This is a genomic window from Enterobacter sp. 01-M-02-SI-ECC (genome assembly GCF_047530595.1).
Taxonomy (GTDB): domain Bacteria; phylum Pseudomonadota; class Gammaproteobacteria; order Enterobacterales; family Enterobacteriaceae; genus Enterobacter; species Enterobacter cloacae_M.
On record NZ_JBLKCZ010000001.1, the window covers coordinates 364,861 to 419,667 of the forward strand.

At 54.8% G+C, this 54,807-nt stretch carries 60 protein-coding genes and 2 tRNA genes (1 of these 62 only partly in view); 35 read left to right on the plus strand and 27 right to left on the minus strand.

Features of this window, described 5'->3' with window-relative positions:
* Window positions 1-4: 4 nt before the first annotated feature.
* From ACMWLG_RS01755 to ACMWLG_RS01765, 3 genes are all read right to left on the minus strand, one after another.
* Window positions 5-92 (minus strand) — tRNA-Ser (locus tag ACMWLG_RS01755).
* A gap of 147 nt (window positions 93-239) precedes the next feature.
* A complete protein-coding gene (locus tag ACMWLG_RS01760) occupies window positions 240-917 on the minus strand; it encodes an isochorismatase family protein (protein WP_045401818.1) in 678 nt (225 codons plus the stop codon).
* 20 nt (window positions 918-937) lie between these two features.
* Entirely contained in the window at window positions 938-1,798 is an 861-nt protein-coding gene (locus ACMWLG_RS01765; protein ID WP_045401823.1) for a pirin family protein, read from the minus strand.
* A gap of 109 nt (window positions 1,799-1,907) precedes the next feature.
* Here ACMWLG_RS01765 and ACMWLG_RS01770 point away from each other — a divergent pair, with 109 nt between their 5' ends.
* Window positions 1,908-2,813 (plus strand): LysR family transcriptional regulator, encoded by a 906-nt coding sequence (locus ACMWLG_RS01770; RefSeq protein WP_045401826.1) that lies wholly within the window; start codon window positions 1,908-1,910, stop codon window positions 2,811-2,813.
* Between the two features lie 208 nt (window positions 2,814-3,021).
* On the opposite strand, the gene ACMWLG_RS01775 is transcribed toward ACMWLG_RS01770, so the two are convergent.
* Window positions 3,022-3,109: transfer RNA gene (locus ACMWLG_RS01775), tRNA-Ser, on the minus strand.
* 232 nt (window positions 3,110-3,341) lie between these two features.
* Here ACMWLG_RS01775 and ghrA point away from each other — a divergent pair.
* From ghrA to ACMWLG_RS01795, 4 genes are all read left to right on the plus strand, one after another.
* A complete protein-coding gene (ghrA, locus tag ACMWLG_RS01780) occupies window positions 3,342-4,280 on the plus strand; it encodes a glyoxylate/hydroxypyruvate reductase GhrA (RefSeq protein ID WP_414762940.1) in 939 nt (312 codons plus the stop codon).
* A gap of 84 nt (window positions 4,281-4,364) precedes the next feature.
* The gene (locus ACMWLG_RS01785) at window positions 4,365-5,102 is read left to right on the plus strand and encodes a phosphatase (RefSeq protein WP_045401833.1); all 738 of its coding nucleotides are present in this window, start codon (window positions 4,365-4,367) and stop codon (window positions 5,100-5,102) included.
* Window positions 5,103-5,123: 21 nt separating this feature from the next.
* Window positions 5,124-5,678, plus strand: a complete 555-nt coding sequence (locus ACMWLG_RS01790) for a molecular chaperone (protein ID WP_045401838.1) — start codon at window positions 5,124-5,126, stop codon at window positions 5,676-5,678.
* A gap of 96 nt (window positions 5,679-5,774) precedes the next feature.
* The gene (locus ACMWLG_RS01795; protein WP_072162394.1) at window positions 5,775-6,257 is read left to right on the plus strand and encodes a DUF1097 domain-containing protein; all 483 of its coding nucleotides are present in this window, start codon (window positions 5,775-5,777) and stop codon (window positions 6,255-6,257) included.
* A 44-nt stretch (window positions 6,258-6,301) separates the two neighbouring features.
* Here ACMWLG_RS01795 and csgG read toward each other — a convergent pair whose 3' ends face one another.
* The 4 genes from csgG to csgD are packed head-to-tail and all read right to left on the minus strand — an operon-like array spanning window position 6,302 to window position 8,643.
* Window positions 6,302-7,135 carry a curli production assembly/transport protein CsgG gene (csgG, locus tag ACMWLG_RS01800; protein WP_024908984.1) on the minus strand — a complete coding sequence of 278 codons (834 nt, stop codon included), beginning with the start codon at window positions 7,133-7,135 and terminating at the stop codon, window positions 6,302-6,304.
* Window positions 7,136-7,161: 26 nt separating this feature from the next.
* Complete coding sequence (gene csgF, locus ACMWLG_RS01805; RefSeq protein ID WP_023311106.1) at window positions 7,162-7,575, minus strand: curli production assembly/transport protein CsgF; 414 nt, start codon at window positions 7,573-7,575, stop codon at window positions 7,162-7,164.
* A gap of 23 nt (window positions 7,576-7,598) precedes the next feature.
* Window positions 7,599-7,988 (minus strand): curli production assembly/transport protein CsgE, encoded by a 390-nt coding sequence (gene csgE, locus ACMWLG_RS01810; protein ID WP_045401843.1) that lies wholly within the window; start codon window positions 7,986-7,988, stop codon window positions 7,599-7,601.
* A gap of 4 nt (window positions 7,989-7,992) precedes the next feature.
* Window positions 7,993-8,643: a biofilm master transcriptional regulator CsgD gene (gene csgD / locus ACMWLG_RS01815; RefSeq protein WP_021240790.1), complete on the minus strand. Its 651-nt coding sequence runs from the start codon at window positions 8,641-8,643 to the stop codon at window positions 7,993-7,995.
* A 764-nt stretch (window positions 8,644-9,407) separates the two neighbouring features.
* Here csgD and csgB point away from each other — a divergent pair.
* The 5 genes from csgB to ymdB all read left to right on the plus strand — a co-directional run bounded on the left by csgB (window position 9,408) and on the right by ymdB (window position 11,885).
* Complete coding sequence (csgB, locus tag ACMWLG_RS01820) at window positions 9,408-9,863, plus strand: curli minor subunit CsgB (protein ID WP_029739999.1); 456 nt, start codon at window positions 9,408-9,410, stop codon at window positions 9,861-9,863.
* A gap of 41 nt (window positions 9,864-9,904) precedes the next feature.
* Window positions 9,905-10,357: a curli major subunit CsgA gene (gene csgA, locus ACMWLG_RS01825; protein ID WP_023311110.1), complete on the plus strand. Its 453-nt coding sequence runs from the start codon at window positions 9,905-9,907 to the stop codon at window positions 10,355-10,357.
* 61 nt (window positions 10,358-10,418) lie between these two features.
* Window positions 10,419-10,751 (plus strand): curli assembly chaperone CsgC, encoded by a 333-nt coding sequence (csgC, locus tag ACMWLG_RS01830; protein ID WP_023311111.1) that lies wholly within the window; start codon window positions 10,419-10,421, stop codon window positions 10,749-10,751.
* Between the two features lie 164 nt (window positions 10,752-10,915).
* A complete protein-coding gene (locus ACMWLG_RS01835) occupies window positions 10,916-11,236 on the plus strand; it encodes a hypothetical protein (protein WP_023311112.1) in 321 nt (106 codons plus the stop codon).
* Window positions 11,237-11,342: 106 nt separating this feature from the next.
* A complete protein-coding gene (gene ymdB, locus ACMWLG_RS01840; RefSeq protein ID WP_023311113.1) occupies window positions 11,343-11,885 on the plus strand; it encodes an O-acetyl-ADP-ribose deacetylase in 543 nt (180 codons plus the stop codon).
* Between the two features lie 33 nt (window positions 11,886-11,918).
* Here the strand turns inward: ymdB and mdoC are convergent, their stop codons facing one another.
* Complete coding sequence (gene mdoC / locus ACMWLG_RS01845; RefSeq protein WP_039261736.1) at window positions 11,919-13,058, minus strand: glucans biosynthesis protein MdoC; 1,140 nt, start codon at window positions 13,056-13,058, stop codon at window positions 11,919-11,921.
* Window positions 13,059-13,312: 254 nt separating this feature from the next.
* Between mdoC and mdoG the strand changes: the two genes are divergently transcribed.
* From mdoG to ACMWLG_RS01860, 3 genes are all read left to right on the plus strand, one after another.
* On the plus strand, window positions 13,313-14,866 hold the full coding sequence (gene mdoG, locus ACMWLG_RS01850) for a glucans biosynthesis protein MdoG (RefSeq protein ID WP_021240787.1): 1,554 nt from the start codon (window positions 13,313-13,315) through the stop codon (window positions 14,864-14,866).
* Window positions 14,859-17,387, plus strand: coding sequence for a glucans biosynthesis glucosyltransferase MdoH (gene mdoH, locus ACMWLG_RS01855; protein WP_023311116.1), 2,529 nt, complete (start codon window positions 14,859-14,861; stop codon window positions 17,385-17,387). The genes mdoG and mdoH overlap by 8 nt, the downstream gene beginning before the upstream one ends.
* An 85-nt stretch (window positions 17,388-17,472) precedes the next feature.
* Window positions 17,473-17,700 carry a YceK/YidQ family lipoprotein gene (locus tag ACMWLG_RS01860; protein WP_033145189.1) on the plus strand — a complete coding sequence of 76 codons (228 nt, stop codon included), beginning with the start codon at window positions 17,473-17,475 and terminating at the stop codon, window positions 17,698-17,700.
* A 6-nt stretch (window positions 17,701-17,706) separates the two neighbouring features.
* Here the strand turns inward: ACMWLG_RS01860 and ACMWLG_RS01865 are convergent, their stop codons facing one another.
* The 3 genes from ACMWLG_RS01865 to ACMWLG_RS01875 all read right to left on the minus strand — a co-directional run bounded on the left by ACMWLG_RS01865 (window position 17,707) and on the right by ACMWLG_RS01875 (window position 20,463).
* Window positions 17,707-18,081, minus strand: a complete 375-nt coding sequence (locus ACMWLG_RS01865; protein WP_023311118.1) for a MysB family protein — start codon at window positions 18,079-18,081, stop codon at window positions 17,707-17,709.
* Between the two features lie 97 nt (window positions 18,082-18,178).
* On the minus strand, window positions 18,179-19,396 hold the full coding sequence (mdtG, locus tag ACMWLG_RS01870; RefSeq protein WP_045401848.1) for a multidrug efflux MFS transporter MdtG: 1,218 nt from the start codon (window positions 19,394-19,396) through the stop codon (window positions 18,179-18,181).
* A gap of 140 nt (window positions 19,397-19,536) precedes the next feature.
* On the minus strand, window positions 19,537-20,463 hold the full coding sequence (locus tag ACMWLG_RS01875) for a Kdo(2)-lipid IV(A) acyltransferase (RefSeq protein ID WP_023311120.1): 927 nt from the start codon (window positions 20,461-20,463) through the stop codon (window positions 19,537-19,539).
* Between the two features lie 221 nt (window positions 20,464-20,684).
* On the opposite strand from ACMWLG_RS01875, the gene ACMWLG_RS01880 reads away from it, so the two are divergent.
* Window positions 20,685-21,734 carry a rhodanese-related sulfurtransferase gene (locus ACMWLG_RS01880; RefSeq protein ID WP_039261862.1) on the plus strand — a complete coding sequence of 350 codons (1,050 nt, stop codon included), beginning with the start codon at window positions 20,685-20,687 and terminating at the stop codon, window positions 21,732-21,734.
* 41 nt (window positions 21,735-21,775) lie between these two features.
* Here the strand turns inward: ACMWLG_RS01880 and ACMWLG_RS01885 are convergent, their stop codons facing one another.
* The 9 genes from ACMWLG_RS01885 to mdtH form a co-directional block, all read right to left on the minus strand.
* Entirely contained in the window at window positions 21,776-22,354 is a 579-nt protein-coding gene (locus tag ACMWLG_RS01885) for a YceI family protein (RefSeq protein WP_045401851.1), read from the minus strand.
* Window position 22,355: 1 nt separating this feature from the next.
* Window positions 22,356-22,922: a cytochrome b gene (locus ACMWLG_RS01890; protein ID WP_045401937.1), complete on the minus strand. Its 567-nt coding sequence runs from the start codon at window positions 22,920-22,922 to the stop codon at window positions 22,356-22,358.
* Between the two features lie 207 nt (window positions 22,923-23,129).
* A complete protein-coding gene (locus ACMWLG_RS01895; protein WP_032639612.1) occupies window positions 23,130-23,243 on the minus strand; it encodes a YceO family protein in 114 nt (37 codons plus the stop codon).
* A gap of 60 nt (window positions 23,244-23,303) precedes the next feature.
* Window positions 23,304-24,422, minus strand: a complete 1,119-nt coding sequence (solA, locus tag ACMWLG_RS01900) for an N-methyl-L-tryptophan oxidase (RefSeq protein ID WP_045401940.1) — start codon at window positions 24,420-24,422, stop codon at window positions 23,304-23,306.
* 116 nt (window positions 24,423-24,538) lie between these two features.
* Window positions 24,539-24,793, minus strand: coding sequence for a biofilm formation regulator BssS (gene bssS / locus ACMWLG_RS01905; RefSeq protein WP_008500827.1), 255 nt, complete (start codon window positions 24,791-24,793; stop codon window positions 24,539-24,541).
* A 275-nt stretch (window positions 24,794-25,068) separates the two neighbouring features.
* Window positions 25,069-25,314 carry a DNA damage-inducible protein I gene (gene dinI / locus ACMWLG_RS01910; RefSeq protein ID WP_008500826.1) on the minus strand — a complete coding sequence of 82 codons (246 nt, stop codon included), beginning with the start codon at window positions 25,312-25,314 and terminating at the stop codon, window positions 25,069-25,071.
* Between the two features lie 74 nt (window positions 25,315-25,388).
* A complete protein-coding gene (gene pyrC, locus ACMWLG_RS01915) occupies window positions 25,389-26,435 on the minus strand; it encodes a dihydroorotase (RefSeq protein ID WP_023311125.1) in 1,047 nt (348 codons plus the stop codon).
* A gap of 126 nt (window positions 26,436-26,561) precedes the next feature.
* A complete protein-coding gene (locus tag ACMWLG_RS01920; protein ID WP_023311126.1) occupies window positions 26,562-27,122 on the minus strand; it encodes a lipoprotein in 561 nt (186 codons plus the stop codon).
* A gap of 637 nt (window positions 27,123-27,759) precedes the next feature.
* The gene (mdtH, locus tag ACMWLG_RS01925) at window positions 27,760-28,968 is read right to left on the minus strand and encodes a multidrug efflux MFS transporter MdtH (protein ID WP_045401856.1); all 1,209 of its coding nucleotides are present in this window, start codon (window positions 28,966-28,968) and stop codon (window positions 27,760-27,762) included.
* A 236-nt stretch (window positions 28,969-29,204) separates the two neighbouring features.
* Between mdtH and rimJ the strand changes: the two genes are divergently transcribed.
* The 4 genes from rimJ to murJ all read left to right on the plus strand — a co-directional run bounded on the left by rimJ (window position 29,205) and on the right by murJ (window position 33,046).
* Window positions 29,205-29,789, plus strand: coding sequence for a ribosomal protein S5-alanine N-acetyltransferase (rimJ, locus tag ACMWLG_RS01930; RefSeq protein WP_008500822.1), 585 nt, complete (start codon window positions 29,205-29,207; stop codon window positions 29,787-29,789).
* Between the two features lie 9 nt (window positions 29,790-29,798).
* Window positions 29,799-30,455 carry a YceH family protein gene (locus ACMWLG_RS01935; RefSeq protein ID WP_045401859.1) on the plus strand — a complete coding sequence of 219 codons (657 nt, stop codon included), beginning with the start codon at window positions 29,799-29,801 and terminating at the stop codon, window positions 30,453-30,455.
* Between the two features lie 2 nt (window positions 30,456-30,457).
* Window positions 30,458-31,381 (plus strand): Gfo/Idh/MocA family protein, encoded by a 924-nt coding sequence (locus tag ACMWLG_RS01940; protein WP_045401862.1) that lies wholly within the window; start codon window positions 30,458-30,460, stop codon window positions 31,379-31,381.
* A 129-nt stretch (window positions 31,382-31,510) separates the two neighbouring features.
* Window positions 31,511-33,046 carry a murein biosynthesis integral membrane protein MurJ gene (gene murJ / locus ACMWLG_RS01945; RefSeq protein WP_045357088.1) on the plus strand — a complete coding sequence of 512 codons (1,536 nt, stop codon included), beginning with the start codon at window positions 31,511-31,513 and terminating at the stop codon, window positions 33,044-33,046.
* A 59-nt stretch (window positions 33,047-33,105) separates the two neighbouring features.
* On the opposite strand, the gene flgN is transcribed toward murJ, so the two are convergent.
* From flgN to flgA, 3 genes are all read right to left on the minus strand, one after another.
* A complete protein-coding gene (flgN, locus tag ACMWLG_RS01950; protein WP_008500818.1) occupies window positions 33,106-33,531 on the minus strand; it encodes a flagella biosynthesis chaperone FlgN in 426 nt (141 codons plus the stop codon).
* Window positions 33,532-33,535: 4 nt separating this feature from the next.
* Complete coding sequence (gene flgM / locus ACMWLG_RS01955; protein ID WP_023311133.1) at window positions 33,536-33,829, minus strand: flagellar biosynthesis anti-sigma factor FlgM; 294 nt, start codon at window positions 33,827-33,829, stop codon at window positions 33,536-33,538.
* Window positions 33,830-33,922: 93 nt separating this feature from the next.
* On the minus strand, window positions 33,923-34,582 hold the full coding sequence (gene flgA, locus ACMWLG_RS01960) for a flagellar basal body P-ring formation chaperone FlgA (protein WP_023311134.1): 660 nt from the start codon (window positions 34,580-34,582) through the stop codon (window positions 33,923-33,925).
* A 157-nt stretch (window positions 34,583-34,739) separates the two neighbouring features.
* On the opposite strand from flgA, the gene flgB reads away from it, so the two are divergent.
* The 11 genes from flgB to flgL all read left to right on the plus strand — a co-directional run bounded on the left by flgB (window position 34,740) and on the right by flgL (window position 44,636).
* Entirely contained in the window at window positions 34,740-35,156 is a 417-nt protein-coding gene (gene flgB / locus ACMWLG_RS01965) for a flagellar basal body rod protein FlgB (RefSeq protein ID WP_023311135.1), read from the plus strand.
* A 3-nt stretch (window positions 35,157-35,159) separates the two neighbouring features.
* Window positions 35,160-35,564, plus strand: a complete 405-nt coding sequence (gene flgC / locus ACMWLG_RS01970; RefSeq protein WP_008500814.1) for a flagellar basal body rod protein FlgC — start codon at window positions 35,160-35,162, stop codon at window positions 35,562-35,564.
* A gap of 11 nt (window positions 35,565-35,575) precedes the next feature.
* On the plus strand, window positions 35,576-36,286 hold the full coding sequence (gene flgD, locus ACMWLG_RS01975) for a flagellar hook assembly protein FlgD (RefSeq protein WP_045401867.1): 711 nt from the start codon (window positions 35,576-35,578) through the stop codon (window positions 36,284-36,286).
* A 26-nt stretch (window positions 36,287-36,312) separates the two neighbouring features.
* On the plus strand, window positions 36,313-37,563 hold the full coding sequence (gene flgE, locus ACMWLG_RS01980) for a flagellar hook protein FlgE (protein WP_045620255.1): 1,251 nt from the start codon (window positions 36,313-36,315) through the stop codon (window positions 37,561-37,563).
* Between the two features lie 20 nt (window positions 37,564-37,583).
* Window positions 37,584-38,339, plus strand: coding sequence for a flagellar basal body rod protein FlgF (locus tag ACMWLG_RS01985; RefSeq protein WP_023311138.1), 756 nt, complete (start codon window positions 37,584-37,586; stop codon window positions 38,337-38,339).
* A gap of 11 nt (window positions 38,340-38,350) precedes the next feature.
* Window positions 38,351-39,133 carry a flagellar basal-body rod protein FlgG gene (gene flgG, locus ACMWLG_RS01990; RefSeq protein WP_008500810.1) on the plus strand — a complete coding sequence of 261 codons (783 nt, stop codon included), beginning with the start codon at window positions 38,351-38,353 and terminating at the stop codon, window positions 39,131-39,133.
* A gap of 57 nt (window positions 39,134-39,190) precedes the next feature.
* Window positions 39,191-39,889 (plus strand): flagellar basal body L-ring protein FlgH, encoded by a 699-nt coding sequence (flgH, locus tag ACMWLG_RS01995; RefSeq protein WP_023311139.1) that lies wholly within the window; start codon window positions 39,191-39,193, stop codon window positions 39,887-39,889.
* A gap of 12 nt (window positions 39,890-39,901) precedes the next feature.
* Complete coding sequence (locus ACMWLG_RS02000; protein WP_023311140.1) at window positions 39,902-40,999, plus strand: flagellar basal body P-ring protein FlgI; 1,098 nt, start codon at window positions 39,902-39,904, stop codon at window positions 40,997-40,999.
* Entirely contained in the window at window positions 40,999-41,952 is a 954-nt protein-coding gene (flgJ, locus tag ACMWLG_RS02005; RefSeq protein WP_023311141.1) for a flagellar assembly peptidoglycan hydrolase FlgJ, read from the plus strand. Before ACMWLG_RS02000 ends, flgJ begins: the two co-directional genes overlap by 1 nt.
* 75 nt (window positions 41,953-42,027) lie before the next feature.
* Window positions 42,028-43,668, plus strand: coding sequence for a flagellar hook-associated protein FlgK (flgK, locus tag ACMWLG_RS02010; protein ID WP_414762941.1), 1,641 nt, complete (start codon window positions 42,028-42,030; stop codon window positions 43,666-43,668).
* Window positions 43,669-43,682: 14 nt separating this feature from the next.
* Window positions 43,683-44,636 carry a flagellar hook-associated protein FlgL gene (gene flgL / locus ACMWLG_RS02015; protein ID WP_045401873.1) on the plus strand — a complete coding sequence of 318 codons (954 nt, stop codon included), beginning with the start codon at window positions 43,683-43,685 and terminating at the stop codon, window positions 44,634-44,636.
* A gap of 75 nt (window positions 44,637-44,711) precedes the next feature.
* Here the strand turns inward: flgL and ACMWLG_RS02020 are convergent, their stop codons facing one another.
* Window positions 44,712-45,926 (minus strand): MFS transporter, encoded by a 1,215-nt coding sequence (locus tag ACMWLG_RS02020; protein WP_045620258.1) that lies wholly within the window; start codon window positions 45,924-45,926, stop codon window positions 44,712-44,714.
* A 145-nt stretch (window positions 45,927-46,071) separates the two neighbouring features.
* On the opposite strand from ACMWLG_RS02020, the gene ACMWLG_RS02025 reads away from it, so the two are divergent.
* Entirely contained in the window at window positions 46,072-46,974 is a 903-nt protein-coding gene (locus tag ACMWLG_RS02025) for a LysR family transcriptional regulator (RefSeq protein WP_023311145.1), read from the plus strand.
* Between the two features lie 41 nt (window positions 46,975-47,015).
* Here ACMWLG_RS02025 and rne read toward each other — a convergent pair whose 3' ends face one another.
* Window positions 47,016-50,150: a ribonuclease E gene (gene rne, locus ACMWLG_RS02030; RefSeq protein WP_045401878.1), complete on the minus strand. Its 3,135-nt coding sequence runs from the start codon at window positions 50,148-50,150 to the stop codon at window positions 47,016-47,018.
* A gap of 572 nt (window positions 50,151-50,722) precedes the next feature.
* Here rne and rluC point away from each other — a divergent pair.
* Window positions 50,723-51,670: a 23S rRNA pseudouridine(955/2504/2580) synthase RluC gene (rluC, locus tag ACMWLG_RS02035; protein ID WP_024909023.1), complete on the plus strand. Its 948-nt coding sequence runs from the start codon at window positions 50,723-50,725 to the stop codon at window positions 51,668-51,670.
* Between the two features lie 65 nt (window positions 51,671-51,735).
* On the opposite strand, the gene ACMWLG_RS02040 is transcribed toward rluC, so the two are convergent.
* Window positions 51,736-52,320, minus strand: coding sequence for a Maf family protein (locus ACMWLG_RS02040; protein WP_045620260.1), 585 nt, complete (start codon window positions 52,318-52,320; stop codon window positions 51,736-51,738).
* Window positions 52,321-52,460: 140 nt separating this feature from the next.
* On the opposite strand from ACMWLG_RS02040, the gene yceD reads away from it, so the two are divergent.
* The 4 genes from yceD to ACMWLG_RS02060 form a co-directional block, all read left to right on the plus strand.
* Window positions 52,461-52,982 carry a 23S rRNA accumulation protein YceD gene (yceD, locus tag ACMWLG_RS02045; protein WP_014883375.1) on the plus strand — a complete coding sequence of 174 codons (522 nt, stop codon included), beginning with the start codon at window positions 52,461-52,463 and terminating at the stop codon, window positions 52,980-52,982.
* Between the two features lie 16 nt (window positions 52,983-52,998).
* Window positions 52,999-53,172: a 50S ribosomal protein L32 gene (gene rpmF / locus ACMWLG_RS02050; protein WP_003857964.1), complete on the plus strand. Its 174-nt coding sequence runs from the start codon at window positions 52,999-53,001 to the stop codon at window positions 53,170-53,172.
* Window positions 53,173-53,252: 80 nt separating this feature from the next.
* Window positions 53,253-54,287, plus strand: coding sequence for a phosphate acyltransferase PlsX (gene plsX / locus ACMWLG_RS02055; protein ID WP_059290957.1), 1,035 nt, complete (start codon window positions 53,253-53,255; stop codon window positions 54,285-54,287).
* 6 nt (window positions 54,288-54,293) lie between these two features.
* Window positions 54,294-54,807, plus strand: partial view of a beta-ketoacyl-ACP synthase III gene (locus ACMWLG_RS02060; protein ID WP_414762942.1) — the 5' portion only. Its footprint extends 440 nt past the window's final position; the window shows 514 of its 954 coding nt (coding positions 1-514); its start codon is at window positions 54,294-54,296; the stop codon falls past the right edge of the window.

A 54,807-nucleotide genomic window follows, 5' to 3' on the forward strand; every position in this document is an offset into this window, starting at 1 on the left:
AATATGGCGGTGAGGGGGGGATTCGAACCCCCGATACGTTGCCGTATACACACTTTCCAGGCGTGCTCCTTCAGCCACTCGGACACCTCACCATATTGTTTTGCTGCCTGACCGCTTGGGGGGCAACGGGGCGCTACTATAGGGAGTTGCGCTAACACGGTCAAGCAGATTTTCAGCTTTAGTGCCTGTTCGGTTAAGCATTAATCAGCTCCACGGTTTTTACGTCGTGGAGCAGAGGATTAACGCTGTGAATCGAGCACTTCGCTGTTTTTAACCACCTCCTGTGCTTTGCCGTAGCTTTCGATCAACAGCCGGTAAGCCGGGAAGATGTGGGTATACACCTCAGCCCACTCAGCCGCGTCCTCACGGTTCCAGGTTCGCTGGATCTCGGAGGCCACCGCCGCCGTATCCATCGGAACCACGCCGGCCTGCACCAGGCGCGCCAGGGTGATCTCCTGCGCCATTTTGCTGTAGGCACCTGAGGCATCAATCACCGCAAACACTTTATAGCCGTCCGCCACCGCGCTGATTGACGGGAAAGCCATGCAGACGCTGGTGATTGTGCCCGCGATAATCAACGTCTTACGCCCTGTCGCTTTCACCGCCGCCACAAACTCCGGGTTATCCCAGGCGTTGATCTCGCCTTTACGGGCAACATACTGCGCATGCGGCGCGTTGGCGTGGATCTCCGGGATAAGCGGTCCATTCGGTCCCTGTGGGACGGACGCGGTGGTGATCACCGGGATCTTCGCCAGGGGAGCGATTTTTGCCAGCGCAGCCGCACGGGCGCGCAGTTCCGGCATTGGCATATCCCCAACGGTCTGGAACAGACCGCTCTGGTGATCGATAAGCAACATCACCGCATCGTTCACATCAATAACCGGACGTGTGCCATTAAAATTCGCAGGTGTAGACATTATCTTTTCCTTTATTACGTTCAGATCCGGCCGAAGCGGCCGGAGTTAAAATCACGAATGGCTTCGTTGATTTCGCTTTTACTGTTCATCACAAACGGGCCATAGCCCACGATGGGTTCATTCAGCGGCTCGCCGGCCATCAGCAGCACTTTGGCATCGCTGTTCGCCTCCAGGTGCAGTTTGTCGCCTTCCTGGCTCAATACGACCAGCTGAGCTTCACCCGCCTGCGTTGTGCCGTTCACCGTGATGTTGCCTTCAAGCACGACCAGCGCGGTGCTCCAGCCTTCGGGCTGATTGAGCGTCAGGTGGCTTCCCTGGTTCAGCGCAATGTCCCAGACGTTGAGCGGTGAGAAGGTGTGCGCCGGGCCGGTTACAGCCTCGTAGCGACCGGCAATGACCCGCAGCGAACCGCTGTTGTCCGGTAGCGTCACGGTCGGGATCGCATCCTTCGTAATGCTCTGGTAGCCCGGAGCCGCCATCTTGTCTTTGGCCGGCAGGTTGACCCAAAGCTGCATCATTTTCAGTTCTCCGCCTTTCTGCGAGAACGCGCTGGAGTGGAACTCCTCGTGCAAAATGCCTGCACCTGCCGTCATCCACTGCACGTCGCCGGGGCCAATGACGCCGCCTTTGCCCGTAGAATCGCGATGCTCCACTTCACCGGAATAGACGATGGTGACCGTTTCAAAACCCCGGTGAGGGTGTTGGCCTACGCCGCGTTTCGCCCCATCTGCCGGAAAGGTGTACGGGCCCGCGTAGTCCAGCAGCAGGAACGGGCTTAGTGGCTCGCCGTGCGTCTGATAAGAGAACATTGAACGGACCGGGAAACCATCGCCAACCCAGTGCTGGCGGGGAGCGGTATAAACGCCTGTTACGTTTTTCATGATTAACTCCTGATGTTCTGTCGATGTAATTAGCTTATATTCAGAGTTAATATCCCGGTAGATAGTGAAAATGGCATTCACTGTTCTTAAAATAGAACAATGAGGATTTATGCAGGATCTCAATGACTTCGTCTGGTTTGTGAAGGTGGTGGACTACGGTGGCTTTGCCGCAGCGGGAAGGGCGCTTGATCTGCCAAAGTCCAGGCTAAGCCGCCGGATAGCGCAGCTGGAAGAACGCCTTGGCGTGCGGCTTATGCACCGAACAACCCGACAGTTTACGGTGACCGAGGTCGGGCAGACCTTCTACCAGCACTGTAAAGCGATGATGGTAGAGGCCGAGGCCGCGGAGGAAGCCGTTGCGGCACTGCAGGCTGAACCGCGCGGTGTTGTCAGAATTACGTGCCCGATAACTCTGTTGCATGTCCACGTGGGTCCGATGCTGGCCAGATTTATGGCGCGCTACCCCGGGATCAGTCTTCAGCTTGAGGCGACCAACCGGCGGGTAGACCTGGTGGGTGAGGGGGTTGATATCGCTATCCGCGTACGCCCGCGTCCGTTTGATGACAGCGACCTGGTATTAAGGGTGCTGGCTGACAGGGGTCATTGTCTGGTCGCCGGTCCGGCCTTAATTCAACGCCTGGGCGAACCCGTTGTGCCATCTGAACTCAGCGCCTGGCCCGGGTTAAGCATGAACGAGGGGAAACATATTCATAAATGGGCGCTGTCAGGTCCCGGAGGTGCCAAAGCGGAGATCCATTATCACCCCCGATTGATTACCACCGATATGCTGGCGCTACGTGAAGCTGCCATGGCCGGCATCGGCGTGGTGCAACTGCCGATTTTGATGGTCAAGGACCAGCTGGCGTCAGGGGAACTGGTACGGGTGCTCAACGCGTGGGAACCCCGACGGGAAGTGATTCACGCGGTTTATCCTTCGCGGCGCGGCCTGCTGCCGTCGGTCAGGACGCTGGTGGATTTTCTGACCGGAGAGTATGCGCGGATGGTGGAAGAGTAATACTTCCCTCTCCCCTGGGGAGAGGGGAAGGGTGAGGGGGGGATTGACTCGCTTCGCTAGCCCTACGGGCAGCCTGTTCGCTTCGCTCTCAGTCTGTCCAACTGGCTGTCGCCAGTTGTCGAACCCCGGTCGGGGGTTCTCATCCCCCCTTTCTGGAGAATATAAAAGAAAAAAGCCCGTACTTTCGTACGAGCTCTCATCTTAAATATGGCGGTGAGGGGGGGATTCGAACCCCCGATACGTTGCCGTATACACACTTTCCAGGCGTGCTCCTTCAGCCACTCGGACACCTCACCATATTGTCATCCCGTTGTTGCCGGGACGGGCGCTAATGTAAGGAAAAGCCGAACTGCCGTCAACTCACTTTTTCAGTAATTTAGCGCGTTTAGACAAACTTCAAGCAACCTGACTCCTAAATGTGCACAAAGCGCCTCTTTTATCAGCAACGCGGTTTCCTGATAAATTTGTTATGCTGGCAATCCACTTGAAAACGAAAACAAAACAGCGCAATAAGAGGCAGGAATGACCATGGATATTCTCTTCTATCACCCTACATTTGATACCGCTTACTGGATTGACGCACTTTCGGCGGCGCTGCCCGGCGCACGCGTACGCGAGTGGAAGCGTGGCGATAATGAACATGCTGATTATGCACTGGTCTGGAACCCGCCGGTTGAGATGCTACAGGGGCGCAAACTGAAGGCGGTTTTTGCGCTGGGGGCGGGCGTTGATTCGATCCTCAGTAAACTGAAAGCGCACCCAGAAATGCTGCCTGAAAATATTCCGTTGTTCCGTCTCGAAGATACGGGAATGGGCCAGCAGATGCAGGAGTATGCCGTGAGCCAGGTGCTGCACTGGTTCCGCCGCTTCGACGATTATCAGGTCTTTAAACAGCAATCCCACTGGGAGCCGCTGCCGGATTATCGACATGAAGATTTTACCGTTGGGATCCTCGGCGCGGGTGTGCTCGGCTCAAAAGTGGCAGAAGCTCTCGCTCCGTGGGGCTTCCCGCTACGTTGCTGGAGCCGCAGCCGTAAGGACTATCCGGGCGTTGAGAGTTTTGCCGGAACGGATGAGCTTCCGGCCTTTCTGAAAGGCACGCGTGTGCTTATTAACCTGCTGCCGAATACCGCCGAAACGGTGGGCATTATCAATAGTACTCTCCTGAACCAGTTAGCCGAGCAGAGCTATTTAATGAACCTCGCGCGCGGGGTCCATGTCGTGGAAGGCGATCTGCTGAAGGCGCTGGAAAGCGGAAAGCTCAAAGGCGCCATGCTGGATGTCTTTAGCCGTGAGCCGCTGCCCGCGGAAAGTCCGCTGTGGTCGCATCCACGCGTCGCGATGACCCCGCACGTGGCTGCCGTGACGCGTCCGGCAGAAGCGGTGGCGTATATATCCCATACCATCAGCGAAATGGAAAAGGGTAACGCGGTCACCGGACAGGTCGACAGACAGCGCGGCTACTGAGAGAAACCCGGCGTTCGCCGGGTTTTTGCTAATATTCGCCGCTGATACCTGCTATCCTTTGGAAAAACCGCAGAGGAGAGAGAGATGTATCCCGTTGACCTGCATATGCACACCGTCGCCAGCACTCACGCGTATAGCAACCTCCATGATTATATCGCCCAGGCGAAGCTTAAAGGCATCAAGCTGTTCGCGATTACCGATCATGGCCCGGACATGGCGGATGCGCCGCACTACTGGCATTTTGTGAATATGCGGATCTGGCCACGCCTGGTGGACGGTATTGGGATACTGCGCGGCATTGAGGCGAACATCAAAAATACCGACGGTGAGATCGACTGCACCGGCCCGATGCTGACGTCTCTTGACCTTATCCTCGCCGGTTTCCATGAGCCGGTTTTCCCTCCCCAGGATAAAGACACCAACACCGCGGCGATGATTGCCACCATTGCCAGCGGCAATGTGCACATTATCAGCCATCCCGGTAACCCGAAGTATCCGATTGATATTCAGGCTGTCGCGCAGGCGGCAGCGAAGCACCGCGTGGCGCTGGAGATTAATAACTCCTCCTTTGTTCACTCGCGTAAGGGCAGCGAAGCCAACTGCCGCGACGTGGCGGCCGCCGTGCGTGACGCGGGTGGCATGGTGGCGCTGGGATCAGATTCTCATACCGCGTTTACGCTGGGTGATTTCAGCGAGTGCCTGAAAGTGCTGAATGATGTTAACTTCCCGGAAGCGCAAATCCTGAACGTGACCCCACGCCGCATGCTCAATTTCCTCGAGTCGCGCGGAATGGAGCCGATTGCCGAATTTGCCGATCTTTAATTGTGTAATGGAATCATAAAAATGAACGAGTTTTCCATCCTCTGCCGCGTGCTGGGTACGCTCTATTATCGCCAGCCGCAAGACCCGCTGTTGGTTCCGCTCTTTACGTTAATTCGTGAAGGCAAACTGGCGCAGAACTGGCCGCTGGAACAGGATGATTTACTGGAACGTCTGCAAAAAAGCTGCGACATGCAGCAGATTGCGACGGACTACAATGCGCTGTTCGTCGGCGATGAGTGCCGCGTTTCGCCATACCGTTCAGCCTGGCAGGAAGGGGCAACGGAAGCGGAAGTCCGCGCGTTCCTCTCCACGCGCGGTATGCCGCTGAGCGATACGCCGGCCGATCATATCGGTACGCTGCTGCTGGCGGCGTCCTGGATCGAAGACAACGCTGGTGATGATGAGAACGAAGCCATTGAAACCTTGTTCGAAACGTACCTGCTGCCGTGGGTCGGGACATTCCTGGGTAAAGTCGAAGCGCATGCCGCTTCGCCATTCTGGAGAACGCTGGCCCCGCTGACCCGCGACGCTATCGCGGCAATGTGGGATGAGCTGGAAGAAGAAAACGAAGAGTGATACATATCACATAAATTCTGCAACTCAACATTCCAACTTGCACGTAATGTGCTGCTGATCTCATTTCTATGGTGCGCTTCTGCTAAGATGCGCGCCATGAACATATTACTTTGTATCGCAATAACGACAGGTATTCTCTCCGGACTCTGGGGATGGGTTGCCGTGTCTCTCGGATTGCTCAGCTGGGCCGGGTTCCTCGGCTGTACCGCCTATTTCGCCTGTCCGCAGGGGGGCGTCAAAGGGCTCTTTATCTCTGGCTGCACGCTGATGAGCGGTGTTATTTGGGCGCTGGTGATCGTGAAGGGCAGCGCGCTGGCACCGCATCTGGAAATCCTGGGATACGTCATGACGGGTGTCGTCGCCTTTTTAATGTGCATCCAGGCCAGGCATCTGCTGCTTTCATTTGTGCCGGGAACCTTTATGGGGGCATGTGCGACCTTTGCAGGGCAGGGGGACTGGAAGCTGGTGGTTCCCTCCCTGGCGCTGGGATTGCTGTTTGGCTATGCCATGAAAAACAGCGGTCTATGGCTGGCGTCGCGGCGGGAAAAAGCGCAAAACATCACGGCGGTGAGCGAATAAAAAAAAGGCGAGATAATCATCTCGCCTTTTTTATGCGCTTCCTGTCAGGATTCCGGAGGGACTGACATATCGCGGTATTTCACCAGAATCGGGTTCTGCACGTCTGCTTTGTTTTGCAGATCCCACAGCCCGCGGTCTATACCGTCGTTAATTAAGTAGATCACGCCGGTTTCAATGGCTGACATCAGACACATCATGACCGGTTCGTTAGAGGTGTAGCCGATTTCACCTTCCAGCAAACGCTGGTAATCGATGAAGCGGAATACCCCAGCCTGAACTTCATAAGACAGAATGGTTTTGCTGGTGTTCACTGAAGAGAGCACTTCGCCTGTACTGACGTTAACCACACGCAGGTTAACGGCGATTTGGTCGAGCTGATACTGGGTATCCGCACCGATACCGAAGTAACGTGCTCCCGCACCACCTGATTTAACGTTACTTTCGTAGCCAATAATCGATCCTTCAATCATCACGTTCGCTGCTGCCAGAGATTCCAGAGGCGTTCGGTTATTGGCCGCGACGGTACCATTTTCCTGTGCGGCGCGAATGATTTTCCGTTCATTCAACAGGTTCTGGAGACCCTGACGTTCCAGCGGAATAAACCAGTGCGAATCCTTGAGCGCGGTAACCAGCATCGCGGTGGCGCTTTGCGGCACGGCCGTGGAGAAGTTACTTGCCGGGTAAGGTTTAAATTGCCCGGTTTCATCCTGAATGTTGTATACGGAGACAAATATTTTCCCCGTTGGAGCAGGTAAATGCGTTAAATCACGATAACTCTGGGCCCGAGGCATTAATGTAGGTTTTGCAGCTTCTTTAGGTGGAGCAGTTAAACAACCGCTCAATAAGCACACTGCAACAAATATCAGGAAGCGCTGCATGATCGTTGTCCTTATTTAGCTATTGTTTAAAAGTCAGTTGAATTACTTTGTAGACCGGAAACCTGAATGGTGGAGATTCTTCCGGTTTTTCGATCGGTTACGTTCAACTGAAGCTGTCCGTCCGTGTTGGCGATATCAACGATAAAGTCGTTGGTCACCATCCGGCCGGGTTTACCGGTATTAATGTTGGTCAGTAACCCACCTAAAATCTGCGACTGGATAGCCTGAGTGAAGTTGTCCAGTGCGGACGGGGTATCAATGCTAAAATCCTTTAAGCTCGGATCCTTATAGGAGTTTTGCGCCTGGGCTTCGTTCAGAAGGAACGCGCCGTTATTAGGGTTACCGCCAAAGTTAGGGTTACGGAACTGAAACGTCATATTTCCGGCCCAGCTGATGGGTGTTATCAGCATTATCGAAACAACTGCATATGCAATACGCATGACAGCCTCCGGATATCGGTTCGCTAGAACTCGTCTTTTGCTAAATCGCTGGTGCTTAATAGGGCTTTATCTATTTGCAGGCGATTAATAGCGTCTTCTGATTGTTCCAGTGCTAAGACGACGTTTTTATCGAAGTCTATTTTGGTCGGGAATAAAAACGTTTGATAAATAACGTTCTGATTAGCCGTTATTGTTATCCAACTTCCCCATCGTGCACTGGGCCGCTCGTTGATTGTTATATTACCCGTGTAAGTACTGTCCCATTTGTCACTGAAGGCACGGTAAAAAGTGTGCCCGACTGATGAGACAGTGTGGTCTGTTAACAATCCGGGAACTTCGACCTCGACGGCCTTCAGATTCCCGGCAGCGAGCAGGAAACTCGCTGCGGCGATCCAACTCAACGTGCGCTTCATGTGATTAACGCCTGAGGTTATCGTTTGCCCACGAAACAGCCTGAGTTCGGTTTTTCACAGCTATCTTCTTGAAAAGATTATAAAGGTGCGTCTTTACCGTATTTTCGCTGATAAATAACGAACGGGCGATTTCAATATTTGAAGCACCAATGCGTAACTTGTTCAGGATCTCTTTCTCACGGTGTGTGAGCAGGGCTGACTCTGAGCTGTTATAGCGATAATTTCCGGAATGCGTGATGAGATAGCTGGCAAGCTTTTGCGAAAAATAACACTCTCCGCGCAATATACCTTGCAGCCCCTCTACCACCCGGTCTTCTTCTTCCGTGACGTAGAACACGCCATTGATATGCGGCCAGCTTTCAATATCTCTGAAAGGATATTCATCAGGCGTATTCAACAATAGCACGCGGATATTATTGTTTTTCCTGCTTAAAATATCTTGCCAGTAATGGATAAGCTTTTTATCAGCTTCCATCATATCGAAAAGAATGATGCTGCCAGGTGCAATATCATCAAAAGAACGTTGAATATTATGCAATTTCCCGTTCAGTGATAATGATTGCTTTAAATGTTGTAATAAAGCTGTCGCTTGCAAAGAAGGTTTTGTGATCAACAGTAATGTATGACCATGTAAACTATGGACTTCATTATACATGATGAAACCCCACTTTTTTTTGGCACCTGGCAGCTGTCCTCCTGTTTAAAAGAGGACACCAGAAGTACTGACAGATGTTGCACTGCTGTGTGTAGAATCAGACCATAACCTCCACAGGGAGGTAAATATAAAACCAATTTCGTACATCTAATTTCAATCTAGCTTTTACGAAGTTTAAAGCAAGTGTTAAACATGTAACAGGATGTAAAAATTAATATTAATTTGTGAAATTTGGTTGTTTGGAATGGCTATAATTGATGAGAAAGTTGTACACATAAATAGAGGTGCACAGATTTTAAAAATCATACAAATATTTCTAATGTATTGATTTTTAATATCATTTTTTATTTTTGTAAAGCGATAATTAAGTATGAGTTTCAGATGATTTCTAAGCCCACGAATGAGTGAATGACTGGCTTAAGAAAAGAGGCTTCGTGTCACGCGTTGAGAAAAATGTTCTCCTGCCGTTACGTTTAAACAACCCGGGAGGAAGCGTGGACAGCCTTCGTGTCGTTGTACAACCCTTTCGTAATACACCTTTAATAAAAAATATAAGCTGGCCTGATTAAAGTCATTTTTGACGTAAATTACGACTTTGTGGTGAGCCGATAAATAAAAATAAGCCGCGTGGGTGAGATATTTAAAATGTTTCAGCGGACATACTCTTCACCGTAACGACGCGTTAACACAATACGAGTCGTTTTAACAAGTAACATTGTTAAAGGGTTATGGCACGATTAAATAGCCAGGTCCAGGGTGACAACATGAAAAACGCATCGTTAATTATGATGTTTACATTACTGGGTGCGCCTGGATTTGTAACCGCAGCGAATTCAGATTTGGCAAATTCTGAATATAACTTTGCGGTTAACGAATTAAGTCTTTCATCACTAAATCAGGCAGCCATTATTGGTCAACGGGGCGTTTTCAATAACGCTGAGGTTAGCCAGGACGGTTCAAGACTCTTATCCATTGTATCCCAGGATGGGGTAGGTAACAGAGCGAGAGTTGATCAATCAGGGGGTTACAATATTGCCTGGATCGATCAGAGCGGTAACGCGAATGATGCAGGTATTACGCAAGATGGATACGGTAATAGCGCGAAAATTATCCAGAAAGGGTCGGGTAATAGAGCAAATATTACGCAGTACGGTACGCAGAAAACCGCAGTTGTAGTGCAGAAACAGTCGCAAATGGCGATTAACGTTATTCAACATTAGCGCGTTGGCGACGACTTTAATCAATCCGATGGGGGTTTACCATGAAATTTCTCAAAGTGGCAGCGCTTGCAGCAATCGTAGTTTCTGGTAGTGCTATGGCGGGTTCTATTAATCAGGGCGGCTGGGGTCATGGACATGGTCATGGCGGATACAGTGGCCCAAATTCCACCCTGAATATTTATCAGGACGGTGGCGGTAACTCAGCGGTAGCTCTGCAGACAGACGCCAGAAATTCTGTCCTGAATATTAGCCAGAAAGGTGGCGGTAACGGCGCTGACGTTGGTCAGGGTTCTGATGATAGTAAAATCAACCTGTCCCAGAAAGGTTTTGGCAACAGTGCGACACTTGATCAGTGGAACAGTAAAAAATCCGTTATGAACGTTAGCCAGTCCGGCGGCTTTAACGGTGCACTCGTAGACCAGACTGCTTCCAACTCGACTGTCAACGTGACCCAGATCGGTTTTGGTAACCACGCGACAGCTCATCAGTACTGATACTGAAATCTGTGCTACAAAAAAACAGGGCTGATGCCCTGTTTTTTTTCGGGAGTTCATCATGAATACTTTAATTCTCCTTGCCGCGCTTTCCAGCCAGATCACCTTCAAAACGTCACAGCAGGAAAATATGACCACCATTATTCCTCAGGTCACTCTGGCGCAGTCGTGTGATTGTCAGGTTCAGATTGTTTCTTTACGAGAAGGGCAGGGGGGGCAAAGTTCTTCCCGGCAGCAAAACACACTTTTTATACCCGCTAATCAGACGATTGATTTAATGCGCCTGAGTTTAAATATTAGCGCGGGAGACACGGTGAAAATCGTTGTCACCGTTTCAGACGGTAAATCGCTACATTTATCACAACAGTGGTCGCCAACGGAACGCTCGCTCTAAACATTCATGAAATCAATATGTTGAGAATATGGCGGGTCTGTACCGTTGAGCTATGCTGATATCACGGACCTGGTCGTTATGTTCCGTAACGTGAAACTTCGTTTGCCCTAATAAATGAAGCGCGTTTACCCCTCATGGACGATTATCTTTGAGGAGTACCTATAATGAACAACTATTTTGCTCGACTCGTGGCAGGTCTGGGTCTGGTCGTTTCTGCTTTGAGTATCCCGGCTTATTCGGCCACGGTTGTTGACGGTGGCGTCATTCATTTCCGCGGTGCTATTGTTGCAGACCCCTGTGAAGTCGCCCCCCAGAAGCAACAGATTGCAATGTCATGTCCAAATAATAACCGTATGCAAACGCGTATGGTCAGCTATACAGAGGCGCTTAACGGGAAAGTGAGCGACTCAAACCTGGCAACGCTCAATATGAAATACCTTAATCCTGAAAAAACGCTCGCGGTTGTCGAAATCCAGTATCGCTAGTGCGCGTTCTCGCGCCCTGCGGTGAAAGAGGATTTTTTCTGATAGTTTTTTCTCCCGGTCTCCTCTGCGATACACTTAAGAAAATGGCGGGTTGCAGAGGGGCTTTATGAAACCGCAAATTGAAATTATTCATGGCGATATTACGACAGTGCACGTCGACGTCATCGTCAATGCGGCCAATCCATCCCTGATGGGAGGGGGCGGCGTGGACGGGGCTATCCACCGGGCTGCCGGACCGCAGCTGCTGGAAGCCTGTAAAACCGTGCGCCAACAGCAGGGCGAATGTCCTCCCGGTCACGCGGTGATTACGCTGGCGGGCAATCTGCCTGCGAGAGCGGTAATTCACGCCGTAGGGCCTGTCTGGCATGGCGGGGATCAGCACGAAGCGAGTATTCTGGAAGAGGCTTACCGGAACTGTCTGCGACTGGCTGCCGACAATGGTTATAAAACGATGGCGTTTCCGGCCATCAGCACAGGCGTGTATGGTTACCCTAAGGCCGCTGCCGCAACGATTGCCGTAGAAACGGTTTACCGCTATTTGTCGTTAAAACCGCTGCCAGAGAAGGTGATTTTTGTCTGTTTCGACGACGACACCACGCATCTTTATCAGCGGCTTCTGACTCAGCGCAGACAAGAACTGGAGAGCTGATGCAAACGCGGCGCATCGGATGCGCCGCGTGATTTATGAGGCTTTTGCCTGTGGTTTTCCTGAAAAGAGGAAGCGCAGGAGCGGGATCCGCAGATGGATTTCGTAGAGTACGATTGCTACCCCTACAACAAACACCAGCCCGGTAAAAAAACCCAGCGTGTTGGAGGCGATGTGCGGTGTGATGTAAGCCCCGAAGAAAAGCGTCAACGGATGATGCACCAGATAGATAAACAGTGACGCATTAACGAAGTAGGTCACGCGACTGGACTTAAAGTTCAGCAAGCGGTGGCCCAGCGCGAATACCACGTTCACCATCCACAGCCCAAGCAGCATAGTGATCACGCTTTCCGTTTCATACATCCAGGCATCGCCGCTGCCGTAGCGCTGATTCAGCAGATAGGCCGCGAACGCGAGGCTTGCCCCCAGCGCGCACCACGGTGACGGGGTGACAAACAGCGATTTAAGCTTCGGATGAATAAAGGCCAGCGCGCCGATTAAAAAGAACGGAATGTAGAACAGGGACTGCATCACCACAAAATTAAATAACCCGTCGCTCAAAATCGGCGGGTAGACGATAAGCAGCGTTCGGCGCACGGCCGCATAGGCAATCCCCAACAGCAAGAAGAGCACTGACAATTTGCCCATCGTAACGTTGGCGAAGAAGGTGTCGGCTTTTGTACTCAGACGGTGGCGCAGGCGGCTGAAAATCAACAGGCTCACCGTTGTGAGCACCACCAGGACCAGCAGGAACCACAGGTGAGACACCAGCTCCCAGACCAGCGTATTGTACTTTTCATACAGCGTAAGGTTCGGCCAGTTCTCCGCTTTGCCTTTGACGTATTGCAACATAATGAACTGAGGCAGCGTCAGCAGTGGAATTGCGGTCAGCATGGGGATCCCCACGCGCTCTACGCGCACTTTCCACCAGCGCTTGAGCGGGTATCGTAGAAACAGCATGTAAGAAAAATAGCCGGATATGACGAAGAACACCTGCATACGGAAGGCGTGAATAAAGTCATTAAACAGCGTCAGCCACCAGGAGGGCATCTGGCTATTCACATGCCAGGTGTGGCTGGAGTAAATCAGTGAAATGTGAAAGGGGATCCCCAATAGCATCAGCCAGGCCCTGATCGAGTCGAGGAAATATTCACGTTCTGTTGGTGTTGTGCTCATATAACGTTGTGCATTCTCAGACTTTTCGTCTTATCCCTAAGACTCATAATGGTTACATTCGAAGCCAACCCTACACCAAGACCGACACCCTGTCTCCAGGATAAGCACGCAAAGTGAATAGCGGGTTCTTTCATTTGCTTATTCCATGAGCCAGCAGCTGAACAAAGCAGTGATAATGTTGTCGGATTGCCTGAGTTTCCATTAAAATGGATCGGATCGATATAAGCACACAAAGGGGGAAGTGCTTACTTATTATGAAACATAAACCACAGATGATGAAAATGCGTTGGTTGGGTGCTGCAGTGGTGTTATCACTGTATACCTCATCGGCACTGGCCTTTAACATCGACGATGTCGCAAAACAGGCAAAATCGATGGCAGGCAAGAGCTACGAAGCGCCGAAAAGTAACTTGCCCTCCGTTTTCCGCGACATGAAGTATGCGGACTATCAGCAGATCCAGTTCAATCACGACAAAGCGTACTGGAGCAATATTAAAACCCCGTTCAAGCTTGAATTTTATCATCAGGGTATGTACTTCGACACGCCTGTTGCCATCAATGAAGTGACGGCAACCGCGGTACGTAAGATCAAGTACAGCCCGGATTACTTCAATTTTGGCAATGTGCAACACGACAAAGATACGGTGAAAGACCTGGGCTTTGCAGGCTTTAAGGTGCTTTACCCAATCAACAGCAAAGATAAAAACGACGAAATCGTCAGCATGCTTGGAGCCAGCTATTTCCGCGTCATTGGCGCGGGGCAGGTGTACGGGCTTTCTGCGCGCGGTCTGGCTATTGATACCGCGCTGCCATCAGGTGAAGAGTTCCCACGTTTCCGTGAGTTCTGGATTGAACGTCCAAAACCAACGGATAAGCGTCTGACCATTTATGCACTCCTGGATTCCCCGCGTGCAACCGGTGCCTATCGCTTTGTGATTATGCCGGGTCGTGACACGGTAGTTGACGTGCAGTCCAAGGTTTACCTGCGTGATAAAGTGGGCAAGCTGGGCGTTGCGCCGTTGACCAGTATGTTCCTGTTCGGGCCGAACCAGCCGTCACCGGCAACCAACTTCCGCCCGGAACTGCATGACTCCAACGGTCTGTCTATTCATGCCGGTAACGGTGAGTGGATCTGGCGTCCGCTGAATAACCCGAAACATCTGGCGGTTAGCAGCTTCGCAATGGAAAACCCGCAAGGTTTTGGCCTGCTGCAGCGTGGTCGTCAGTTCTCCCGCTTTGAAGATTTGGACGATCGCTATGACCAGCGTCCAAGCGCCTGGGTCACGCCAAACGGTGACTGGGGTAAAGGTAAGGTCGAGCTGGTAGAAATTCCAACCAACGACGAAACCAACGATAACATCGTCGCTTACTGGACGCCGGATCAGCTGCCGGAAGCCGGTAAAGAGATGAACTTCAAGTACACCATTACCTTCAGCCGCGACGAAGATAAGCTGCATGCGCCGGATAACGCGTATGTAATGCAGACTCGCCGCTCAACGGGTGATGTGAAGCAGTCTAATCTTATCCGTCAGCCTGACGGTACCGTGGCGTTTGTCGTGGACTTCACAGGCCAGGATATGAAGAAACTGTCACCGGACACCGCCGTTGCCGCTCAGGCCAGCATCGGTGATAACGGTGAAATCGTTGAGAATACCGTGCGTTACAACCCGGTAACCAAAGGCTGGCGTCTGACCCTGCGCGTGAAAGTGAAAGATCCGAAACAGACCACTGAAATGCGTGCTGCGCTGGTCAGTAACGATCAGCCGCTGAGTGAAACCTGGAGCTATCAGCTACCTGCCAATGAATAATACATCTGAATATATTGATGCCATGCCGCTGACGGATATCGAAAAAGCGGCACTGCCAAAGAGCGACATCCGCGCGGTTCACACCGCGCTGGATGGTGAACATCATACGTTTTCCCGTGATGATGATACGCCGCTCGGGTCAGTCAAGGCGCGTCTGGAGCAGGCCTGGCCGGACTCGCTGGCGGAAGGGCAGTTGATTAAAGACGATGAAGGACGCGATCAGCTTCAGGCGATGCCGAAGGCTACGCGTTCCTCTATGTTCCCCGATCCATGGCGCACCAACCCGGTGGGTCGCTTCTGGGATCGCCTGCGCGGGCGTGATGTGACGCCGCGCTATCTGTCGCGCCTGACGAAAGAAGAGCAGGCGTCCGAACAGAAATGGCGTACCGTCGGGACAATCCGTCGCTATATCCTGCTGCTTCTGACGCTTGCGCAGACGGTCGTCGCAACCTGGTACATGAAAACTATCCTGCCTTACCAAGGCTGGGCGTTTATCAATCCGACGGACATGATGGGCCAGGATCTCTGGGTCTCCTTCATGCAGCTGCTGCCGTATATCCTGCAGAGTGGCATTCTCCTGCTGTTCGCGGTCCTCTTCTGCTGGGTCTCGGCCGGTTTCTGGACCGCGCTGATGGGCTTCCTGCAGCTGCTCATGGGGCGTGACAAATACAGCATTTCAGCGTCAACGGTCGGGGATGAACCCCTCAATCCCGAGCACCGTACCGCGCTGATTATGCCTATCTGTAACGAAGACGTTGACCGCGTATTTGCGGGCCTGCGTGCGACCTGGGAGTCCGTGAAGGCGACCGGCAACGCGGAGCATTTCGACGTTTACATCCTGAGCGACAGCTACAACCCGGATATCTGCGTTGCGGAACAAAAAGCGTGGATGGAGCTGATTGCAGAAGTGCAGGGCGAAGGCCAGATCTTCTACCGCCGCCGTCGTCGTCGCGTGAAGCGTAAAAGCGGTAACATCGATGACTTCTGCCGTCGCTGGGGTAACCAGTACAGCTACATGGTGGTGCTGGATGCTGACTCCGTCATGAGCGGAGACTGCCTGAGCGGTCTGGTGCGCCTGATGGAAGCCAACCCTAACGCGGGTATCATTCAGTCTTCGCCAAAAGCGTCCGGTATGGACACGCTGTATGCGCGCTGCCAGCAGTTCGCCACCCGTGTTTACGGGCCGCTGTTTACGGCGGGTCTGCACTTCTGGCAGCTGGGTGAATCGCACTACTGGGGCCACAACGCCATTATCCGCGTGAAGCCGTTCATTGAGCACTGTGCGCTGGCGCCGCTGCCGGGTGAGGGTTCGTTTGCCGGTTCTATTCTGTCGCACGACTTCGTAGAAGCGGCGCTGATGCGTCGTGCTGGCTGGGGCGTCTGGATTGCCTACGACCTGCCGGGATCGTACGAAGAGCTGCCGCCGAACCTTCTGGACGAGCTCAAGCGTGACCGCCGCTGGTGTCATGGTAACCTGATGAACTTCCGTCTGTTCCTGGTAAAAGGGATGCACCCGGTTCACCGAGCGGTATTCCTGACCGGCGTGATGTCCTATCTCTCTGCACCGCTGTGGTTTATGTTCCTGGCGCTGTCGACTGCCTTACAGGTGGTTCATGCCCTGACGGAGCCGCAATACTTCCTGCAACCGCGGCAGCTGTTCCCGGTGTGGCCGCAGTGGCGTCCGGAGCTGGCGATTGCGCTGTTTGCCTCCACCATGGTGCTGCTGTTCCTGCCTAAGCTGCTCAGTATCATTCTGATCTGGTGCAAAGGCTCGAAAGAGTACGGCGGTTTCTTCCGCGTGACCCTTTCTCTGCTGCTGGAAGTGCTGTTCTCCGTCCTGCTGGCGCCGGTACGTATGCTGTTCCACACCGTGTTTGTGGTCAGTGCGTTCCTGGGCTGGGAAGTGGTCTGGAACTCGCCGCAGCGTGACGATGACTCCACGCCGTGGGGAGAAGCCTTTATGCGACACGGCTCTCAGCTGCTGCTGGGTCTGGTGTGGGCGGCCGGGATGGCCTGGCTGGATCTGCGCTTCCTGTTCTGGCTGGCGCCGATTGTCTTCTCGCTGATCCTGTCGCCGTTTGTGTCCGTGATTTCCAGCCGTTCAACGGTGGGGCTGCGAACCAAACGCTGGAAACTCTTCCTGATCCCGGAAGAATATTCCCCGCCGCAGGTGCTGGTGGATACCGATCGTTACCTGGAACAGAACCGCAGTCGCTCGCTGGATGACGGCTTCATGCACGCCGTGTTTAACCCGTCATTCAACGCCCTGGCAACGGCAATGGCGACGGCGCGTCACCGCGCCAGCCAGGTGCTTGAGATTGCCCGCGATCGTCACGTTGAGCAGGCGCTTAACGAGACCCCGGAAAAACTCAACCGCGACCGTCGTCTGGTGCTGTTGAGCGACCCGGTGACAATGGCGCGTCTTCACTACCGCGTGTGGTCCGCTCCGGAGAAATACTCTTCGTGGGTGAATTACTATAAGGACGTGAAGCTGAACCCGCTCGCGCTGAAGGCGAAGTAAGTTGTTAAGAAGGGACGGGTAAGCGAATCGCCACCCGCCAGATAAAATACCGGCTTAATCGCCGGTATTTTTTTAGAGGTTAAAGATGAGAATAATCATCGTCGTTATGGTGGCATGCCTGCTCAGCGGCTGCGGCAGTATCATCAGTCGCACCATTCCAGGGCAAGGCCACGGAAATCAGTATTACCCGGGCGTGAAATGGGATCTTCGTGATTCCGCATGGCGCTACCTGACCGTGCTCGATCTGCCGTTCTCGCTGATTTTCGACACGCTGTTGCTGCCGATCGACGCCAGCCACGGCCCTTACGAATAGCGTAAATTAACGCTCGTCCCACTCATCGGCTGCGGTTTGACCTTCTTCCGTATCCAGCGGCGGCTCAAGCTGAAACTCACCCTCATCCCACTCGTGCAGGGTGTTCTCTTCCAGCCATTCCTGCCGAAGTTCGATTTCGTCATAGTCGCCATCAAAGACGGCCTGCGCACCTTCACCACTTAATATCGGCAAACATTCCCCTTCTTCACCTTCATCGGCAAAGAATTCGGCCTGCCACATAATATCTCCATCCTGCAGAACGTATTTTTGGATATTAAGCTGTTGCACGTCAGCATCTTCTTCTTCAACGCCGGGGTTGTCGGCGAGGAACTCTTCACGAGCGGCATCAATAGCTTCTTCCAGCGTGGCGTACATGGTCATTGGTGTCTCCCTGTTTTCCAGAAGGTTTCAGGGAAAGAATAGCTGAATATAAGATTCTGCAAGTATGAATGCGAAAATAAGCTGTCAGGCGTTCGTCTTATTCCGTCACGGGCCGCAGCGCGCGGGATAAACTGAACCATGAATAAATGGCATTGAACAACACGACGCCCGCCGTCACGATAAAGACGGCGCGAAAACCGAAGCTGGCTGAGATCCCGGCTCCGAGCAGCGGTCCGGTGACGTTACCGATATCGCGGAATGACTGGTTATAGCTGAAAATACGCCCGGCAATCTGGTTCGTTGAGTTGTAAATCAGCAGGGTCTGTACGGCGGGAAGCAACGCGCCGTCGGCGGCTCCCAGCAAAAAGCGAAGTAAGCCCAGCTGCCACGGAGCCTGCACCATCGACATCGGGATAAGCAGCAGGACGGAGATCACCAGCGCGGAGATCAGGATTTTCTCCGGACCCACCCGGTCTCCCAGTTTACCCAGTCTCGGGGCGCTCAGCAGCGCCGCCACGCCGGGTACGGAGGCAATCAGTCCGCTGATGAACGCAATATTGCTGACGTTACCCGCCAGGTCGCGAACGTACAGCGTCAGAATAGGGGCAATCGACCCGGTAGCCACCTGGATAATCATTGTCGTCACGAACAGGCTCAGCACCAGTCTGGGATTTTTGAGTGAGGTCAGCACCTCTCTGGCGTGGAGAATCTCTTTTTTGGCGACAGGCGTGAAGTTTTCCCGGATACAGAGCAGGGTGACGATAAAGCACAGGAACAACACGCTGGCGGTGATAAAGAAGACCGGGCGCAGGCCGTAGTTATCCGCCAGTAATCCCCCGGCCAGCGGTCCAAGCAGAGCACCGCTCACGCCACCGGTTGAGAGCGTGCCCAGCGCCCAGCCGCTTTTATGGCGGGGAATTTGCGTGGCAATCAGGGCATTCGCGTTGGGAATAAATCCACCCAACAGGCCCAGCAGCGCGCGCAGGATCAGAAACTGCCAGACGTTCTGCGCCACGCCCATCAGCGCCATGATAATGGCCATCCCCAGCGCCGAACGCAGCAGCATAATTTTCCGCCCCTTGCGATCGGCAAGGCCGCCCCAGAAGGGCGAGGCCATCGCGGAAAAGAGAAACGTGATGCTGAATACCAGACCGGACCACATATTGAGCGCGCTGTGGCCCGTCACGCCTAGCTGTTCGACGTAGAGCGGCAGGAAGGGCATAACCAGGCTAAAGGCCGCGCCGGTAAGAAAACAGCCAAGCCACGCAACCGCGAGGTTACGCTTCCAGTTTATGGGGGCATCTGAGGGTGACATAACTATCCGCATAATGAGGTGCAGAGCACCTGAAGCATAAAGTAATAAGCCTGCTAATTATGCGCCGGGGTTATGATTGCCGCAATGACGAGGAGCTTTTAAAGCTAAAACGGCATGCGGCCCTGAGGACCGCATGAGGATTAATAGCGGGACGGCGTGCCTTGTGGCCGCGTTTTAAAGCGGCGGTGCAGCCACATGTACTGCTCGGGCGCCAGCATGATGCACTTCTCCACAACGCTGTTCATCCAGCGTGCGGTGGTTTCCGCATCGTCGAGCGGCGGCGCAAGCTCCGGCTCCAGCATCATCAGCTCGTAGCCTGAACCATCCGGCTTACGGCGAGGGACGAAAGGCACGATGGCAGCTTTAGACATCCGCGCCAGCATCCAGGTACCGGTCGTTGTGGCGGCCTCTTCAACGGCGAAGAAGGGAACAAATACGCTGGCCTGTGGGCCATAGTCGTGGTCGGGGGCATACCAGACCACTTCGCCGGATTTCAGCGCGCGGATCATCCCCTTCAGATCCTTACGGTCGATCATGCTTTTGTTGGAGCGCATGCGGCCGTTGGTCTGGATTAAATCGATGACCGGGTTATCGTTAGGACGATAAACGCCAATGCCCGGCGCCTGCATGCCGAACATGCGCGCCCCGATTTCCAGCGTCAGGAAATGGACGCCGATCAGCAAAACGCCCGTCTGGTTGGCCTGAAGCGTATGCACAGGCTCCATGCCGGTTCCCGTCACCTCGCTCCAGCGGGCCATGCGTTTGTCCGGCCAGAACCACGCCATGCCGGTCTCCATAAGCCCCATCCCGACGGATTCGAAATTCTTCGCGACCATATCGTGACGCTCTGGCTCGCTCATCTGCGGAAAACAGAGCTCAAGATTGCGGTACGCAATTCTGGCGCGACGCTTCATAAACAGCTGTGCGAAACGGCCCAGAAACTTACCCAACCGAAAAATAACAGGGTAGGGAAGCTGTACCAGAAGCCATAAAAAGCCGATGCCAAGCCAGGTCAACCAATAGCGGGGATGCAAAAGGGCGGCAGTAAATTTTGGTAACTGGGTCATGTCTTTCCTGTGTTCAAACGTCCTGTTTTGCTAGTGTCTCATTTTTTGAGACATAGCCAAAATATCTGCTTTCGAAGCGTGCACGAATACAGCAATTGTTAAGCCTGATTAATCAGGGTGTGTGAAATGTAGCGTAAATTGTGTGGATGTAAATTGGTTTTGTTTGCTATATGATGCCGACCGATTTTTAATTCTCTCTAACGATTCCAGGACTGTACACCATGCCAGTGTTACACAACCGCGTGTCGAATGAGATGTTGAAAGCGCGTATGTTGGCTGAAACCGAACCGCGCACAACCATCTCTTTCTATAAATACTTCACGATCGACGATCCGCAGGCGACCCGCGATGCGCTTTATCAGGCGTTCACGGCCCTGAATGTCTTCGGCCGCGTCTACCTTGCCCGTGAAGGCATTAACGCGCAAATTAGCGTACCGGAAAGCAAAGTCAGCGCCTTCCGCGACGTGCTTTATCAGTTCGATCCGGCCCTCGACGGCTTGCGCCTGAACATTGCTCTGGACGATGACGGGAAATCCTTCTGGGTGCTGCGCATGAAGGTGCGTGAGCGCATCGTGGCGGACGGTATCGACGATCCCGAGTTTAACCCGGCGGATGTCGGTGAATATCTGAAGGCCGCGGAAGTGAATGCGATGCTGGACGATCCGGATGCCGTGTTCATTGATATGCGTAACCACTATGAGTACGAAGTGGGGCATTTCGAGAACGCGATGGAAATCCCGGCCGACACCTTCCGTGAGCAGCTGCCCAAAGCGGTTGAGATGATGCAGGAACATAAAGATAAAAAGATCGTTATGTACTGCACCGGCGGTATCCGCTGTGAGAAAGCCAGCGCGTGGATGAAGCACAACGGCTTTAATAAGGTCTGGCATATTGAAGGCGGCATTATCGAGTACGCCCGCCGCGCCCGCGAGCAGGGTTTACCGGTGCGCTTTATCGGGAAAAACTTTGTCTTTGACGAGCGTATGGGTGAGCGTATCTCGGAAGACGTTATTGCCCAGTGCCACCAGTGCGGCGCACCGTGCGATACCCACACCAACTGCAAAAACGACGGGTGTCATCTGCTGTTCATTCAGTGCCCGGCCTGTGCCGAGAAGTTTAACGGCTGCTGTAGCGAACTGTGCAGCGAAGAGAGCATCCTGCCGGAAGAAGAGCAGCGTCGCCGTCGCGCAGGACGTGAAAACGGCAACAAGATTTTCAATAAATCACGCGGCCGTCTGAATACCAAACTGGGTATCCCTGACCCGGAATGATAATAACGCCCGGCACGGCGAAAGCCTGCCGGGCGAATCTATTATGATTTCTGCTGTACACCTTCAACGGAAATAATCAGCTCAACGTCCTGAGACGCCGGACCTAAATCCGTTGTGATATTAAAATCTTTCAGGTGAATTTTACCCGCCGCTTCAAAACCTGCGCGTTTACCGCCCCACGGATCGTCACCCTGACCCAGTAATTTAGCATCAAGCGTGACCGGTTTTGTTACGCCGTTAAGCGTCAGGTTGCCGGTAATATTCAGTTTATCACCGTCTTTCTTCACCTCAGTAGAAGTGAAGGTCGCCTGCGGGAATTTCGCGACGTTGAGGAACTCCCCACTGCGCAGGTGTTTATCGCGCTCTGCGTGGTTCGTGTCGACGCTGTTCGTATTAATCGTCACATTGACTTTATCGGCCGCGGGATTTTTCTCGTCAAAAGTGAACGTGCCGTCAAAATCCTTAAAGGTGCCGTACAGCCAGCTGTAGCCCAGGTGCTGAATACGGAAATTGACGAAAGCGTGCTGGCCCTCTTTATCAATCTTATAATCCGCCGCCACGGCGGAACCGGCGGTGAATAACAGAGAACCCAGGGCGATACCCAGCAGGTGTTTTTTCATTTTATGCTCCAGAGTCAACTGACGAGCGGCCAAGCATGCGCTTTAGCGTATCGTCTTTATCAATAAAATGGTGTTTGAGGGCGGCAAGCCCGTGCAGCACGGAGAGGATCACCACGCTCCACGCAAGCCAGAGGTGAACAACCCCCGCCGTGTCGGCCTGCGTCCCAGCATCGCTAAGCGTTGCCGGAACCTCGAACAGGCCAAAAACGTTAATCGGCTTACCGTCCGCCGTCGAGATAAGGTAGCCGCTAATCAGAATGGCGAAGAGCAGCGCATAGAGCGCGATATGCGCGGCAACCGCACTCAGGCGGGTTATTTTTCCGTGAGTCTTCGGCGCGGCGGGCGGAGGGGAAACATGTCGCCAGATTACGCGAAAAATCAGCCCCATCATCAGGAGAACGCCAATGCTTTTATGTAACTCCGGTGCCTGGTGATACCAGCCGTCATAATAGCTGAGCGTGACCATCCAGAGTCCAAGTCCAAACATACCGTAGACGGCAAGAGCAAATATCCAGTGCAAACCTATGGATATTATTCCGTAGCGCCGGGAGGAGTTACGCAATTGCATCAGAATGTCCATTTTCAAATTAACCGGAAAGTAAAAATGAACGGGAAGGCGGGATATTGCAACTGAAATAATTGTCTATTAATTTTTATTTTATTTATTTCAGCAATTTTGAAAAGGATCGCTAAAGCTAATTCAATCTCTTCGTGCAAGCGAAATGGTGAGCTTCAATAAAGATAAATTAACGTCAATTATTGTCAGTAAGGCTTTTCAGTAAAATACAATGTAAACAAAATCAATAATGGCCAGCAGCGCCCACAATAAGATGTAGAGCATGAAATGCTCGCGAATATTATTCATCAGAAAGTTAACGATCCTGCGCATAACGCCCCGTAATGCAGTGTGAATGAAACGGGCCCCGAAACCTCCGGAGCCCGTGGCGGATTATCCGTTAAAACGCGAGAGTGAGAAGGGCGTCAGATCAAACTGCGGCGCGATGCCCTGGGCAAACTGTGCGGAGATCTCGCCCAGCACGGAAGCAAACTTAAAGCCGTGGCCGCTCAGCCCGGTAATCAGCAGGACGTTGTCATGCCCCGGCAGCGTATCAATGATAAAGTCTTCATCCGGGGTGTTGTCGTAGGTACAGGCCGCGCCATACAGCAAGCCGCCGACGCCCGGAAGAATAGTACGCAGGAACGTGAAGGCTTCTGAACCATCCTGCGGAAAGGCGCCGAAAGGCTTACGCCCTTCAGGGGTGGAGATAGCCTGGCCACCGTTGTGTTTACCGATTTTCAGCGCGTCTTTCTCGGAAGGGAAACCGTAGAACTGATCGCCATTCGGCAATTCGCCGGTGAAGGCCGGGAATTTATTCTGCGCGCTGTAGCGGCCATCCGACTGGAACCAGGAGAAGACCTTGCGCACCGGCTGGATCGGCAGTTCCGGCAGCAGGCGCGTGACCCAGGTTCCTGCGCTGACGAGCAGGCGGGACGCTGAATAGTCGCCGTCAAGAGTCGTTACCGTGACGCCATCAGCGTCATGCGTGATGGCCTCCACTGGACAATTAAACAGCTGCGCACAGCCGGCCTTCGCGGCAAGATCGATCCAGGTTTTGATCGCCGTTTCACAATGCAGCACGCCGGAGTGGGCTTCAAAGAGGCCGATGTAATCGTCCGGGACGGTAATTTCAGGCCAGCGTGCGGTAATGCCCGTCGCGTCCAGCTTCTCAATGTCCAGATTAAAGGCTTTCGCGCTGCGCTCGACGCCTGCGAGAAATTCAGACTGGGCCGGGCCCAGGTTGACGACGCCGGTACGTTCGAAAATGCGATCTTCGGTCTGTTTCGCCAGTTCATCCCACAGCGTCTGGGCGCGAAGCACCAGCGGGACATAGCGCTCGCCTTCGCCATACGCATGGCGGATGAGGCGGGTATCGCCATGATGGCTACCCTCCGAATGAGGAGGGAGGTGGGCATCGATCATCAGGACCTTCAGACCTGCCTGTGTTGCGTAATAACCGGCAGCGGAACCCACGGAGCCGCTACCAATAATGATTAAGTCGTATCTCATATGCATCTCGTAACCTGATGTTTTGTTAGCAGAGTAATTAACAACGCGGGGTTAGACAAGGGAGAAATAAATAAGGCACCGCGAGGGTGCCTGTAGAGAGAAAAGTGGGCATAAGCTTAGTGCCGTTTATACTCATTTTCCTGATAGTCGCCAGATTCTATTTTTGCAATACCTGCCTCTAAAATAGAAATAAACTGACGGGCGACGTCTGTTGTTAGCCACAACGTCTGTCCAACTTCCGCTTCTTCACGGTTGAGTTGATTCGGGGTCTGGTAGTGCAAACGCAGCATCAGCGCATCGTAGCTATCTACGGTACTGATATCCCAGCCAACCAGTGGATGGGTCTGGATCACTTCACTATTCTTTTCCATTATAACCCCCTTAATGCGTGTTAGAAGACAACGGCTCTGAGGTTCAATGCATGTTTTTCTGAAAGCATCTTCAGTATACCAAGTAATAAGGGTTCCAACGGGAAAAATAAACAGGTGGCAACACATTTTTCTGCTTTTTAGGATTGTTCGAACAATAAAACACCATCTCGTTCACGAATTTTAAAGAAGATGCCGAATTAATTTGAACTTGCAGGATTTTTAGACAAAAAAAAAGCCGGGGCGACCCGGCAAAAAAAAACAATGAGGGAGCAGTGTTAATCTGTGATAAACCAGTCGTCTGCGCTTTCCCACGTTTCCTGCAGGATTTCGCTGATGCGATCTTTATCTTCTTTCGCAGCACCAATGACGGAGAGGTTGTTAGCCGCGGCGTAACGCACCGTTACGGCACCCGCGTTGTCGGGAAAGGTGTTGTTAATACGGCGGGATAATTCGCCTGCCAGTGCATCAAGCGCGCCGGCAGGTAGAACAGTTGTTTTGGCTATGGTGACTTCAATACGCATAAATGCCCCCTGTGTAATATACTGTTTATTTATACAGGTATATTGTCGGTTTGACAACAAGGGGCATTGATTTTTTAACGTTTTACCGTCCAGTTAACGGTTTCGCCCGCCAGGAATGGGATCAGCGTGTCATCCGTCAGCGCAATGGACTCCTCAACGTGGCTCGCTTTACGCTCCAGTTCGATGAAGGTGTCGTTGACCGGCAGGCCGTAGAAACGCGGGCCGTTAAGGGAGCAGAACGCTTCAAAATGTTCGAGCGCGTTCATCTCTTCAAAGACGGTCGCGTAGCTGGCCAGTGCCGTTGGGGCGTTGAAGCAGCCTGCACAGCCGCAGCTCGCCTCTTTGCGGTGGCGGGCGTGAGGTGCGGAATCGGTGCCGAGGAACGCGCGGGAGAACCCGCTGGCAACCAGCTCGCGCAGCGCCTGCTGGTGGATGTTGCGCTTGAGAATAGGCAGACAGTACAGGTGAGGACGCACCCCGCCCACCAGCATGTGGTTACGGTTAAACATCAGGTGCTGTGGCGTAATGGTGGCGGCGATAAGATCGTTGCCGTCGCGCACATACTCTGCCGCGTCTTTGGTGGTGATATGCTCAAAGACCACTTTAAGCGCGGGCAGGCGCTGGCGCAGAGGCTCCATCACGGTCTCGATAAAGCGGGCTTCACGGTCGAAGATGTCAATCTCGGCATGCGTGACTTCACCATGGACCAGCAGCGGCATGCCCAGTTTCTGCATACGTTCCAGAACCGGCATGATGGCATCAATGCTGGTGACGCCGTGGCTGGAGTTGGTGGTGGCATTTGCCGGGTAGAGTTTCGCCGCCGTAAATACGCCTTCGTTAAACCCGCGCTCCACTTCGTTCGGATCCAGCGAGTCGGTAAGATAGCAGGTCATCAGCGGGGTAAAATCGTGTCCCGCAGGAACGGCATCCAGGATGCGCTGGCGATAGGCAATCGCGGCATCGACGGTGGTGACTGGTGGAACCAGGTTAGGCATGACAATCGCGCGGCCATAAATTTCGCTGGTATAAGGCACGACGGTTTTCAGCATATCGCCATCACGCAGATGGATATGCCAGTCGTCAGGGCGGCGGATTTTAAGAACCTGGGGTTGTGCAGTCATGGAAGCTCCGGCTTGTCAGGAATCAGTCATAAGGATGGCTGTTTTTGCCGGACACAAATCATAAGCGGAAACGTTTTCGTTTGCACACTTTTCCGTAAAAAAAAGGGCGCCACAGCGCCCTTCAGGTTAATCGGTGAAAGGAATGATAATTTCTCCCGGTTTCACCTCTATACCTTTTGCATATTTTTTCGCCAGAGCTTCACCCTTGCTTTTGTCTTCGCTTAAGACGTACGCGGGCTGCTGGTTAAAGTAATTTCGCAGCGACTGGTTGAGATAGGGCATCAGGGTTTGCAGAACCGGTGCCATCTTGTCCGGCGACACCTGCGCATCGACGACTTCCATCTCCTGCAGGAAAATTGCCCCTTTCTCTTTATTGAAAACAGGGAGTGCCTTCAGCTTGAGCTTGATGTTGGCTTTCTGATTGCCAAAGAGGGAGGACATATCGAGATCCGCATCACCGGCAAGGGTGACTTTGTTTGGCTCTTCACGACCGATCTGGCTGGTCAGGTTTGTGAGGACGATATGGGCGTCTGCCAGACCCGGCACGCCAATGTCTTTAGAGAAATTGTTATGTTTTTCCAGCGCCTGATTAATTTCCTGTTCACTGACGGTATATTGCGTGAGCTGGTTACAGCCAACCAGCAGACCGCTGACAACTAATGCCGCGGCAAAGACAATTTTCTTCATAGTGTTCCTCAACGAAAAATCGGCGCTTCTGTCCTGTTACGCCAGTATGTCAGTGTGAATTGGCAGAAACCAGCAGAAAAAACTGAGAAGTGGGGCGGGAGGGGGCCCGTTGGAGCGGATGAATCCCACTCGATTTGTTACCAGAAGCATTAACACAGCCTTCAGATTAGTATAAAGATTACAGCGATGCCCTGGTTCGGCTGTAAATCGCCGAGGCGTTTCCGAAAGGCCGGGTCGAGGCGCAGGGATGCCCGACCCGATAGCCTGAAGGAATAAGCTGAGGACAAAATTGCCGGGAGCAATTTTGGACAGCGCCTGCGCTGGCCCTGAAAGGGTGAGCCCCAGGGATGGGGCGAGCAATCCGCGAAGCGGCGATTTACCGCCGGGAGCCCGGGTCGCCAGGGTGGTGGCGACTGAGCCACCCTGGCACGTTCACAGGCCACTTCGTTAAAGAGTAGCAAGGAGCATAACGTGAACGGAATGACCACCAGAGCCATATATTTCCTCTCACCCCAGCCCTCTCCCTCAAGGGGGAGGGAGTCATCAGTGCAGGCATTATTTTATGGGGATCTCTCAACCCCAATGGGGCGAGGAGATGGTTCAATGCTCGCCTCCCTCATCCCGCCCGAGGGAAAGGCTACGCGCCAGGCTCGAGCATCCCGCTCGCGCTGCGTTTCTGGCTGAACTGCCACCACAGGGCAAGGAGCGTCATAAAGCCCACCGCGCCGAGCATCATCCACGGGAGTTCGGGCTGGCTTAACGCTTTTCCGGCATCAAACAACCAGCCGCCACCGGCGTAACCTAATGCGCCGCCAAGCGCCAGCCCCAGCCGGCTGAAACCCATATAGCTGCCGCGCGCACGCGCATCCGCAAGCGAGGCGCTCAGCGTTTCACGGGCAGGCTCGGCGATGATTGAGCCAATATAGAACGTGCAAATCAGCGTAAACAGCTGCTGGAGAGAGTTCACCAGACCGATCGGCATCATGCTCAGCGTCATCAGGAGCAGCCCGGCCATCAGGCGATGCTCCAGACGAAAATGCCGTTCGCTCCAGCGGGCAATCGGATAAAGCAGCGTTAACGACAGGCAGGCTTCGATGGCGTACATCCATTTAACGGCAGCAGGCGTGCCCGCAATGTCGTTAACCATGATCGGCAGCATCAGCATGACCTGCACAGCCAGCATGTAGTAGCCCGTCAGGGTCAACACATAGGTGACAAAACGCCTGTCGCGCAGGACGCGGCCAAGCCCTTCCCGGACCGGCGCTTTGACCGTCGACAGTTTCCAGGCGGGCAGGAACAGGCCATTAAACAGCGCGCACAGAATAAAGAGCACCGCCCCAGCCGCGCAGACCAGTCGGAAATCATACTGCAGCAGCCAGCTTCCCAGCAGGGCGCCGATAACCGCCCCGGCACTGTCCTGCATCATCAGAATCGAGAAGAAACGGCCGCGGTGCTGAGGGCGAATAAGCTTCACCACCAGGGCGGTGCGCGGCGGATCGAACAGCGTGCCGCCGATACCGGAGAGGAAACAGGAGAACCAGAGCAGCCAGGGCTCCTGGGCGACCGCCATCGTGGCAAAACCTGCCGCGCGCAGCAGCATACCGGTAACGATCATCGGTTTAGCGCCAAAGCGGTCGGCAATGGCCCCGCCAAAGACGCCCAGGCCCTGCTGGACAAACTGGCGTAACCCCAGGGCAATGCCAACCATTAATGCCGCCCAGCCCATCTGATCGACAAAGCGGATCGATATCAGCGGAAAAACGACAAAAAAGCCGAGCACAACCAGCATGTTATCGACGAGCAGGAAATATTTACCCAGGCTCCTGGCCTGTGATACGCGGGACATTTTCCCTCCAGGGAAAATAAGAAGGTGAGCACGCTAACATTCTGCGGTGTCGCCGCGTTTTTTCCCACCCCTGGGCGTGACAATATTTTTTTATCAAAAGGGTGCTTTGATAGAGAGTTCTCATCGAAAATAATGAAAAGAGGGCAAAATGGTATGTCACTGTTTTCACAGACGGCGCAGGCGCAGGTATAGTAAAGCTAATGGGTCAGCAGAAGTGACGGGAAGGAGTGGTATCGATGTTTGGCTATCGCAGTAATGTGCCAAAAGTGCGTCTGACAACGGACAGGCTGGTCGTTCGTCTGGTGCATGAGCGTGATGCCTGGCGTCTGGCGGATTATTACGCCGAGAATCGCCAGTTTTTAAAACCCTGGGAACCCGTTCGGGATGAGAGCCATTGTTACCCTTCCGGCTGGCAGGCGCGCCTCAGCATGATTACGGAATTTCACAAGCAGGGCAGCGCGTTTTATTTCGCGCTGCTGGATCCCGAAGAGAAAGAGATTATCGGGATCGCCAATTTTTCAAACGTGGTGCGCGGGTCGTTTCACGCCTGCTACCTTGGCTACTCCATCGGCCAGAAATGGCAGGGGCAGGGGCTGATGTACGAGGCGTTAACGGTGGCGATCCGCTATATGCAACGCACGCAGCATATCCATCGCATCATGGCGAACTATATGCCGCATAATCAGCGCAGCGGCAATTTGCTGGCGCGCTTAGGGTTCGAGAAAGAGGGTTACGCCAAAGACTATCTGCTGATAGACGGAGAGTGGCGCGACCACGTTCTGACGGCGTTAACCACTCGGGACTGGACCGCAGGTCGTTAAGGAGAAAAGATGAAGTATCAGCTAAACGGTACAGAAGCGCGCGTGATTGGGTGCTTACTCGAAAAACAGGTCACCACGCCGGAGCAGTATCCGCTCTCCGTCAACGCCGTGACCATGGCCTGCAACCAGAAAACCAACCGCGAGCCGGTGATGAACCTCAGCGAGCATGAGGTTCAGGACGTGCTGGATGCGCTGGTAAAACGCCACTATTTGCGCACCGTCAGCGGCTTCGGCAACCGCGTGACCAAATACGAACAGCGCTTCTGTAACTCCGAATTTGGCGACCTGAAGCTGAGCAGTGCGGAAGTGGCGGTCATCACCACGCTGTTGCTGCGCGGAGCGCAGACGCCGGGGGAACTGCGCACGCGCGCTTCCCGCATGCATGAGTTCAGCGATATGCAGGAAGTTGAGCAGACCCTGGAAGGGCTGGCTTCTCGCGAAGACGGCCCATACGTGGTGCGTCTGGCGCGCGAGCCGGGTAAACGTGAAAGCCGCTATATGCACCTGTTCAGCGGCGACGTCGATGTCGCTACCGTTACCGCGGAGAGCGACGCGGGATCCTCAGCAAGCAATGACACTCTTGTCGCGCGCGTAGAAGCGCTGGAAGAAGAGGTCGCCGGGCTGAAACAGCGTCTGGATGCCTTGCTGGCACATCTGGGAGACTGACGGTGAAAAAATTACGCGTAGGCGTGGTGGGGCTGGGCGGCATTGCGCAAAAAGCCTGGCTGCCTGTTTTAGGTGCGGCGACGGACTGGACCCTGCAAGGGGCATGGTCACCCACGCGAGAAAAGGCAGAACGTATCTGCGAAACCTGGCGCATTCCGTACGCTGCCTCCCTGCAGGATCTGGCCCGCGAGTGTAATGCGGTTTTTGTGCATACCTCAACGGCAACTCACTATCAGGTGGTGAGCGAGCTGCTCAATGCGGGGGTTCACGTCTGCGTGGATAAACCGCTGGCGGAAAATGTTCCGGACGCGGAACGTCTGATCGAACTGGCGGCGCGCAAAAAACTGACGCTGATGGTGGGCTTCAACCGCCGCTTCGCGCCGCTTTACCAGCAGCTTAAGGCGCAGTCGGGCACGCTTGCCTCGCTGCGAATGGATAAGCACCGCACCGACAGCATTGGGCCAAACGATCTGCGGTTCACCCTTCTGGATGATTATCTGCACGTTGTGGATACGGCGCTGTGGCTGAGCAACGGCGAAGCGCTGCTGAAAAGCGGCACCCTCGTGACAAACGATCAGGGGCAAATGGTCTACGCTGAACACCACTTTTCCGTTGAGCATCTTCAGATTACCACCAGCATGCACCGTCGGGCGGGTAGCCAGCGTGAATCCGTGCAGGCGGTGACCGACGGCGCGCTGTACGACATTACGGACATGCGCGAGTGGCGGGAAGAGAAGGGCAATGGCGTGGTGACGCTCCCGGCGCCAGGCTGGCAGAGCACCCTCGAGCAGCGCGGTTTCGCAGGATGCGCCCGTCACTTTATCACCTGCGTGCAAAATCAGACGGTTCCTGAAACGTCCGGCGAGCAGGCCATTCTGGCGCAGCGCATTGTGGAAAGGCTCTGGCGCGATGCCATGAGCGAATAACTCGCTGTAACATCTGCGGATAGTAATTCGTTGAAATCCGGTTAGACTAAGCGTCGCTTGTTGGCTTTGCCGGGTGGCGCTTACGCTAATCTGGCCTACAAATCCGTATGGTTCTGGAAATTCACGTTAATGAACTTATTAAAATCGCTGGCGGCCGTCAGCTCGATGACCATGTTTTCCCGCGTGCTGGGTTTTGCGCGCGACGCCATTGTGGCAAGGGTATTTGGTGCAGGGATGGCCACGGACGCCTTTTTCGTCGCCTTCAAATTGCCGAACCTGCTGCGTCGTATTTTTGCTGAAGGGGCGTTTTCCCAGGCATTCGTGCCCATTCTGGCGGAATATAAAAGCAAGCAGGGTGAAGACGCGACGCGCGTCTTTGTTTCTTATGTCTCCGGATTGCTGACGCTGGCTTTAGCTGTGGTGACCGTACTCGGGATGCTGGCCGCGCCCTGGGTGATTATGGTGACCGCGCCCGGTTTTGCCGATACGGCTGACAAATTTGCGCTGACCTCGCAGCTGCTGCGCATTACTTTCCCCTATATTCTGCTCATCTCGCTGGCCTCGCTGGTGGGGGCGATCCTGAACACCTGGAACCGCTTCTCTGTTCCGGCGTTTGCGCCAACGTTTCTCAACGTCAGCATGATCGGTTTTGCCCTGTTCGCCGCGCCGCACTTTAACCCGCCGGTGCTGGCGCTGGCCTGGGCGGTTACCGTCGGCGGCGTGCTGCAGCTGGCGTACCAGCTGCCGCATCTGAAAAAAATCGGCATGCTGGTGCTGCCGCGCATCAATCTCAAAGATGCCGGGGCGATGCGCGTGATCAGGCAGATGGGGCCCGCCATTCTCGGCGTCTCCGTCAGCCAGATCTCGCTTATCATTAACACCATCTTTGCCTCTTTCCTCGTGTCCGGCTCGGTTTCCTGGATGTACTACGCCGACCGTCTGATGGAATTCCCGTCCGGGGTGCTGGGCGTGGCGCTGGGGACCATCCTGCTGCCGTCGCTGTCGAAAAGCTTTGCCAGCGGCAATCATGATGAATATTGCCGCCTGATGGACTGGGGTTTACGTCTCTGCTTCCTGCTGGCCCTGCCGAGCGCGGTGGCGCTGGGTATTCTGGCCAAACCGCTGACGGTGTCGCTCTTCCAGTACGGGAAATTCACCGCCTTTGATGCCGCCATGACCCAGCGCGCGCTGATTGCCTACTCGGTCGGCTTGATGGGGCTGATCGTCGTCAAGGTGCTGGCGCCCGGGTTCTACTCGCGTCAGGACATCAAAACGCCGGTGAAAATTGCCATCGTGACGCTGATTATGACCCAGCTGATGAACCTGGCGTTTATTGGTCCGCTGAAGCATGCTGGCCTGTCGCTGTCTATTGGTCTGGCGGCCTGTCTGAATGCCGGGCTGCTGTACTGGCAGCTGCGCAAGCAGGATATCTTTACGCCGCAGCCGGGGTGGGGAAGTTTCCTGGTACGTCTGATCGTTGCGGTACTGGTGATGTCGGCGGCGCTTCTCGGCATGATGTACGTGATGCCGGAGTGGTCCCTCGGCACTATGCCTTATCGTCTGATGCGGCTGATGGCCGTGGTAGGCGTCGGGGTCGTGGCTTACTTTGCCACGCTCGCGGTGCTGGGGTTCAAAGTGAAAGAGTTTGCCCGCCGTACGGCATAAACGCCAAAAGGGGAGTTCACCTTATGGTGCTCCCCGCTGCATGATTTGTCGCCCAGGCGTCAAATCGAAATCTTTTTAACTCCCGCAATACGCGCAGTCGCTGTTTGACCATCCGCACCGTACAGTCCGGTTTCTTTATGCGGTTTCAATACCTCAAGCGCCTGCTGATTACGCTCAATCTGACCTTCCAGTAGCCAGCCGTTGTGCTGGTTAAGGTCGCGCAGGTGCTGGGTTTTTTCGGTAATGGTTTGCCAGCGCTCAATAATATCGTCATTGGCGCTACGCTTAGGATCCTGCTCAGCGCGGCGCTGTTGCTCCAGATAATCCAGCGTCGCCAGTAGCGAACTCTTATCTTCAGTAATACGCTGCAGCGCGCTGCCGTTGATGTGACCGGAAGAGAGATGCTGCTGTTCAGCGTCCATTACCGTTTTCAGGTCGTTAAGAACAACCGTCATTTGATCCAGTATTTCTGACAGTCGACTCATACGGTTAGTTACTCTGTAAGAAACTCTGTGCTTCCTGAATCAGGGCATCAGCAATCTTGCTGGTGTCCATTTTCAGCTCACCGTTACGAATAGCCGTTTTCAGCGCTTCAACACGTTCCATATTGATATCGTTGCTGCCTGGCTGCATCAGTTTTGCCTGCGCGTCGCTCAGGGTCACGCTGGTGCTGTTGGATGTTGACGGTTTTTCCAGACGCGTTTTCTGCGCAGGAGCGTCATTCGTTTCGCGAGGTTGTACAGCGCTTACCGGCTTCAGGGCTGATGTACGATCAATGCTCATAGTGTTGTCCTCATCGAGGGTTCGCGGCGTTTGCGCCTGACATCATCATTAGTGGAATATTTATCGGCACGCGCCGCGAAATCTTTAAAAAGATTATAGGTTAATCAGAATATTCCCATCAGAATCGACGGTTCCGCTCACCACCTGGCCTGAGGACATTCTGACGCGGGCGTTTTGCGCCACCGCGGCATTGTTTAACGCTTTCCCTTCACTGTTGATGCTAAAGCCATCTCCGTTGGCCACCACCATCACCTGTTGACCCGCTTTTACCCGCCACGACTGACGCAGCATGGAGAGCTGTATCGGCTGGCCAGGGGCGACATCACGCAGGCTGACGGCGTCCTGTGCCTGGTTCATTTCCAGCATGGTACGTGGAGGCAGCTGATCCAGACGGCCGCGCTTTAACGTCACGCTGTTCGTCTGCAGCACGCTGCCGCGCGCAATGGGTACGGCGGCGACAACATAATTGCCCGTCGCCTGAACTGCAACCTGTAAATAGCGTTTTTCGTTCGCGCAGCGTGCCAGCACGTTCACATTTCCCCACAGCCGGGTGGTTCCCGTCACGCTGAATGACGGTTGGTCACAGGTCGGGTACAGATTCGGTGGGGTGCGCACGGTAACGTTAACCTCATCGCTAAAGCCCGCCAGCTTTTCAGCAAAAAAAGCCGTCAGCCGATCCTGTAAGCCTTCAGCCTGCACCAGAGGGCTAAACAGCAAGAAAGTTGCCACCAGGCCACGTTTTAACGTTTGCATCGCAAGTTCCACCGTTTCCAGAGTTGAATGAATTCTACCTGCAGTGGTTTTGCATCAACGCAATAAATAGCGACGCATTTTGCGCTTATTCCGTCGATAGGAGAGACCGGGTGAGATTTAAGCTGTGAACTGAAATTTTGCCATCAGCGGAGGAGACATGCTCGATAAACTCGACGCCGCGTTACGTTTTCAGCAGGAAGCGCTCAATTTACGCGCCCAGCGGCAGGAGATTTTAGCCGCCAACATTGCTAACGCCGATACCCCAGGGTTTCAGGCGCGCGATATTGATTTTTCCAGTGAACTCAAAAAGGTGATGGAGCGTGGACGTGCCGAAGGAACGGGTGTTGCACTTGCCATGACATCCTCTCGCCATATTCCTGCTCAGGCGATGACCGCGCCAGCGACCGATTTACTTTACCGCATTCCCGATCAGCCCTCACTCGACGGTAACACCGTGGATATGGACCGGGAGCGTACGCAGTTTGCCGATAACAGTCTGAAATACCAGACGGGCTTAACCGTACTCGGCGGACAAATCAAAGGCATGATGAACGTCCTGCAGGGGGGGAACTGATAGATGGCCTTGTTGAATATTTTTGATATTGCCGGTTCGGCGTTAACCGCGCAGTCCAAACGCCTGAACGTGGCTGCCAGTAACCTGGCGAACGCCGACAGCGTAACCGGACCAGACGGCCAGCCTTATCGTGCCAAACAGGTTGTCTTTCAGGTCGATGCTGCGCCGGGCGCGGCGACGGGCGGCGTGAAGGTGTCTGATGTGGTAGAGAGCCAGGCGCCGGACAGGCTGGTGTATGAGCCGGGTAACCCGCTCGCGGATGCCAGCGGATACGTGAAAATGCCAAACGTGGATGTGGTGGGTGAGATGGTGAACTCCATGTCGGCTTCTCGCAGCTACCAGGCCAACGTTGAAGTGCTTAATACCGTGAAGAGCATGATGCTCAAAACGCTCACTCTCGGCCAGTAAAGGAGACATGCATGTCCATCGCCGTAAATGTGAATGATCCTACGAACTCGGGTGTTAATAACACGAAGAGTACGACGGGTTCTAACTCCCTCACCGGGAGCAATGCCTCCGATCTTCAGGGCAGCTTTCTGACACTGCTGGTGGCGCAGCTTAAGAACCAGGATCCCACCAACCCAATGCAGAACAACGAACTGACCACGCAGCTTGCGCAGATCAGCACCGTTAGCGGCATTGAGAAACTCAACACCACCCTCGGCTCCGTCTCCGGGCAGATTAACAGCGCCCAGTCTCTGCAGGCGGCAAGCCTGATTGGCCACGGGGTGATGATCCCTGGAACCACGATTCTGGCGGGCACCAGCACCACCGAAGGCAACACCACAACGACCACCACGCCGTTTGGCGTTGAGTTGCAGCAGGCGGCGGAGAAAGTTACCGCCACCATTACCGACAGCAACGGCACGGTCGTGCGCACTATTGATATCGGCGAGCTGAAGGCGGGCGTTCACACCTTTACGTGGGATGGCAGCCTGACCGACGGCACTAAAGCACCAAACGGTTCTTACAAAGTAGCGATCAGCGCCAGCAACGGGACAACCCAGCTGGTGGCGCAGCCGCTGCAGTTCGCGCTGGTCCAGGGCGTGATTAAAGGAAGCGACGGCAACAAACTGGATTTGGGAACCTCTGGTTCCACCACACTCGACGAAGTTCGGCAGATTATCTAAGCCTTAACACTTATCAGGAGTAAGTCATGGCCTTTTCTCAAGCGGTCAGCGGCCTGAATGCTGCGGCCACCAACCTGGACGTCATTGGCAACAACATCGCCAACTCCGCGACCTATGGTTTTAAATCCGGTTCTGCTTCATTTGCGGACATGTTTGCCGGTTCCAAAGTCGGCCTGGGCGTGAAAGTTGCGGGCATCACTCAGGACTTTACCGACGGCACCACCACCAACACCGGTCGTGGTCTGGACGTTGCGATCAGCCAGAACGGCTTCTTCCGTATGGTCGATTCCAACGGTTCTGTGTTCTACAGCCGTAACGGCCAGTTCAAGCTGGACGAAAACCGTACGCTGGTTAACATGCAGGGCATGCAGCTGACGGGCTACCCGGCAGCCGGAACGCCTCCAACCGTTCAGACCGGTGCGAACCCTCAGGCGATTACTATCCCGAACACCCTGATGGCGGCGAAATCAACCACCACCGCGACGCAGCAGATCAACCTGAACTCAACCGATCCTGTTCAAACGGCCCCGTTCGATGCGACCAACCCGGACACCTACAACAAAAAAGGGACCGTGACCGTATTCGACAGCCAGGGTAACGCCCACAACATGTACGTCTACTACGTGAAGACGGCCAACAATAAATGGGATCTTTACACTCAGGACGGCAGCGTTGCGGGTTCAACAGCGGCAAAAGCGGCGCAGATGAACTTTGATGTGAACGGTAACCTGGCGGGTGTCTACAACTACGACGCTGCGGGTGTACTGAGCGCAACGCCAAACGCCACGCCGGCCATTAACATCACCACGGGTTCTGTCAGCGGTGCGACGGCGGCGACCTTCTCCCTGAGCTTCCAGAACTCCATGCAGCAGAACACCGGTGCAAACAGCGTTGTGGCAACCAATCAGAACGGCTACAAGCCTGGCGACCTGGTGAGCTACCAGATCAACGACGATGGCACCGTGGTGGGAAGCTACTCTAACGAACAGTCTCAGGTTCTGGGGCAGATCGTGCTGGCAAACTTCGCCAACAACGAAGGCCTGAAATCGGAAGGCGACAACGTCTGGTCTGCCACACAGTCCTCCGGCGTGGCGCTGCTGGGTACCGCAGGCACCGGTAACTTCGGCAAGCTGACCAACGGCGCGCTGGAGGCTTCCAACGTGGATATGAGTAAAGAACTGGTGAACATGATCGTCGCGCAGCGTAACTATCAGTCGAACGCGCAGACCATCAAAACCCAGGACCAGATCCTCAACACGCTGGTTAACCTGCGTTAAGCGGCTAACAGGAAAGCGCAATGGATCACGCAATATATACCGCGATGGGCGCGGCAAGTCAGACGCTCAATCAGCAGGCCGTTACCGCCAGCAACCTGGCAAACGCCTCTACGCCGGGCTTTCGCGCTCAGCTTAATGCGCTGCGCGCGGTACCGGTAGAAGGGCTTTCCCTGCCGACCCGTACGCTGGTGACGGCATCAACCCCTGGCGCCGATATGACGCCAGGGCAGATGGACTACACCTCGCGCCCGCTGGACGTTGCCCTGCAGCAGGACGGCTGGCTGGCGGTGCAAACGGCCGACGGCAGCGAAGGCTATACCCGTAACGGCAATATCCAGGTGAGCGCGACGGGCCAGCTGACGATTCAGGGTCATCCGGTGATGGGGGAAGCGGGTCCGCTGACCGTGCCGGAAGGCTCTGAGCTGACTATCGCCGCGGACGGCACCATTTCGGCGCTGAACCCGGGCGATCCGGCCAACACCGTTGCACCCGTCGGACGTCTGAAGCTGGTTAAAGCGGAAGGCAAAGAGGTGCAGCGCGGCGACGACGGCATGTTTCGTCTGACCCAGGCGGCGCAGGCGACGCGTGGTGCCACATTACAGGCCGATCCGAGCATCCGCGTGATGTCCGGCGTTCTGGAAGGCAGTAACGTCAAGCCGGTAGCCGCCATGAGCGACATGATTGCCAGCGCCCGTCGTTTCGAAATGCAGATGAAGATCATCAGCAGCGTGGATGAAAACGCGGGCAAAGCTAACCAACTTCTGGCTATGAGTTAACAGGACTCCTTATGATCAGTTCTTTATGGATCGCGAAAACTGGCCTGGACGCCCAGCAAACCAATATGGACGTGATTGCCAACAACCTGGCAAACGTGAGCACCAATGGTTTCAAGCGTCAGCGTGCCGTTTTCGAAGATTTGCTTTATCAAACCATCCGTCAGCCGGGCGCGCAGTCTTCTGAACAGACGACGCTGCCGTCGGGCCTGCAGATTGGTACCGGCGTTCGCCCGGTGGCTACCGAGCGTCTGCACAGCCAGGGCAACCTGTCTCAGACCAACAACAGCAAGGACGTGGCAATCAAAGGCCAGGGCTTCTTCCAGGTGCAGCTGCCTGACGGGACCTCTGCCTATACCCGCGACGGTTCGTTCCAGGTCGATCAGAACGGCCAGCTGGTGACGGCGGGCGGTTTCCAGGTTCAGCCTGCGATTACCATCCCGGCGAACGCCCTGAGCATCACCATCGGACGCGACGGTGTGGTCAGCGTGACCCAGCAGGGACAGGCCGCGCCGGTTCAGGTTGGGCAGCTCAACCTGACCACCTTCATGAACGATACCGGTCTGGAAAGCATTGGTGAGAACCTCTACACCGAAACGCAATCCTCCGGTACGCCGAATGAGAGCACTCCGGGCCTGAACGGTGCGGGTCTGCTGTACCAGGGGTATGTTGAAACGTCCAACGTGAACGTGGCGGAAGAGCTGGTGAATATGATCCAGGTCCAGCGCGCGTATGAAATTAACAGTAAAGCAGTGTCGACGACCGACCAGATGCTGCAGAAACTGACGCAACTCTAAGGTGTAGCCCGGTGCGGTAAACGCCGCACCGGCTCCCTGTTTTCGAAGATGAAGGCAATGCAAAAAAACGCGGCGTTTCGTTATCCGATACTGACTGTTCTGGCTGTCACCCTCAGCGGGTGTGCTTTGATCCCGTCTAAACCATTGGTCCAGGGTGCGACGACTGCCCAACCCGTTCCCGGCCCTGCGCCAGTGGTCAACGGCTCCATTTTCCAGACCGCGCAGCCGATTAATTACGGCTATCAGCCGCTGTTTGAAGATCGCCGCCCGCGTAACGTCGGCGATACATTGACCATTGTGCTGCAGGAAAACGTCAGCGCGAGCAAGAGCTCGTCGGCGAACGCCAGCCGCGATGGCAAAACGAATTTTGGCTTCGATACCGTCCCGCGCTACCTGCAGGGACTGTTCGGCAACGCGCGAGCAGATGTCGAGGCCTCTGGCGGCAATACCTTTAACGGTAAAGGTGGCGCGAACGCCAGCAACACCTTCAGCGGTACGCTGACGGTCACGGTTGACCAGGTTCTGGTTAACGGCAACTTGCACGTTGTGGGTGAAAAACAGATCGCCATCAACCAGGGCACTGAATTCATTCGCTTCTCGGGCGTGGTTAACCCTCGCACCATCAGCGGCACCAACACCGTTCCGTCTACCCAGGTGGCGGATGCGCGCATTGAGTACGTCGGTAACGGCTATATCAATGAAGCCCAAAATATGGGTTGGCTGCAGCGCTTCTTCCTTAATTTATCGCCGATGTAAGCGAGGTGACCCATGTTTAAATCGATCTTCGCCGTGGCGCTCGCGCTGGTGACAACATTTGCCCAGGCTGACCGTATTCGCGATCTCACCAGCGTTCAGGGTGTGCGTGAAAACTCCCTGATTGGCTACGGCCTGGTGGTTGGTCTGGATGGTACCGGTGACCAGACGACCCAGACGCCGTTCACCACCCAAAGCCTGAACAACATGCTTTCCCAACTCGGTATTACCGTGCCGGCGGGAACCAACATGCAGCTGAAAAACGTGGCCGCGGTAATGGTCACCGCGTCCTACCCGGCGTTTGCGCGTCAGGGGCAGACCATTGATGTGGTGGTCTCCTCAATGGGTAACGCCAAAAGCCTGCGCGGCGGTACGCTGCTGATGACCCCGCTGAAAGGTGTTGATAGCCAGGTGTATGCGCTGGCGCAGGGGAACATCCTGGTTGGCGGTGCGGGGGCATCCGCAGGCGGAAGCAGCGTGCAGGTGAACCAGCTGAACGGTGGACGTATCACCAACGGTGCAATCATTGAGCGTGAACTGCCGACCCAGTTTGGCGCGGGCAACACCATCAACCTGCAGCTTAATAATGAAGACTTCACGATGGCGCAGCAAATTGCCGATACCATCAACCGCAGCCGCGGCTACGGTAACGCAACGGCACTCGATGCGCGCACCGTGCAGATCCGCACCTCCACCGGCAGCAGCAACCAGGTGCGCATGCTGGCTGATATTCAGAATATGGAAGTTAACGTTCCGGTCCAGGATGCGAAAGTGATCATCAACTCCCGTACCGGCTCGGTGGTGATGAACCGGGAAGTGTCGCTGGACAGCTGTGCCGTGGCGCAGGGTAACCTCTCCGTGACGGTTAACCGCTCCGCGAACGTGAGCCAGCCGAACACGCCATTTGGCGGCGGTCAGACGGTGGTAACACCGCAAACGCAGATTGATATGCGCCAGAGCGGCGGGTCGCTGCAGAGCGTTCGCTCCAGCGCCAACCTGAATAGCGTGGTGCGTGCCCTGAACGCCCTGGGCGCAACGCCGATGGATCTGATGTCCATCCTGCAATCCATGCAAAGCGCGGGCTGCCTGCGCGCCAAACTGGAAATCATCTAATGCTGACCGATAGCAAACTGTTGACCAGTGCAGCCTGGGACGCCCAGTCGCTCAACGAACTGAAAACCAAAGCAGGCAAAGACCCGGCGGCGAACATCCGCCCGGTCGCCCGCCAGGTGGAAGGGATGTTTGTACAGATGATGCTGAAAAGCATGCGCGAAACCCTGCCGAAAGACGGGATGTTCAGCAGTGATTCAACGCGTCTCTACACCAGCATGTATGACCAGCAGATTGCGCAGCAGATGACCGCCGGTAAAGGCCTCGGTCTGGCTGACATGATTGTGAAACAGACCGAAGCCGCGCAGGGCATTCAGCCTCAGGAACAGACGCAGCAGGTGCCGATGAAGTTCGACCTGGAAACGGTGACCAGTTATCAGAACCAGGCTCTGACGCAAATGGTGCGTAAAGCGATGCCAAAAGCCACTGGCAGCGGCGATGAGCCGCTCTCCGGTGACAGCAAAGACTTCCTGGCGCAGCTTTCTCTGCCCGCGCGTCTCGCCAGCGAACAGAGCGGCGTGCCGCATCACCTGATTCTGGCGCAGGCCGCGCTGGAGTCGGGCTGGGGTCAGCGTCAGATCCGCAAGGAAAACGGCGATCCGAGCTTCAACATCTTCGGCGTAAAGGCCACCTCCAGCTGGAAGGGGCCAACAACGGAGATCACGACCACCGAATACGAGAACGGTGCGGCGGTGAAGGTCAAAGCAAAATTCCGCGTCTACAGCTCCTATCTGGAAGCATTGTCCGACTACGTTGGCCTGCTGAGCCGAAATCCGCGTTATACCGCCGTTACGCAGGCGGCGACGGCGGAGCAGGGCGCTCAGGCCTTACAAAACGCGGGCTACGCGACTGACCCGAACTATGCACGCAAGCTCACCAGCATGATCCAGCAGCTGAAATCCATGGGCGAGAAGGTCAGCAAAGCCTATAGCACAGATATTGAAAATCTGTTCTGAAAGTTCTCAAGTCCCGGTGGAGGTTGCCGATAACCTTCATCAGGACTCGTGTCTGAACGTATAAAAGGAACCCCCATGTCCAGTTTGATTAACAGCGCCATGAGTGGCCTCAGTGCCGCGCAGTCGGCACTCAATACCGTCAGTAATAATATTTCAAGCTATAACGTGGCAGGTTACACCCGCCAGACCACGGTGCTGGGCGCATCTAACAGCACGCTGACCGGCGGTGGCTGGGTGGGTAACGGGGTTTATGTCTCCGGTGTCCAGCGTGAGTATGACGCCTTCATCACCAACCAGCTGCGCGCCGCGCAGACGCAGAGCAGCGGTCTGACGACGCGCTATCAGCAGATGTCAAAAATTGACGATGTGCTCTCCGATACCACCAACTCGCTCTCCACCACCCTGCAGGATTTCTTCAAAAGCCTGCAAACCCTGGTGAGCAACGCGGAAGACCCGGCTGCACGTCAGACGGTGCTGGGTAAAGCGAGTGGTCTGGTCAATCAGTTTAAAACCAACGATCAGTATCTCCGTGACCAGGACGCGCAGGTTAATACCGCCATCTCAAGCAGCGTGTCTCAGATCAACAACTACGCGGCACAGATTGCGAATCTGAACGATCAGATCTCCCGTCTGACCGGCGTTGGCGCGGGCGCGTCACCTAACGATCTTCTGGACCAGCGCGATCAGCTCGTGACTGAACTGAACAAAATCGTGGGCGTGGAAGTCTCCGTGCAGGATAGCGGCACGTTTAATATCTCTCTCGGTAACGGTTACAGCCTGGTACAGGGCAGCAAAGCCAGCCAGCTGGCGGCCGTGAAGTCCAGCGCCGATCCGGCTCGTACCACTATCGCCTACGTCGATGACGTGGCGGGCAATATTGAGATCCCGGAGAAATTTATCACCACCGGTTCTTTAGGCGGTTTACTGACCTTCCGCACGGAAGATTTGGATAAAGCCCGTAACAGCCTGAACCAGATGGCGCTGGCCTTTGCCGACGCGATGAACACGCAGCATGAAGCCGGTTTTGATGCGAACGGTGATGCGGGCGGTAAGCTGTTCAACTTTGGTTCTCCGGCGGTTCTGTCCAACAGCAAGAACGGCGGTTCGGCCGTTGTTACGGCGTCTGTGGCGGACAGCAAACAGGTCCAGGCGACAGACTATAAGCTGCAGTTTAACGGCACTGACTGGACGGTCACCCGCTCGTCAGACAAAACCAGCTTTACGATGAGCCCGGATGCCAGCGGCAATCTGTCTTTTGATGGCCTTAACGTCAACGTGAGCGGTACGGCAAACACCAAAGACAGCTTTACCGTGAAGCCTGTTTCCAACGTCATCATGAACATGGAACTCGCGATCATCGACGAGTCCAAGCTGGCGATGGCATCGGTGCAGAACGGCGGCGAGAGTGATAACCGTAATGGCCAAAAACTGCTCGATCTGCAAAACGGCAAAGTGGTGGGTGGAAACAAAACCTTCAACGATGCGTATGCCTCTCTGGTCAGTACCGTCGGTAGCTCAACGGCGTCACTGAAGGTGAGCAGCCAGACGAAAGCCAACGTGGAGACGCAGTTAATCAAGCAGCAGCAGACCATCTCTGGGGTAAACCTCGACGAAGAGTATGGCAATTTGCAGCGTTATCAGCAGTATTACCTGGCCAATGCCCAGGTTCTACAAACTGCCAGTACGCTCTTCGATGCAATTATCAACATTCGTTAAGGTTGAGGTGAACAATGCGTATTAGCACCCAGATGATGTACGAGCAGAACATGCGTGGGATCACCGATTCCCAGAGCAGATGGCTGAGCTACGGTGAGCAGATGTCCACCGGCAAGCGCGTCAATCGTCCTTCGGACGATCCTATCGCCGCGTCGCAGGCCATCGTGCTGTCACAGTCTCAGTCGCAAAACAGCCAGTTCGCGCTCGCGCGTACCTTTGCAACGCAGAAGGTCTCGCTGGAAGATAACGTGTTAACCCAGGTCAACACCGCAATCTCAAGCGTGCGCGAGAAGTTAGTTTACGCGTCGAACGGCACATTAAGCGATGACGACCGTCTTTCTCTGGCGACCGATATCCAGGGGATCCGCGATCAGCTGATGAACCTGGCCAACACGACGGATGGCAATGGTCGCTTTATCTTCGCGGGATACAAAACCGAGAGCGCACCGTTTGATGCCGTGACCGGGGATTATAACGGCGGCGCAGAGGCCATCTCGCAGCAGGTTGATACGGCGCGAAATATGACCATTAGCCATACCGGCCAGCAAATTTTCGAAAGCATTACCAGTAATGCGGAACAGCTGCCGGGCGGTGGATATGGCCAGACCAACATGTTCAAAATTCTGGACTCTGCTATTGCCTCGCTGAAGATACCGATTGAGAACGATCCGGCTGCCGCAACGGCGCAAAGCCAGGTGATTGCCAATGCGCAAATCGGCATCAAAAACTCCCAGAACAATATCCTGACGGTCGTTGCGGATGTGGGAACCAAGATGAACGAGCTGGAAAAACTCGATACGCTGGGCGATGACCGCGCGCTGGGTCAGACCAAGCAGATGAGTGACCTGGTTGATGTTGACTGGAACGAAGCGATTTCCTCTTACACCATGCAGCAGGCGGCCCTGCAGGCGTCTTATAAAGCGTTTAGCGATATGCAGGGCATGTCTCTGTTCCAGCTGAACAAATAACATCTTGACCTCTTGGAACATGTCTTGAAACTGGGCATGTTTTACTGCCCAATCCGTCTGGATTGGGCATTTTTTTTATGCAACTTCTGCTGATGCGGAGGTGACTCGTGCGCTTTCTATCAGACGGATTGCCAGCGCAATGACGCCACAGACCGTCGCCAGCGCGACCACGCCCGTCCAGCCGGCCAGCGAGTAAATATTGCTGCCTAACGCGGAACCCAGCGCCATCCCGATAAAGACCACCGTAAAGAGCAGGGCGTTGAGACGGCCCCGCGCCTGCGGTTCAAGGCTATATACCAGGTTCTGGTGAGCGACCAGGCTGGACTGCAGACCCAGGTCGAACCCAACGGCGGAGATGGCGATCAGAATCAGCTGTCCTTGAACGCCCAGCGCGGGCATCAGGAACATCAGGGCGAATGATACGGTCACAAGAACGGCACCAAGCTGCGTGACTTTTCCTGCGCCCAGTTTATCTGCCAGACCCCCTGCCAGCGGGGCAGCTAACGCACCGGCGGCACCTGCAATACCAAAACCACCCGCTACGGCACTCCCCAGGTGATAGCGTTCCAGCAGCATGACCGCAAGCGTAGACCAGAAGGCGCTAAAGGCAATCGACAGAAAACCCTGAGCCAGCGCCGCACGGCGCAGCGCCGGATAGCGACGCCAGAGATGTTCCATTGAGCGCATCAGCGCGGGGTAGCTCAGCGTGGAGTGAATGGCAAAACGGGGAAGCACAAACCACATCATCACCCCGATGAACGCAATGCTCGCCGCCGCCAGCTGGTACATGACGCGCCAGCCAAACGCTTCGCCCACCACGCCGCTCACGGTTCTGGATAATAAGATACCCATCAGCAGCCCGGTCATTACCGTGCCCACGGTTTTCCCCTGTTTACCTTCCGGCGCAAGGATGGCTGCGGCAGGGACGATATCCTGTGCCATGGTGGCGGCCATGCCGATGAGCAGGCTTACCAGCAGCAGAGAGTGGATCTGCCCGGTCAGGCTACAGCCGAGAAGAAACAGCGCCAGCGCCGCACTCTTTATCAGGATTAACGTCCTGCGGTCGTGGCGATCGCCTAGCGGCAGCAGGAACAGGATCCCCAGGGCATATCCCGCCTGGGTGAGCGTCGGGACCAGGCCCATTCCTTCGATACTCAGATGAAGGTCTGCGCCCATCAGCGGCAGCAGAGGCTGGGCATAATAGATAGATGCCACGCTGAAACCTGCACCGATCGCCAGCATTAAGATTACCCAGCGGCTCACGGCATGGGCGGCGGTTGTTGTGTTCATAAGATGTTCCTCATTCGTCGTGTGAGGCTATTTTTTATCAGTACGCCTTGCGACGGTAGCGGGCCCGGTGGTAAAACGCTTATACGTTGAACGTATAAGTGAAAATGCGATGAAAAGAGCTGAGCGTATAGACAGGGTGGAGTTAATGCGGACGTTTGTTCGTATCGTTGAGGCGGGCTCCCTCTCAGCGGCGGCGCGGCAGCTGGCCACTACCCAGGCCACGGTAAGCAGACGGTTACAGTCGCTTGAGACCATGCTGGGCGTGCGCCTGATTTTGCGCACCACCCACACGACGCGGCTGACGGATGACGGCGAGCGCTGCTATCAGCACGCCCGTCGGGTGATTGACAGCTGGCTGGCGCTGGAAGATGAGGTGGGGCAGACGGAAGATGAGCCGGTAGGCGTGCTGCGGGTGCGCGCTCCCCACGCGTTTGGTCAGGACCAGCTTCTGAAACCCGTAACCGAGTTTTTGCAACGCTATCCGCAGCTTTCGATTGAGTGGATGCTCAACGATCGGTCGGCGGACTTCCTCGGCGACAACCTGGACTGTGCGATTCGGGTGGGCGTGGAAGTCGATCCGGCGACCGTGTCCGTGCTGCTGGCCGAAGTGCCGCGCTCGGTGGTGGCTTCACCGGCGCTGCTGGCCCGTTTTCCGACGGTCAACACGCCGGAGGATTTGCAGCAGTTTCCCTGGATAGCGATCAGCTCTTTCTACCAGCGCCATGTGGAGCTTTTTCACGATGCATCACCCGCCACCGCGCGAGTGGCGATTACCCCGCGCCTCAGCACCGATAGTCTGTATGTCGCACGCAATACGGCGCTCACCGGCCTTGGCGTGGCGGTGGTATCCAGCTGGACGGTACAGGATGATATTCGGGAAGGGCGGCTGGTGCATTTGCTGCCAGACTGGCAGCCAGCGGCGTTACCGGTGCATCTTGTTTACCCCTGGTCCCGCTATTATCCGGCACGCTTGCGGCGTTTTCTGGAGTTGATGCGGCAGGTCATGCCTGAGGTGACCGGAATGAGAAAGCCCGTACAGCAGCCATAAAAAAAGCCGACCCGAAGGTCGGCTTTTTACTTTCAGCGTCGTTATTCGACAGACTGCGGACGCGTCGCCGGTGCAGTCGCCTGATGCGTTGCACTGTGGCCGCCTGCAGCGCCTTTACCGTCGAAGCTGAATGCCGGGCGTACCCAGTCACTGTGACGCGGGGCTTCAGGCACGTAATCCGGTGCCGGGGCGCGCGTCATTGGTGCTGTCGCCACGTGGGCTGCGGCTGGTGCAGAAACAACCGGCTCAGGTTTCACCTCAGGCGCTTTCGCTTCTTCGACAACCGGTTCAACCTGAATCTCAACGTCCTGAACAACTTCTTCAGCGGTGGTTTCAATCAGGGTTTCGGCGGTGTTTTCCACTGCGGCTACAGGTTCAGCCTCTTCAGCGACTTCCTCAGCCACCACGGCATCTTCTTCGGCGATAAGCTGCGGTGCGGCATCAACCGGCGCGGCAATCACTTCTGGATGGGTGGTTTCTACTTCCACTGCGTGAGGGGCTTCAGCTTCAACAACCTCAGGTTCAACAACCTCAGGTTCAACCACGGTTGCCGCTTCAGTCACGACAGCTTCTACCGCGGCTGCTGGTGCAATTACCTCTTCGGTTACAGGCTGTTCTTCAACAACCTGCTCCGGACGAGCAACCGGGTAACGGATCCAGACTTTGCCGGACGCCATTTCTGGCGAAGCACAGGCAATAGTCAGCGGCATTGGCGACTGAGTCGGGTAACGCTCGTCACGATAGCGACGACGGCGCTGGCCGCTGACGCGCAGATGACGTGGAGAACGGCGTGAACGGCGCGGCATACCGGCGTTATCGCGGTTTTCACCGTTATCATCCTGCTCAACGTTGTTTTCAACGACCGCTGGCAGGTCAACTTTCGCCAGCTGCGTGCTGGTTGTGCTCTCGCTGGTTTCAACCGCGATAGCGCCAGACTCTTCGGTTGCTTCAGAGGCGAAGCGAACTTTCTGAGAAAGCTGGCGCTGCTTACGACGTGGCATTACCTGAGTACGTTCTTCCTGCTCGCCGTCCTGCTGTTCAACAGGCTCTTCGCGGTTCAGGTTTTTGACTTCCTGCTGTGCCTGACGCTTCTCGTCGTTACGGCGACGGTTGCGTTCACGGCGCGGCTGCTGGTCGTCACGCTGTTTGCTCTTCTCAGACTCATCGCCCGCCTGCTGGCGAATTTCACGATCTTCAACATTCTGCTGCTGTTTCTCGCGACGGTTGCGACGGTTGTCTTCGCGTTGCTCACGGCCTTCGTTATTCTCAGAGCGGTTGTCACGGTTGTCACGACGCTCGCTGCGGTCATTGCGATCGCTGCGGTCGTTACGATCGCGGCGGTTGTTCTGACGCTTGCGACGGTCCTGCTGACGCTCTGGCTTGGCTGCTTTTGGCTCTTCTTTCGGCTGCTCTGGCTGAACTTCTTCTTCAGCAAACATCTTCTTCAGCGCGCCGAAGAAGCGGCTCAGCAGACCCGGCTGTGCCGGCTGGGCTTTCGCTACCGCTGCTTCTGGTTTCTGCGCTGCAGGTTTGGCAGCAGGTTTTTCCAGAGCTGCTTCCGGTGGTGCTTCAGGCATGATGAAGGTCGCTAACGCAGGCTGCTCTGGCAGTTTGCGCTCGGCTGGCTCTTCATCGGAAGGCAGGGACATCTCTTCTTCATGCAGCTTCGGCAGCAGGTAGCTGAGGGTGGTCGTCTCTTCGCCCTTACGCACGCGCAGCACGTGATAGTGTGGGGTCTGCATCTGGTCGTTTGGCACGATGATGCAGCGAACGCCACCCTGACGCGCTTCAATCGCACTTACCGCTGCACGTTTTTCGTTAAGCAGGTAAGAGGCAACTGGCACCGGCACAATGGCGTGAACCTCTTTGGTGTTCTCTTTTAGCGCTTCTTCTTCAATCAGACGCAGAATGGAGAGGGACAGCGATTCGTTATCACGCACGGTACCGGTGCCGGAGCAGCGCGGACAAACGTGATGGCTGGACTCGCCGAGAGACGGGCTCAGACGCTGACGGGACATCTCCAGCAGGCCAAAGCGTGAGATATGGCTAATCTGGATACGCGCCCTGTCCTGACGCACCGCTTCGCGCAGACGGTTTTCAACCGCACGCTGGTGGCGAACAGGGGTCATGTCGATGAAGTCGATAACAATCAGACCACCCAGGTCGCGCAGGCGGAGCTGGCGGGCGATTTCATCAGCGGCTTCGAGGTTAGTGTTGTAAGCGGTCTCTTCGATATCGCCACCGCGCGTTGCACGCGCGGAGTTGATGTCGATAGCGGTCAGCGCTTCAGTGGTATCGATAACGATAGAACCGCCGGATGGCAGACGCACTTCACGCTGGAAAGCGGACTCAATCTGGGATTCGATCTGATAGTGGCTGAACAGCGGGATCTCGCCGGTGTACAGTTTAATTTTGCTGGTGAAATCCGGACGACCCAGCGCGGCGATGTGCTGGCGCGCCAGCTCAAGCACTTTCGGATTATCGATCAGAATCTCACCGATGTCCTGACGCAGGTAATCACGGAAGGCACGCACAATAACGTTGCTTTCCTGGTGGATCAGGAACGGAGCAGGGCGGCTTTCGGCTGCTTTCTGAATGGCTTCCCAGTGCTTCAGACGGAAGCTCAGGTCCCACTGCAGCGCTTCGGCTGATTTGCCAACGCCTGCGGTACGCACGATAAGCCCCATGCCGTCAGGCAGTTCGAGGCTTGCCAGCGCTTCTTTCAGCTCGGTACGGTCATCACCTTCGATACGGCGAGAGATGCCACCCGCACGCGGGTTGTTAGGCATCAGAACCAGATAGCTCCCTGCGAGGCTGATAAAGGTGGTCAGCGCGGCACCTTTGTTGCCACGCTCTTCTTTATCAATCTGAACGATAACTTCCTGACCTTCACGCAGAACATCTTTGATGTTTGGGCGGCCATGGGCGTTGTAGTTTGCGGGGAAATATTCGCGGGCGATTTCTTTCAGAGGGAGGAAACCATGACGCTCAGCACCGTAATCGACAAATGCAGCTTCAAGGCTTGGTTCAATGCGGGTGATTTTACCTTTGTAAATGTTCGCTTTTTTCTGTTCGTGTCCAGGACTTTCGATATCCAGATCGTACAGGCGCTGCCCATCCACAAGGGCGACACGCAACTCTTCTTGCTGAGTTGCGTTGATTAACATTCTTTTCATCGTAACTTACTCGTTATTCTTACATTGACGACAAAGCTGCGGGCAAGGTGACGCTTTCCGGGGTATGAACCGATGGCCTCGTGTCTGTTCACGTCGCCAACCTCACGGTTGTCGCTCGCTTAAGAGGCGCAGAGTGTCGGTTGCCTGTATTTCATACGGAAACACAGCGCAATTATCAGGGGAATTGCCTGGGTAGAACTCTCCAGAGAACAATCCTTATACCGGGAAGTACTGCAACCCGCAGCCCGCTAACTGCCTGAAAGATCAATACGTCTTACGCCATTGCTGCGTGGATGATCGGTCAGACAAAATTGGTCATTCCGTCAACATCCTTACTTAACTAGGATTTAACACGGAAAACAGCCTCATTATTCCACTGCTCGCCGGGTTATAGCAAGATGACTTTTACCAATTATCACCCGGTTACTCACAGTTTCTTCACTTCAGAATGGCGATTGGTTTAATAACCACCAAATCGGTTGCGCGAAACGGGGAGCTGGCCGGATAAAAGTAAATATAAGCATAGAAAAATGAGTGGCGCTAATGGCTGACGATATTTAGAATCGCCAACCATGAAAACAGAGACTCCAGCCGTAAAAATGGTTGCCATCGCCGAAGATGACGCGGGGCAACGTATCGATAACTTTTTGCGCACCCAGTTGAAAGGTGTGCCAAAGAGCATGATTTACCGCATCCTGCGTAAGGGCGAAGTGCGGGTGAACAAAAAACGCGTGAAGCCCGAGTACAAACTCGAGGCGGGCGATGAAGTGCGTATTCCGCCGGTGCGCGTTGCGGAACGTGAAGAAGAGACCGTTTCACCGAAGCTACAGAAAGTGGCGGCCCTGAGCGATGTGATCCTGTACGAAGATGACCACATTCTGGTGCTCAATAAACCGTCAGGAACAGCTGTTCATGGCGGTAGCGGCCTGAGCTTCGGCGTGATTGAAGGGCTGCGAGCCCTGCGCCCGGAAGCACGCTTCCTTGAACTGGTGCACCGTCTTGACCGTGATACCTCTGGCGTACTGCTGGTGGCGAAAAAGCGTTCTGCGCTGCGTTCGCTGCATGAACAGCTGCGTGAAAAAGGGATGCAGAAAGACTACCTGGCGCTGGTGCGCGGTCAGTGGCAGTCCCATGTAAAAGTAGTGCAGGCGCCGCTGCTGAAGAATATTCTGCAAAGCGGCGAACGTATTGTCCGCGTAAGCCAGGAAGGGAAACCGTCTGAGACACGCTTTAAAGTTGAAGAGCGCTATGAGTTTGCCACGCTGGTGCGCTGCAGTCCGGTGACAGGTCGTACCCATCAGATCCGCGTGCATACGCAGTTTGCAGGGCACCCAATTGCCTTTGATGACCGCTATGGCGACCGCGAGTTTGATAAGCAGCTGGCGGGGACGGGGCTGTCGCGTCTGTTCCTGCATGCGGCAGCGCTGAAGTTTACCCATCCAAATACGGGGGAAGTCATCCGTATTGAAGCGCCGCTGGACGAGCAGTTGAAACGCTGTCTTAAGGTTCTGCGCGGCTGATTTTGCTTCCCCCCTCTCCCTGTGGGAGAGGGCTGGGGTGAGGGCATCAGGCCGCAACCTTCCAGTCATATGGTCAGCGGATTACACTCTTCTCGTCTTAACATCTGACACAGGGCAATCAGCGGTAACCCCACCAGCGTGTTGGGATCGCGTCCGTCCAGCTTGTCGAACAGCGCAATCCCCAATCCTTCACTTTTAAAGCTTCCCGCACAGTTCAGCGGACGTTCCCGGCGCACATAATCCACGATCTCTTGCTCGCTGAGATGGCGGAAGTGTACGTCGAACGGCTCGCATTCGGTTTGCAGATGACCGGTGGCGGAGTTATAGAGCGCCAGGCCGGTATAAAAGGTCACGATAGTGCCTCGCGCACGCAGAAGCTGCTGACAGGCGTTCTCCTCCGTATGGGGCTTGCCGGTGATTTCGCCGTCCAGCACGCAAACCTGGTCTGAGCCTATAATCAAATGTGCGGGGTAACGTGCGGCCAGCGACTGCGCTTTCTCTTTAGCAAGACGCATCACCAGATGACGCGGTGATTCGCCCGGCTGTGGCGTCTCATCCACCTCTGGCGCGGCGCATTCAAACGGGATCCCGAGCTTTTCCAGCAGCGTTCGGCGGTAGGGAGATGTGGAAGCAAGGACGAGATTTGGCATATTTTTATCACCAGATATAGCGTATCGATGCCAGCCATTTTAAACTACAGGCCGCAATGTGTGCGAATAATTGGCAAAAGGCAGCTCTGGTTGCCTTTTTCTTTGACTCTATGACGTTACAAAGTTAATATGCGCGCCCTATGCAAAAGGTAAAATTACCCCTGACTCTTGATCCGGTTCGTACGGCTCAAAAACGCCTCGATTACGAAGGTATCTATACTTCCGATCAGGCTGAGCGTATTGCCGAATCCGTAGTCAGTGTGGACAGTGATGTAGAATGCTCCATGTCGTTCGCTATCGACAACCAGCGTCTCGCCGTTTTAACCGGTGATGCAAAGGTGACGGTAACGCTCGAGTGTCAGCGTTGCGGGAAACCGTTTGTACAGCATGTTCACACAACGTATTGTTTCAGTCCGGTTCGTTCTGACGAACAGGCTGAAGCACTCCCGGAAGCGTATGAGCCGATTGAGGTTAACGAATTCGGTGAAATCGATCTTCTGGCTCTGGTTGAAGATGAAATCATCCTCACCTTGCCAGTGGTTCCGGTGCATGATTCTGAACACTGTGAAGTGTCCGAGGCGGACATGGTCTTTGGGGAACTGCCTGATGAAGCGCAAAAACCAAACCCATTTGCCGTATTAGCCAGCTTAAAGCGTAAGTAATTGAGGAGTAAGGTCCATGGCCGTACAACAGAATAAACCAACCCGTTCCAAACGTGGCATGCGTCGTTCCCATGACGCGCTGACTGCAGTTACCAGCCTGTCTGTAGACAAGACTTCTGGTGAGAAACACCTGCGTCACCACATCACCGCTGACGGTTTCTACCGCGGCCGCAAGGTTATCACTAAGTAATCACGCGCAAGCGTGATTAGGCTTAGTGAGGATTTCCCCGTGCAAACGGGGAATTTACCGAACCAGGCTGCGACGATACCTTGACACGTCTAACCCTGGCGTTAGATGTCATGGGGGGTGATTTTGGCCCTTCCGTGACAGTGCCTGCAGCATTGCAGGCACTGAATTCTAATTCGCAACTCACACTCCTTTTAGTCGGCAATCCCGACACAATCACGCCATTACTCGCAAAAGCTGACTTTGAACAACGTTCGCGTCTGCAGATTATCCCTGCGCAGTCAGTTATTGCCAGTGATGCCCGACCCTCGCAGGCCATTCGCAATAGTCGTGGCAGCTCTATGCGGATAGCGCTGGAGCTGGTGAAAGAAGGGCGAGCTCAGGCTTGCGTCAGCGCGGGGAATACCGGCGCGCTGATGGGCCTCTCGAAATTGCTGCTCAAACCTATTGAAGGTATTGAGCGTCCGGCGCTGGTAACGGTGTTACCGCATCAGCAGAAGGGCAAGACGGTAGTGCTCGATTTGGGCGCTAACGTCGACTGTGATAGTACTATGCTGGCTCAGTTTGCCGTGATGGGATCGGTGCTGGCAGAAGAAGTTGTCGGAATCAACACTCCCCGTGTTGCGTTACTGAACATTGGTGAAGAAGAGACCAAAGGCCTGGACAGCATTCGCGAAGCGGCTGAATTGCTCAAACAGGTTCCCTCCATCAACTATATTGGTTATCTCGAAGCCAATGAGTTGTTGACGGGTAAAACGGATGTTCTGGTGTGCGATGGCTTCACCGGGAACGTCACGTTGAAGACCATGGAAGGGGTCGTACGCATGTTTCTTTCTCTGCTGAAATCTCAGGGAGAAGGTAAAAAAAGCGCCTGGTGGCTGATTTTATTGAAGCGTTGGTTACAAAAGAGCCTGACGCGGCGATTCAGTCACCTCAACCCCGACCAGTATAATGGCGCCTGTCTGTTAGGATTGCGCGGCATCGTGATTAAGAGTCATGGCGCCGCCAATCAGCGAGCATTTGCTGTCGCGATTGAACAGGCAGTGCAGGCGGTGCAGCGACAAGTCCCTCAGCGGATTGCCGCTCGCCTGGAATCTGTATTAGCTAAAAGTGACTGAGCGTACATGTATACGAAGATTTTAGGTACCGGCAGCTACCTGCCAAAACAAGTGCGTACTAACGCCGATCTGGAAAAAATGGTAGATACGTCTGACGAGTGGATTGTCACGCGCACAGGTATCCGTGAACGTCGTATTGCCGCGCCAGACGAAACCGTGTCGACCATGGGTTACGAAGCCGCACAGCGTGCTATCGAAATGGCGGGCATTGATAAAGAACAGATTGGTTTGATCGTGGTCGCCACGACGTCTGCCACACATGCTTTCCCAAGCGCGGCATGCCAGGTGCAGAACATGCTCGGTATTAAAGGCTGTCCGGCGTTTGACGTCGCTGCCGCGTGCGCAGGCTTCACCTATGCGCTGAGCGTCGCCGATCAGTACGTGAAATCCGGTGCCGTTAAATATGCGCTGGTGATCGGTGCTGACGTGCTGGCGCGTACCTGCGATCCAACCGATCGTGGAACGATCATTATTTTTGGTGATGGTGCGGGCGCGGTGCTGCTGGGGCAGTCCGAAGAGC

What these genes read in the sequence shown, in the direction of transcription:
- flgB (WP_023311135.1), top strand. Translation starts at nt 34,740, where the DNA reads ATGCTCGATAAACTCGACGCCGCGTTACGTTTTCAGCAGGAAGCGCTC.
- ymdB (WP_023311113.1), top strand. Translation starts at nt 11,343, where the DNA reads ATGAAACCGCAAATTGAAATTATTCATGGCGATATTACGACAGTGCAC.
- flgN (WP_008500818.1), bottom strand. Translation starts at nt 33,531, where the DNA reads ATGAGTCGACTGTCAGAAATACTGGATCAAATGACGGTTGTTCTTAAC.
- csgF (WP_023311106.1), bottom strand. Translation starts at nt 7,575, where the DNA reads ATGCGTATTGCATATGCAGTTGTTTCGATAATGCTGATAACACCCATC.
- flgM (WP_023311133.1), bottom strand. Translation starts at nt 33,829, where the DNA reads ATGAGCATTGATCGTACATCAGCCCTGAAGCCGGTAAGCGCTGTACAA.
- mdoH (WP_023311116.1), top strand. Translation starts at nt 14,859, where the DNA reads ATGAATAATACATCTGAATATATTGATGCCATGCCGCTGACGGATATC.
- rpmF (WP_003857964.1), top strand. Translation starts at nt 52,999, where the DNA reads ATGGCCGTACAACAGAATAAACCAACCCGTTCCAAACGTGGCATGCGT.
- murJ (WP_045357088.1), top strand. Translation starts at nt 31,511, where the DNA reads ATGAACTTATTAAAATCGCTGGCGGCCGTCAGCTCGATGACCATGTTT.
- ACMWLG_RS01770 (WP_045401826.1), top strand. Translation starts at nt 1,908, where the DNA reads ATGCAGGATCTCAATGACTTCGTCTGGTTTGTGAAGGTGGTGGACTAC.
- ACMWLG_RS01885 (WP_045401851.1), bottom strand. Translation starts at nt 22,354, where the DNA reads ATGAAAAAACACCTGCTGGGTATCGCCCTGGGTTCTCTGTTATTCACC.
- mdoG (WP_021240787.1), top strand. Translation starts at nt 13,313, where the DNA reads ATGAAACATAAACCACAGATGATGAAAATGCGTTGGTTGGGTGCTGCA.
- ACMWLG_RS01875 (WP_023311120.1), bottom strand. Translation starts at nt 20,463, where the DNA reads ATGACCCAGTTACCAAAATTTACTGCCGCCCTTTTGCATCCCCGCTAT.
- solA (WP_045401940.1), bottom strand. Translation starts at nt 24,422, where the DNA reads ATGAGATACGACTTAATCATTATTGGTAGCGGCTCCGTGGGTTCCGCT.
- flgL (WP_045401873.1), top strand. Translation starts at nt 43,683, where the DNA reads ATGCGTATTAGCACCCAGATGATGTACGAGCAGAACATGCGTGGGATC.
- ACMWLG_RS01795 (WP_072162394.1), top strand. Translation starts at nt 5,775, where the DNA reads ATGAACATATTACTTTGTATCGCAATAACGACAGGTATTCTCTCCGGA.
- pyrC (WP_023311125.1), bottom strand. Translation starts at nt 26,435, where the DNA reads ATGACTGCACAACCCCAGGTTCTTAAAATCCGCCGCCCTGACGACTGG.
- csgD (WP_021240790.1), bottom strand. Translation starts at nt 8,643, where the DNA reads ATGTATAATGAAGTCCATAGTTTACATGGTCATACATTACTGTTGATC.
- ACMWLG_RS01880 (WP_039261862.1), top strand. Translation starts at nt 20,685, where the DNA reads ATGCCAGTGTTACACAACCGCGTGTCGAATGAGATGTTGAAAGCGCGT.
- ACMWLG_RS01785 (WP_045401833.1), top strand. Translation starts at nt 4,365, where the DNA reads ATGTATCCCGTTGACCTGCATATGCACACCGTCGCCAGCACTCACGCG.
- ACMWLG_RS01790 (WP_045401838.1), top strand. Translation starts at nt 5,124, where the DNA reads ATGAACGAGTTTTCCATCCTCTGCCGCGTGCTGGGTACGCTCTATTAT.
- flgH (WP_023311139.1), top strand. Translation starts at nt 39,191, where the DNA reads ATGCAAAAAAACGCGGCGTTTCGTTATCCGATACTGACTGTTCTGGCT.
- ACMWLG_RS01920 (WP_023311126.1), bottom strand. Translation starts at nt 27,122, where the DNA reads ATGAAGAAAATTGTCTTTGCCGCGGCATTAGTTGTCAGCGGTCTGCTG.
- ACMWLG_RS01985 (WP_023311138.1), top strand. Translation starts at nt 37,584, where the DNA reads ATGGATCACGCAATATATACCGCGATGGGCGCGGCAAGTCAGACGCTC.
- ACMWLG_RS01835 (WP_023311112.1), top strand. Translation starts at nt 10,916, where the DNA reads ATGAACAACTATTTTGCTCGACTCGTGGCAGGTCTGGGTCTGGTCGTT.
- ACMWLG_RS01890 (WP_045401937.1), bottom strand. Translation starts at nt 22,922, where the DNA reads ATGCAATTGCGTAACTCCTCCCGGCGCTACGGAATAATATCCATAGGT.
- ACMWLG_RS02000 (WP_023311140.1), top strand. Translation starts at nt 39,902, where the DNA reads ATGTTTAAATCGATCTTCGCCGTGGCGCTCGCGCTGGTGACAACATTT.
- flgA (WP_023311134.1), bottom strand. Translation starts at nt 34,582, where the DNA reads ATGCAAACGTTAAAACGTGGCCTGGTGGCAACTTTCTTGCTGTTTAGC.
- mdoC (WP_039261736.1), bottom strand. Translation starts at nt 13,058, where the DNA reads ATGAGCACAACACCAACAGAACGTGAATATTTCCTCGACTCGATCAGG.
- flgD (WP_045401867.1), top strand. Translation starts at nt 35,576, where the DNA reads ATGTCCATCGCCGTAAATGTGAATGATCCTACGAACTCGGGTGTTAAT.
- rne (WP_045401878.1), bottom strand. Translation starts at nt 50,150, where the DNA reads ATGAAAAGAATGTTAATCAACGCAACTCAGCAAGAAGAGTTGCGTGTC.
- mdtH (WP_045401856.1), bottom strand. Translation starts at nt 28,968, where the DNA reads ATGTCCCGCGTATCACAGGCCAGGAGCCTGGGTAAATATTTCCTGCTC.
- ACMWLG_RS02040 (WP_045620260.1), bottom strand. Translation starts at nt 52,320, where the DNA reads ATGCCAAATCTCGTCCTTGCTTCCACATCTCCCTACCGCCGAACGCTG.
- flgE (WP_045620255.1), top strand. Translation starts at nt 36,313, where the DNA reads ATGGCCTTTTCTCAAGCGGTCAGCGGCCTGAATGCTGCGGCCACCAAC.
- ACMWLG_RS01860 (WP_033145189.1), top strand. Translation starts at nt 17,473, where the DNA reads ATGAGAATAATCATCGTCGTTATGGTGGCATGCCTGCTCAGCGGCTGC.
- csgG (WP_024908984.1), bottom strand. Translation starts at nt 7,135, where the DNA reads ATGCAGCGCTTCCTGATATTTGTTGCAGTGTGCTTATTGAGCGGTTGT.
- rimJ (WP_008500822.1), top strand. Translation starts at nt 29,205, where the DNA reads ATGTTTGGCTATCGCAGTAATGTGCCAAAAGTGCGTCTGACAACGGAC.
- ACMWLG_RS01760 (WP_045401818.1), bottom strand. Translation starts at nt 917, where the DNA reads ATGTCTACACCTGCGAATTTTAATGGCACACGTCCGGTTATTGATGTG.
- flgJ (WP_023311141.1), top strand. Translation starts at nt 40,999, where the DNA reads ATGCTGACCGATAGCAAACTGTTGACCAGTGCAGCCTGGGACGCCCAG.
- dinI (WP_008500826.1), bottom strand. Translation starts at nt 25,314, where the DNA reads ATGCGTATTGAAGTCACCATAGCCAAAACAACTGTTCTACCTGCCGGC.
- csgB (WP_029739999.1), top strand. Translation starts at nt 9,408, where the DNA reads ATGAAAAACGCATCGTTAATTATGATGTTTACATTACTGGGTGCGCCT.
- bssS (WP_008500827.1), bottom strand. Translation starts at nt 24,793, where the DNA reads ATGGAAAAGAATAGTGAAGTGATCCAGACCCATCCACTGGTTGGCTGG.
- mdtG (WP_045401848.1), bottom strand. Translation starts at nt 19,396, where the DNA reads ATGTCACCCTCAGATGCCCCCATAAACTGGAAGCGTAACCTCGCGGTT.
- ACMWLG_RS01935 (WP_045401859.1), top strand. Translation starts at nt 29,799, where the DNA reads ATGAAGTATCAGCTAAACGGTACAGAAGCGCGCGTGATTGGGTGCTTA.
- flgK (WP_414762941.1), top strand. Translation starts at nt 42,028, where the DNA reads ATGTCCAGTTTGATTAACAGCGCCATGAGTGGCCTCAGTGCCGCGCAG.
- ACMWLG_RS01865 (WP_023311118.1), bottom strand. Translation starts at nt 18,081, where the DNA reads ATGACCATGTACGCCACGCTGGAAGAAGCTATTGATGCCGCTCGTGAA.
- ACMWLG_RS01765 (WP_045401823.1), bottom strand. Translation starts at nt 1,798, where the DNA reads ATGAAAAACGTAACAGGCGTTTATACCGCTCCCCGCCAGCACTGGGTT.
- ACMWLG_RS02020 (WP_045620258.1), bottom strand. Translation starts at nt 45,926, where the DNA reads ATGAACACAACAACCGCCGCCCATGCCGTGAGCCGCTGGGTAATCTTA.
- flgG (WP_008500810.1), top strand. Translation starts at nt 38,351, where the DNA reads ATGATCAGTTCTTTATGGATCGCGAAAACTGGCCTGGACGCCCAGCAA.
- ACMWLG_RS01895 (WP_032639612.1), bottom strand. Translation starts at nt 23,243, where the DNA reads ATGCGCAGGATCGTTAACTTTCTGATGAATAATATTCGCGAGCATTTC.
- ACMWLG_RS02025 (WP_023311145.1), top strand. Translation starts at nt 46,072, where the DNA reads ATGCGGACGTTTGTTCGTATCGTTGAGGCGGGCTCCCTCTCAGCGGCG.
- yceD (WP_014883375.1), top strand. Translation starts at nt 52,461, where the DNA reads ATGCAAAAGGTAAAATTACCCCTGACTCTTGATCCGGTTCGTACGGCT.
- ghrA (WP_414762940.1), top strand. Translation starts at nt 3,342, where the DNA reads ATGGATATTCTCTTCTATCACCCTACATTTGATACCGCTTACTGGATT.
- rluC (WP_024909023.1), top strand. Translation starts at nt 50,723, where the DNA reads ATGAAAACAGAGACTCCAGCCGTAAAAATGGTTGCCATCGCCGAAGAT.
- flgC (WP_008500814.1), top strand. Translation starts at nt 35,160, where the DNA reads ATGGCCTTGTTGAATATTTTTGATATTGCCGGTTCGGCGTTAACCGCG.
- csgE (WP_045401843.1), bottom strand. Translation starts at nt 7,988, where the DNA reads ATGAAGCGCACGTTGAGTTGGATCGCCGCAGCGAGTTTCCTGCTCGCT.
- csgC (WP_023311111.1), top strand. Translation starts at nt 10,419, where the DNA reads ATGAATACTTTAATTCTCCTTGCCGCGCTTTCCAGCCAGATCACCTTC.
- csgA (WP_023311110.1), top strand. Translation starts at nt 9,905, where the DNA reads ATGAAATTTCTCAAAGTGGCAGCGCTTGCAGCAATCGTAGTTTCTGGT.